The 57,671-nt window shown below is 60.2% G+C and carries 44 protein-coding genes (2 of these 44 cut by a window edge); 12 read left to right on the top strand and 32 right to left on the bottom strand.

Annotated features, from left to right (window positions below; all coding sequences use genetic code 11):
• Positions 1-1,133 carry the 3' portion of a tetratricopeptide repeat protein gene (locus tag EJ576_RS24360; protein ID WP_028616474.1) on the top strand. 604 nt of this gene lie to the left of the window's left edge, so the window shows 1,133 of its 1,737 coding nt (coding positions 605-1,737); its start codon lies beyond the left edge, outside the window; it ends in the stop codon at positions 1,131-1,133.
• The gene (locus EJ576_RS24355; protein ID WP_126571332.1) at positions 1,130-2,770 is read left to right on the top strand and encodes a BatD family protein; all 1,641 of its coding nucleotides are present in this window, start codon (positions 1,130-1,132) and stop codon (positions 2,768-2,770) included. Before EJ576_RS24360 ends, EJ576_RS24355 begins: the two co-directional genes overlap by 4 nt.
• A gap of 83 nt (positions 2,771-2,853) precedes the next feature.
• Here EJ576_RS24355 and EJ576_RS24350 read toward each other — a convergent pair whose 3' ends face one another.
• Both EJ576_RS24350 and EJ576_RS24345 read right to left on the bottom strand, forming a co-directional pair.
• Positions 2,854-3,129 (bottom strand): type II toxin-antitoxin system RelE/ParE family toxin, encoded by a 276-nt coding sequence (locus tag EJ576_RS24350; protein WP_126571331.1) that lies wholly within the window; start codon positions 3,127-3,129, stop codon positions 2,854-2,856.
• Positions 3,129-3,401 (bottom strand): CopG family ribbon-helix-helix protein, encoded by a 273-nt coding sequence (locus tag EJ576_RS24345; protein ID WP_126571330.1) that lies wholly within the window; start codon positions 3,399-3,401, stop codon positions 3,129-3,131. The genes EJ576_RS24350 and EJ576_RS24345 overlap by 1 nt, the downstream gene beginning before the upstream one ends.
• Positions 3,402-3,811: 410 nt before the next feature.
• On the opposite strand from EJ576_RS24345, the gene EJ576_RS24335 reads away from it, so the two are divergent.
• From EJ576_RS24335 to EJ576_RS24325, 3 genes are read left to right on the top strand one after another with little or no spacing between them, the layout of a single operon-like run.
• Positions 3,812-5,053: an exonuclease SbcCD subunit D C-terminal domain-containing protein gene (locus EJ576_RS24335; protein ID WP_122728235.1), complete on the top strand. Its 1,242-nt coding sequence runs from the start codon at positions 3,812-3,814 to the stop codon at positions 5,051-5,053.
• Positions 5,050-8,688 (top strand): AAA family ATPase, encoded by a 3,639-nt coding sequence (locus EJ576_RS24330; protein ID WP_126571329.1) that lies wholly within the window; start codon positions 5,050-5,052, stop codon positions 8,686-8,688. The genes EJ576_RS24335 and EJ576_RS24330 overlap by 4 nt, the downstream gene beginning before the upstream one ends.
• A complete protein-coding gene (locus EJ576_RS24325; RefSeq protein ID WP_126571328.1) occupies positions 8,685-9,278 on the top strand; it encodes a glutathione S-transferase in 594 nt (197 codons plus the stop codon). Before EJ576_RS24330 ends, EJ576_RS24325 begins: the two co-directional genes overlap by 4 nt.
• A gap of 126 nt (positions 9,279-9,404) precedes the next feature.
• Here EJ576_RS24325 and EJ576_RS24320 read toward each other — a convergent pair whose 3' ends face one another.
• The 3 genes from EJ576_RS24320 to EJ576_RS24310 all read right to left on the bottom strand — a co-directional run bounded on the left by EJ576_RS24320 (position 9,405) and on the right by EJ576_RS24310 (position 11,190).
• The gene (locus tag EJ576_RS24320; RefSeq protein ID WP_016980181.1) at positions 9,405-9,584 is read right to left on the bottom strand and encodes a hypothetical protein; all 180 of its coding nucleotides are present in this window, start codon (positions 9,582-9,584) and stop codon (positions 9,405-9,407) included.
• 156 nt (positions 9,585-9,740) lie between these two features.
• Positions 9,741-10,916: a lactonase family protein gene (locus EJ576_RS24315; RefSeq protein WP_126571327.1), complete on the bottom strand. Its 1,176-nt coding sequence runs from the start codon at positions 10,914-10,916 to the stop codon at positions 9,741-9,743.
• A complete protein-coding gene (locus EJ576_RS24310) occupies positions 10,903-11,190 on the bottom strand; it encodes a DUF5629 family protein (protein WP_122728245.1) in 288 nt (95 codons plus the stop codon). The genes EJ576_RS24315 and EJ576_RS24310 overlap by 14 nt, the downstream gene beginning before the upstream one ends.
• Positions 11,191-11,331: 141 nt before the next feature.
• Between EJ576_RS24310 and EJ576_RS24305 the strand changes: the two genes are divergently transcribed.
• Positions 11,332-16,164, top strand: coding sequence for a dermonecrotic toxin domain-containing protein (locus EJ576_RS24305; RefSeq protein ID WP_126571326.1), 4,833 nt, complete (start codon positions 11,332-11,334; stop codon positions 16,162-16,164).
• Positions 16,165-16,227: 63 nt separating this feature from the next.
• Here EJ576_RS24305 and EJ576_RS24300 read toward each other — a convergent pair whose 3' ends face one another.
• The gene (locus EJ576_RS24300; protein ID WP_033902391.1) at positions 16,228-18,603 is read right to left on the bottom strand and encodes an RND family transporter; all 2,376 of its coding nucleotides are present in this window, start codon (positions 18,601-18,603) and stop codon (positions 16,228-16,230) included.
• 15 nt (positions 18,604-18,618) lie between these two features.
• Positions 18,619-19,647, bottom strand: coding sequence for a YCF48-related protein (locus EJ576_RS24295; RefSeq protein ID WP_178083567.1), 1,029 nt, complete (start codon positions 19,645-19,647; stop codon positions 18,619-18,621).
• Positions 19,648-19,953: 306 nt separating this feature from the next.
• On the opposite strand from EJ576_RS24295, the gene EJ576_RS24290 reads away from it, so the two are divergent.
• Positions 19,954-21,069 (top strand): Gfo/Idh/MocA family protein, encoded by a 1,116-nt coding sequence (locus tag EJ576_RS24290; protein WP_126571325.1) that lies wholly within the window; start codon positions 19,954-19,956, stop codon positions 21,067-21,069.
• Between the two features lie 112 nt (positions 21,070-21,181).
• Here the strand turns inward: EJ576_RS24290 and EJ576_RS24285 are convergent, their stop codons facing one another.
• From EJ576_RS24285 to EJ576_RS24240, 10 genes are all read right to left on the bottom strand, one after another.
• Positions 21,182-22,885 carry an AMP-binding protein gene (locus EJ576_RS24285; protein ID WP_122728253.1) on the bottom strand — a complete coding sequence of 568 codons (1,704 nt, stop codon included), beginning with the start codon at positions 22,883-22,885 and terminating at the stop codon, positions 21,182-21,184.
• Between the two features lie 31 nt (positions 22,886-22,916).
• A complete protein-coding gene (locus tag EJ576_RS24280) occupies positions 22,917-24,215 on the bottom strand; it encodes an acetyl-CoA C-acetyltransferase (protein ID WP_126571324.1) in 1,299 nt (432 codons plus the stop codon).
• Positions 24,212-25,102 (bottom strand): MaoC/PaaZ C-terminal domain-containing protein, encoded by an 891-nt coding sequence (locus EJ576_RS24275; protein WP_122728257.1) that lies wholly within the window; start codon positions 25,100-25,102, stop codon positions 24,212-24,214. The genes EJ576_RS24280 and EJ576_RS24275 overlap by 4 nt, the downstream gene beginning before the upstream one ends.
• Positions 25,103-25,105: 3 nt before the next feature.
• On the bottom strand, positions 25,106-26,449 hold the full coding sequence (locus EJ576_RS24270) for a 3-oxoacyl-ACP reductase (protein WP_126571323.1): 1,344 nt from the start codon (positions 26,447-26,449) through the stop codon (positions 25,106-25,108).
• A 149-nt stretch (positions 26,450-26,598) separates the two neighbouring features.
• The gene (locus tag EJ576_RS24265; RefSeq protein WP_126571322.1) at positions 26,599-29,124 is read right to left on the bottom strand and encodes an acyl-CoA dehydrogenase; all 2,526 of its coding nucleotides are present in this window, start codon (positions 29,122-29,124) and stop codon (positions 26,599-26,601) included.
• Positions 29,125-29,438: 314 nt separating this feature from the next.
• Positions 29,439-30,896: an outer membrane protein transport protein gene (locus EJ576_RS24260; protein WP_122728263.1), complete on the bottom strand. Its 1,458-nt coding sequence runs from the start codon at positions 30,894-30,896 to the stop codon at positions 29,439-29,441.
• Between the two features lie 185 nt (positions 30,897-31,081).
• Positions 31,082-31,585, bottom strand: a complete 504-nt coding sequence (gene praB / locus EJ576_RS24255) for an alkane oxidation protein activator PraB (protein ID WP_122728266.1) — start codon at positions 31,583-31,585, stop codon at positions 31,082-31,084.
• A gap of 131 nt (positions 31,586-31,716) precedes the next feature.
• A complete protein-coding gene (gene praA / locus EJ576_RS24250; RefSeq protein ID WP_126571321.1) occupies positions 31,717-32,211 on the bottom strand; it encodes an alkane oxidation protein activator PraA in 495 nt (164 codons plus the stop codon).
• Positions 32,212-32,344: 133 nt separating this feature from the next.
• Positions 32,345-33,625, bottom strand: coding sequence for an alkane 1-monooxygenase (locus EJ576_RS24245; RefSeq protein ID WP_122728271.1), 1,281 nt, complete (start codon positions 33,623-33,625; stop codon positions 32,345-32,347).
• 294 nt (positions 33,626-33,919) lie between these two features.
• Positions 33,920-34,918 carry an alpha/beta fold hydrolase gene (locus EJ576_RS24240; RefSeq protein ID WP_178083566.1) on the bottom strand — a complete coding sequence of 333 codons (999 nt, stop codon included), beginning with the start codon at positions 34,916-34,918 and terminating at the stop codon, positions 33,920-33,922.
• A gap of 267 nt (positions 34,919-35,185) precedes the next feature.
• Here EJ576_RS24240 and EJ576_RS24235 point away from each other — a divergent pair, with 267 nt between their 5' ends.
• From EJ576_RS24235 to EJ576_RS24225, 3 genes are read left to right on the top strand one after another with little or no spacing between them, the layout of a single operon-like run.
• Positions 35,186-36,724 (top strand): NAD(P)/FAD-dependent oxidoreductase, encoded by a 1,539-nt coding sequence (locus EJ576_RS24235; protein ID WP_126571320.1) that lies wholly within the window; start codon positions 35,186-35,188, stop codon positions 36,722-36,724.
• On the top strand, positions 36,721-37,611 hold the full coding sequence (locus EJ576_RS24230) for an SDR family oxidoreductase (RefSeq protein ID WP_126571319.1): 891 nt from the start codon (positions 36,721-36,723) through the stop codon (positions 37,609-37,611). Before EJ576_RS24235 ends, EJ576_RS24230 begins: the two co-directional genes overlap by 4 nt.
• A 15-nt stretch (positions 37,612-37,626) precedes the next feature.
• Positions 37,627-38,460, top strand: coding sequence for a metal-dependent hydrolase (locus EJ576_RS24225; RefSeq protein ID WP_126571318.1), 834 nt, complete (start codon positions 37,627-37,629; stop codon positions 38,458-38,460).
• Here the strand turns inward: EJ576_RS24225 and EJ576_RS24220 are convergent.
• Positions 38,457-40,532: an EAL domain-containing protein gene (locus tag EJ576_RS24220; RefSeq protein WP_126571317.1), complete on the bottom strand. Its 2,076-nt coding sequence runs from the start codon at positions 40,530-40,532 to the stop codon at positions 38,457-38,459. The two genes, EJ576_RS24225 and EJ576_RS24220, sit on opposite strands and share 4 nt — an antisense overlap.
• 318 nt (positions 40,533-40,850) lie before the next feature.
• On the opposite strand from EJ576_RS24220, the gene EJ576_RS24215 reads away from it, so the two are divergent.
• Positions 40,851-41,180 carry a DUF6388 family protein gene (locus EJ576_RS24215; RefSeq protein WP_016980200.1) on the top strand — a complete coding sequence of 110 codons (330 nt, stop codon included), beginning with the start codon at positions 40,851-40,853 and terminating at the stop codon, positions 41,178-41,180.
• A gap of 4 nt (positions 41,181-41,184) precedes the next feature.
• Here EJ576_RS24215 and EJ576_RS24210 read toward each other — a convergent pair whose 3' ends face one another.
• The 9 genes from EJ576_RS24210 to EJ576_RS24170 are packed head-to-tail and all read right to left on the bottom strand — an operon-like array spanning position 41,185 to position 51,409.
• Complete coding sequence (locus tag EJ576_RS24210; RefSeq protein ID WP_126571316.1) at positions 41,185-42,030, bottom strand: serine/threonine-protein kinase; 846 nt, start codon at positions 42,028-42,030, stop codon at positions 41,185-41,187.
• A complete protein-coding gene (locus tag EJ576_RS24205; RefSeq protein ID WP_126571315.1) occupies positions 42,027-42,740 on the bottom strand; it encodes a PP2C family serine/threonine-protein phosphatase in 714 nt (237 codons plus the stop codon). The genes EJ576_RS24210 and EJ576_RS24205 overlap by 4 nt, the downstream gene beginning before the upstream one ends.
• The gene (gene tssM / locus EJ576_RS24200; protein ID WP_126571314.1) at positions 42,737-46,072 is read right to left on the bottom strand and encodes a type VI secretion system membrane subunit TssM; all 3,336 of its coding nucleotides are present in this window, start codon (positions 46,070-46,072) and stop codon (positions 42,737-42,739) included. The genes EJ576_RS24205 and tssM overlap by 4 nt, the downstream gene beginning before the upstream one ends.
• A 15-nt stretch (positions 46,073-46,087) precedes the next feature.
• On the bottom strand, positions 46,088-46,957 hold the full coding sequence (gene icmH / locus EJ576_RS24195) for a type IVB secretion system protein IcmH/DotU (RefSeq protein ID WP_126571313.1): 870 nt from the start codon (positions 46,955-46,957) through the stop codon (positions 46,088-46,090).
• A 5-nt stretch (positions 46,958-46,962) separates the two neighbouring features.
• A complete protein-coding gene (tssK, locus tag EJ576_RS24190) occupies positions 46,963-48,291 on the bottom strand; it encodes a type VI secretion system baseplate subunit TssK (RefSeq protein ID WP_126571312.1) in 1,329 nt (442 codons plus the stop codon).
• 1 nt (position 48,292) lies between these two features.
• A complete protein-coding gene (gene tssJ / locus EJ576_RS24185; RefSeq protein ID WP_240037361.1) occupies positions 48,293-48,754 on the bottom strand; it encodes a type VI secretion system lipoprotein TssJ in 462 nt (153 codons plus the stop codon).
• 29 nt (positions 48,755-48,783) lie between these two features.
• On the bottom strand, positions 48,784-49,956 hold the full coding sequence (tagH, locus tag EJ576_RS24180) for a type VI secretion system-associated FHA domain protein TagH (protein ID WP_126571311.1): 1,173 nt from the start codon (positions 49,954-49,956) through the stop codon (positions 48,784-48,786).
• Between the two features lie 16 nt (positions 49,957-49,972).
• The gene (locus EJ576_RS24175; protein WP_028616507.1) at positions 49,973-50,104 is read right to left on the bottom strand and encodes a hypothetical protein; all 132 of its coding nucleotides are present in this window, start codon (positions 50,102-50,104) and stop codon (positions 49,973-49,975) included.
• A gap of 42 nt (positions 50,105-50,146) precedes the next feature.
• Positions 50,147-51,409, bottom strand: a complete 1,263-nt coding sequence (locus EJ576_RS24170; RefSeq protein ID WP_256656646.1) for a sigma-54-dependent Fis family transcriptional regulator — start codon at positions 51,407-51,409, stop codon at positions 50,147-50,149.
• Here EJ576_RS24170 and EJ576_RS30095 point away from each other — a divergent pair.
• Positions 51,401-51,622, top strand: a complete 222-nt coding sequence (locus EJ576_RS30095) for a hypothetical protein (protein ID WP_256656647.1) — start codon at positions 51,401-51,403, stop codon at positions 51,620-51,622. The two genes, EJ576_RS24170 and EJ576_RS30095, sit on opposite strands and share 9 nt — an antisense overlap.
• 53 nt (positions 51,623-51,675) lie before the next feature.
• On the opposite strand, the gene EJ576_RS24165 is transcribed toward EJ576_RS30095, so the two are convergent.
• The 5 genes in view from EJ576_RS24165 to tssC are tightly spaced (at most 14 nt apart) and all read right to left on the bottom strand, a layout consistent with a single transcriptional unit that may run on beyond the window.
• Entirely contained in the window at positions 51,676-54,108 is a 2,433-nt protein-coding gene (locus EJ576_RS24165; protein WP_126571309.1) for an AAA family ATPase, read from the bottom strand.
• 6 nt (positions 54,109-54,114) lie between these two features.
• The gene (gene tssG / locus EJ576_RS24160) at positions 54,115-55,128 is read right to left on the bottom strand and encodes a type VI secretion system baseplate subunit TssG (RefSeq protein ID WP_126571308.1); all 1,014 of its coding nucleotides are present in this window, start codon (positions 55,126-55,128) and stop codon (positions 54,115-54,117) included.
• Positions 55,092-56,879, bottom strand: coding sequence for a type VI secretion system baseplate subunit TssF (gene tssF, locus EJ576_RS24155; protein WP_126571307.1), 1,788 nt, complete (start codon positions 56,877-56,879; stop codon positions 55,092-55,094). Before tssF ends, tssG begins: the two co-directional genes overlap by 37 nt.
• The gene (gene tssE, locus EJ576_RS24150) at positions 56,869-57,267 is read right to left on the bottom strand and encodes a type VI secretion system baseplate subunit TssE (protein ID WP_122684756.1); all 399 of its coding nucleotides are present in this window, start codon (positions 57,265-57,267) and stop codon (positions 56,869-56,871) included. Before tssE ends, tssF begins: the two co-directional genes overlap by 11 nt.
• Positions 57,268-57,281: 14 nt before the next feature.
• On the bottom strand, positions 57,282-57,671 hold the 3' end of the coding sequence (tssC, locus tag EJ576_RS24145; protein ID WP_126571306.1) for a type VI secretion system contractile sheath large subunit. The gene runs 1,086 nt beyond the window's last position; only the last 390 of its 1,476 coding nucleotides appear in the window; its start codon lies off the right edge, out of view; the stop codon is at positions 57,282-57,284.

The following is a 57,671-nucleotide window of genomic DNA, read 5'->3' as shown; positions in this document are numbered from 1 at the left end:
CGCTGTCCAAACAGGAACGCCAGGGCATTCGCCTGTTGCTGCAAAGCGCCCAGGCGCCCACCCTGTCGATTCTGGGCATCGGCAGCCGTGAAGGCACCCCTGTGACCCAGGAGAGCGGCGAATTCCTCAAGGACGAACAAGGCGCGATCCTCGTCCCACGCCTCGATAGCCCGACACTCAAGGCCTTCGCCAGTGAAATGGGCGGCCGCTACCGCGCTGCGCGCCTGGACGACAAGGACCTGCGTCAACTCGGCGTGCTCGACCCGCCACAAACCCTGCGCAACGACGGCCAACTGCTGCACCTCGACACCTGGGCCGACCAGGGTTACTGGCTACTCCTGCCCTTGTTGCTACTCGCTGCCTGCGCCGGGCGGCGTGGCTGGTTGTTCTGCCTGCCGCTGCTGCTGTTGAGCGCGCCGCAGCCCAGCTACGCATTCGGCTTGCAGGACTTGTGGTTGCGCCCCGACCAGCAAGGCCAATACCTGCTGAAGAAAAAACGCCCCGCCGAAGCCGCCGAACACTTCCAGGACCCGCAGTGGAAAGGCGTGGCGCTTTACGAGGCCGGCAACTATGCCGAGGCGATCAAGCTGTTTGCCGAAGGCAATGACGCCTACTCCCACTACAATCGAGGTAACGCCTTGGCCAAGTCCGGTGAGTTGGAAGCCGCCATCGACGCCTACGAACAGGCCCTGGAAGCGCAACCCGACCTGCAACCGGCGCTGAAAAACAAGGCGTTGGTGGAAGCCCTGATGCAGGAACAGGCCGAACCGGAGCCCACCGAGCCTGCAAAGAACGAGGATGACGAAACCACCCAACCCGGCCAAACTGCGCAACCGGGTGCCAGTGGGCAAAACGCTACGGGGGGCGAGCCGCCGTCCCAAGGCCAGGGAGCCGGCACTGACGACACCCAGCCCGGCAACACACCGCAAACCACGGGTAACGAAGTGCCGGGCAGCGAACTGGGTGACGAACAGACCACCACCCCGCCGCTACGCCCTAATGACGCCAGTCTCGACGGTGAACACCGCCAGGCCCTGGAGCAATGGCTGCAGGAAATCCCGGACAACCCCGGCGAACTGCTGCGCCGCAAATTCTGGTACGAACAGCAACAACATCAGGACAAGACTCGATGAGCCGCCGCACCACCCTACTGCTCCTGCTCGCCCTCTCGGCAGGCCACGCCCAGGCGGCGACCCTGTCCGCCAGCGTCGACCGCAGCCGCGTCAACTCCGGGGAAACGGTGGAACTGACGGTGGAATCCAGCGACGTCACGCAGTTCGGCAAGCCCGACCTGTCGCCGCTGGATGCGCAGTTCGAAGTCAGCGGCACGCGCCAGATCAACCAACTCACCACCCTGGGCGGCGATAACCACGCCACCACACGCTGGATCATCACCCTGTTGCCCAAGGAAAACGGCACAGTGGTCATTCCGCCCCTGCAAGTAGGCGAATACAAGACCCAGCCGATCAGCCTGCAAGTGGTAGAAACCGCCAGCCAGAACACCGCCGCCGAGCTCGCGCCGGTGTTTGTCGAGGCCAACCTCGACCAGACCAGCGTCTACGTCCAGGCCCAGGCGCTGTTGACCGTGCGTGTCTACCACTCAGTGTCGCTGTATGACGACAGCAGTCTCACACCCTTGCAAATTGCCGATGCGCGCGTGGAGCAGCTGGGTGAGTCGCGTACCTACGAAAAGGTCATCAACAGCATCCGCCACGGGGTGATCGAAACCCGCTACGCGATCTATCCGCAGCACAGCGGCACCCTGGCGATCCCGGCGCAGACCTTCAGCGCGACGCTGGTGGAGTCGCGCCCGCCCCAGGAAAACACCCTGCAAGGCACCAAGCCCGGCAAGCTGATCCACGTCAGTTCTGCGCAGTTGCCGCTGGTGGTCAAACCCAAGCCCGCGCTGTACCCCGCCGATACGCCATGGCTGCCGGCACGCAGCCTGACCCTCAGCGAACACTGGAACCCAGAGCCTGAGCATGTGCAGGTCGGCGACTCCCTGACCCGCAGCCTCACGGTCAAGGCCGAGGGCCTGTCCAGCGCGCAACTGCCGGCGCTGCCCAGCACCGAGATCAACGGCCTGCGCCGCTACCCGGACCAACCGTTACTCGGCAACCAGACCAACGACCGTGGCCTGATCGGCAGCCGCGAAGACCGCGAAGCCCTGGTGCCCACCCGCGCCGGCAACCTGGAACTGCCCGCCGTGGAAGTGGTGTGGTGGAACACCCATGAAGATCACTTGGAGCGCACCAGCCTGCCGGCGCGCACCGTGCAAGTTGCGATCAACCCGAGCCTGGCAGTGGACACGCCCGCCACCCCCACAGTCATCACCGCGCCGGACGATGAACGCCTGTGGCTGTGGCAACTGAGCACGTTGGTCCTTGCCTGCACGACCCTGCTGGGTTTTGGCCTGTGGTGGCGTGCACGTCGACAACCGGCCGTGCTACGCGCCGCGCAAACCGGCCCGAGCCCACGCACCTTGCTCGACGACCTCAAACGCGCCACCCAGGCCAACGACCCGCATGCCACCCGCCAGGCGCTCGACGCCTGGGCGCGGCAGCAACCGGAAACACTCGCGGATATGGCGGCGCGGTTCGTGCCGCTGTCGGATGCACTGGATGGGTTGAACGGCGCGCTGTACAGCGAGAGTGGGCATTTCTGGCTGGGTGAAGATCTATGGCGTGCGGTGAAGGCCATTCCGGTGGCTGAGCGCGAGGTGGACCCGGCGGCGGATACCACCAGCTTGCCGCCGCTCTATCCCAAGTAACGCGGATCCAACCAACACCACAAAACCCTGTGGGAGCTGGCTTGCCTGCTCCCACAGGGGACCTTCAGCGTTTGATCGATAAGCTACCGATCCTCTCGGGTATGCCACAGGCGCAACAGATAGACAGTGGAACCCACTATCTCGTAACGCATTTCGTAATGACCGATCTGAATCCTGCGCACATCCCTGGGCTCGAACTCTTCCAGGCGTTCGCCGATACGAGGGTTAGCGAGCAGCGTCATGGGCGCAGCGGTAAGTTGCTGCACCGTTCGCGCAGCGGCGGGTTGATTGACCAATGCTAGAAACTCATACAGTTGGGCGAGGTCGGAAAGCGCTTTGGCCGTCCACTTCAACTCCATCAGCGCGGCACCGGCAATGGCGCATCGCCGCTGAGGCTATCAGCCCAGGCCTGGACTGCCTGGTGGTCAATCACGCAGCCAGCGTCAACATCGGCCAAGGCCTCGCGGGTCAGACGACTACGCTCTTCTTCCTGGTCAATCCAGGCAGACAGCGCCTGCTTGACGATCCAGTTTCTGGAGCGTTCCAGACGCTCTGCCATCAAATCGACCTTTTGGGCCAGTTGCTCGGGCACGTGCGCGGTGACAGATCTGGTTTTAGAGGGGGTGGCCATGTGGGACGACTCCTGATTGGTAGAGTTCTCTGGTGGCTTTAAGTATGCGCCACGACGCAGCAATCTTAATCAAAGTTAATCATAGTGAGTAACTGTACAACATCAACCGCCCTTGCGCCTGCTTACTCCACTGGCAAAGTGTCGCTCCGTCGCTGCGCAGCCGCGACCGCGACCGCAGCGGGCACCATCCAAGGGATGAGCAGTGATCAGCACTTGATCAACAGCGCCAAAACACTCGCCGACCGAGCGCTGGACTGCCTGCATAGCGCATAGCCCCTGTGGGAGCTGGCTTGCCTGCGATAGCGGTGGGTCATCCAGCAGATTTTTCGAATGACACACCACCATCGCAGGCAAGCCAGCTCCCACACAGGTAAACTCCCCTCCTTTTCGTCTCTTCAACGGAGTTCGCCTTGCGTCTGTTTCACACCTCCGACTGGCACCTGGGCCAAAACCTCCACGGCCAGGAACGCGACTTCGAACACGCCTGTTTCCTCGAGTGGCTGCTGGGCCAACTGAAAGCCCATCTGCCGGATGTACTGCTCATCGCCGGGGATATCTTCGACACGGTCAACCCACCGCTCAAGGCCCAGGAGCGTCTGTATGACTTCATCATCAGCGCCCACGAACAGAACCCCAAGCTGACCATTGTGATGATCGCCGGCAACCACGATTCCGGCTCGCGTATCGAATTACCCGCGCCACTGATGCGCCGCCTGCGCACTCATGCGCTCGGCCGCGTGTTGTGGCTGGATGACGGCCAACTCGACGCCGAACGCCTGCTGATCCCCCTGCCGGACGCCAAAGGCAAGATCGCCGCCTGGTGCCTCGCGTTGCCGTTCCTGCGCCCGGCAGAAGTGACCGGTGCGCACTTGGGTGACGACTACCTGCGCGGTATCGGCCAGGTGCATGAATGGTTGATCGCCGCCGCTAACGCCAAGCGCAAAAAAGGCCAGGCGCTGATTGCTATCAGCCATGCGCACATGGCCGGTGGTTCAGTGTCGGAAGACTCCGAGCGCAGCCTGATCATCGGCAATGCCGAGGCGCTGCCGGCCAGTCTGTTTGATCGAAGTGTCGCTTACGTTGCCCTCGGCCATTTGCACAAACCGCAGAAGGTCAATGGTGAGGAACGAATTCGCTATAGCGGTTCGCCGATTCCGCTGTCGTTTTCCGAAATCGGCTACAAGCACCAGATCCTCGACGTCACCTTCCAAGGCCAGTGCCTGGTAAGTGTCGAACCGCTGCTGATTCCGCGCTCGGTCGACCTGCAACGCCTGGAAGCCGCGCCGCTGGCCGATATCCTCAAGGCCCTGGCCGAGTTGCCCGACGTCGACCTGCTGGCCGAAACCCAGCGCCACCCTTGGCTGGAAGTACGCGTACGCCTCGACGAACCGCAACCCGACCTGCGCCAGCAGATCGAAAGCGCCCTGCAAGGCAAGGCCGTGCGCCTGGTGCGCATCGCCGCTGAATACGCAGGTAAAGGCAGCCGTGAAGACGAAGGCGACGACCGCCTGATCGAACTCGACCAGCTCACGCCCCAGGAACTGTTCAGCCGCGCCTGGCAGGACAGTTATGGCAGTGAAGTAGATGAACAGACCTTGAAGGACTTCGCCGTGCTGCTCCAGGAAGTGCAACAGGAGGATGAACAGCCATGAAGATCCTCGCTATCCGCTTGAAAAACCTGGCTTCATTGGCTGGCCCGTTTGAAATCGACTTTACCGCCGAGCCCCTGGCCAGTGCCGGATTGTTCGCGATTACCGGGCCGACCGGCGCCGGTAAAAGTACCCTGCTCGATGCCTTGTGCCTGGCGTTGTTTGGCGCGGTGCCGCGCCTGGGCGACACCGGCCAGGCGAAGATGCCGGATGCCGACAGCGACATTTCCATCGGCGACCCGCGCACCCTGCTGCGGCGTGGCACCGGCGGCGGTTATGCCGAAGTGGATTTCGTCGGCGTGAGTGGCCGTCGCTATCGCGCGCGCTGGGAAGCCAATCGCGCCCGCGACAAGGCCAGCGGCAAGTTGCAGAACAGCCGCCAGAGCCTGATTGACCTGGACAGCGACCAACTGCTGGCCAGCCAGAAAACCGAGTACAAAACCCAGCTGGAACTGGCCCTGGGCCTGAACTTCGAACAGTTCACCCGCGCCGTATTGCTCGCGCAAAGTGAGTTCAGCGCCTTCCTCAAGGCCAACGACAACGAGCGCAGCGAACTGCTGGAAAAGCTCACCGACACGGCCCTTTACACCCAACTCGGCCGGCGCGCGTTCGACAAGGTCAAAGAGGCCCGGGATGCGCACAAGCAGTTGCAGGACCAGGCGAGCGGTGTGGTGCCGTTGGCCCCCGAGGCACGTGTGGAGCTGGATCAGCAGTTCGATGCCGCGCAAACGCAACTGAAGACCCAGCAAGCCCAACTCAAGCAACTTGAGCTTCAGCACACCTGGTTCAAGGAGCTGCGCGAATGGCAGGAACGCCAACTCGCCGCCACCGAACAACTGCAGCGTGCACAGGCCGAATGGGATAACCAGCGCCAGCAACGTGAAGACCTGGGCCGCCTGGACCAATTGGCGCCACAACGTCATCAGTTTGCGCGTCAGGCAGAAGTCAGCAACGTGCTTGCTCCGTTGGCCGCGCAGATTCAGTCGCATATCCAACAACAAGCCCAACTGCACACCCGCCAGGAGCAGGCCCAGCAGCAACAAGCCAGCGCACAAACTGCGTTGGCTGAAGCCCTGAAAAACCAAACTGATGCCGTGCCATTGCTGCGACAGGCGTTTGAAGAGCAAAGCACCCTCGCCCACTTGACCAAAGAGCTGGCCAAGCGCACCGAGGACAAACAGCAGCACGAAAGCGCCTGCACCGAAGGCCAGGCCCAACTCACCGGGCTGCTGGAAAAACAGAGCCATGTCGCTGAACGCCTGCAACGCCTGGCGACCGAGCTTGAGCACAGCGCCGTCCTCGCGCCACTGAGCGATGCCTGGAGCGCCTACCGCGACCGTCTGCAACAGCTGACGCTGATCGGCAATCGCCTGAATAAGGGCCAGGCCGAACTGCCGCAATTGGAACAACGCGCGACCAGCGCCGCCGAACAGTTCACTCAGCAACGCGAAGCCCTGGACCTGCTGTATCAGGAAGCCGGTGCCGAACCTCATGCCGTGGCCGAGCAGATCCAATTGCTGGCGAGCCTGCTGCAAGACAATCGCAAACAACAACGCGCCTTCGAAGACCTGACGCGCCTGTGGGACAACCAGCAACAGCTGGACCAACACGCCGCCAGCCTGACGCAAAAGCTCACCGATGCCCAACAGCAACGCGAACAGTTGAACCAGACCGGCCTGCAAACCAAGGCCGAGCTGACCGTTGCCGAACAGACACTGAACGTGACCAAACAACTGCTGGAACGCCAGCGCCTGGCCCGCAGCGCCAGCGTCGAGGAGTTGCGCGAGCAGTTGCAGGACGACCAACCCTGCCCGGTGTGCGGCAGCCACGAACACCCGTACCACCAACCCGAAGCGTTGCTGCAAAGCCTCGGTCGTCATGACGAAAACGAAGAAGCCACCGCGCAGAAAGCCGTGGACAGCCTCAAGGAAAAACTCACCGAGTTGCGCGGCGAAGTGGGCGGTTTGATCGCCCAGCAAAAGGAATACCTGCAACAGCAGGAACACCTGGCGACGCAACAACAAGCACTCCAGCCAAGCCTGGATGCGCACCCGCTGGCCGCGTCGTTGCTCAACCAGGAAGCCGCCAAACGCAGCGCCTGGCTTGAGCAGCAATTGGGCCAACTGAGCCAAAGCATCACTCAGGACGAACAACGCCAAAGCGCCCTGCTCAACCTGCAACAAAACGCCGGGCGCTTGCAGCAGCAACTGCAAGCGGCCCAGGAAGCCAGCCAGCAGGCCCGTCAATTGCTGGTCGATCAGCAGCGCGAGCTGACCAGCGACCGCGAACGCCTCGACCAGGAACTGAGCGCCTTCGCCAGCCTGCTGCCCGTAGAAATCCTGGAAGGTCTGCGCGCCGAGCCGGCTGCTACCTTCATGCAACTGGACCAGCAAGTCAGCCAGCGCCTGGAGCAACTGGGCCATCAACGCGATGAGCTGGCCGAGCAACAAGAACGCCAACAGGCGATCGAGAAGGAACAGACCCACCAGCAACATCGTCAGCATCAGCTTGATGCGCTGATTCAGCAGGTCACCGAACTGACTGCCCAGCAACAGACGGCCCAGGAAAAACTCAGCGCGCTGCTCGGTCAACACACCAGTGCCGAACACTGGCAGCAACAGTTGGATCAGGCCGTGACCCAGTCACGCCAAAGCGAAACCGACGCCAACAAACACCTGCAAGAAATCCACAACGCCCTGATTCAACTGGCCGCCGACCTCAAGGCCCAGCAGGAGCGTGAACAGGCGTTGCAGGCCGAACAACAGGCCCTCGTCACGCGTATCAGCGAATGGCGCGCCTTGCATCCGGAACTCGACGACGCTGGCCTCACCCGCTTGCTGGCCTACGATGACGCTCAGGTCAGCCAATTGCGCCAACAGTTGCAGCACAGCGAAAAAGCCGTCGAACAGGCCAAGGTGTTGTTGCAAGAGCGCGAACAGCGCCTCGCCGACCATCAGGCCCTGCACAATGGCAACCTCGCAGCCGAGGAGCTGGACAGCACCTTGGCCACGCTCAATCAACAACTGGCCGAGAGCGAGAAACACTGCGCCGAATTGCGCGCGCGCCAGTCCGAAGACCAGCGCCGCCAGGACGCCAACCAGGCCTTTGCCGAGCAGATCGCCAAGGCCTATGACGAGTGGCAACGCTGGGCACGCCTGAACGCGCTTATCGGCTCGGCCACCGGCGATACTTTCCGCAAGATCGCCCAGGCCTACAACCTCGACCTGCTGGTGCACCACGCCAACGTGCAACTGCGCCAACTGGTACGGCGTTATCGCCTCAAGCGCGGCGGCAGCATGCTCGGCCTGTTGGTGATGGACACGGAAATGGGCGACGAGCTGCGCTCGGTGCATTCATTGTCCGGCGGCGAAACCTTCCTGGTCTCACTAGCGCTGGCCCTGGGCCTGGCGTCGATGGCCTCCAGCACATTGAAAATCGAATCACTGTTTATCGATGAGGGCTTCGGCAGCCTCGACCCGGAATCCCTGCAATTGGCAATGGATGCGCTGGATGGCTTGCAGGCCCAGGGCCGTAAGGTTGCGGTGATTTCCCACGTCCAGGAAATGCACGAACGCATTCCGGTGCAGATCCAGGTCAAGCGCCAGGGCAATGGCTTGAGCACGTTGGAGGTCAAGTGAGCGAGGCGCTGCTGTATTCGTTCCGGCGCTGCCCCTATGCGATGCGGGCGCGGCTGGCCCTGCGCTACTCGGGCGTACCGGTGCGCATCGTCGAGGTGAGCCTCAAGGCCAAGCCCGCAGAAATGCTGGCGCTGTCGCCCAAGGGCACGGTGCCAGTGCTGAACGTTGACGGGCAGGTGATTGAAGAAAGCCTGGAGATCATGCAGTGGGCCTTGGCGCAGCACGACCCGGATAACTGGTTGCTGCAAGGCGACCCGGCCGTATTCGCGTTGATTGCCGAGAACGACCAGGACTTCAAGTATCACTTGAATCGATACAAGTACGCCGAACGCTACCCGGAACACTCAATGGAACAGTATCGGGCCGAGGGTGAGGTGTTCTTGCAGAAGCTGGAAGATTTACTGGCGGACCGCGCCTATTTGCTGGCGGATCATCCGAGCCTGGCGGACATGGCCCTGGCGCCCTTTGTGCGACAGTTTGCCCATGTGGATCGGGCGTGGTTTGCCGCATCGCCATATACCCAGTTGCAGGCTTGGCTGCAGCGTTTCCTGGAATCGCCGCTATTCATCTCGGTAATGGCGAAAGCCTAAGCCCAGCACAAACAAATGTGGGAGCAGGCTTGCCTGCGATAGCATCACCTGGGTATCACTGACACACCGAGTTGAATTCATCGCAGGCAAGCCAGCTCCCACATTTGACCGTGGCTCACTGCAGGCTCATTGCTGGGTTTTGTGATCCAGTGCGGCGTAGAAGTTGGCGCTTTGTTGCAGGTATTTCTGGGTGTAGGCGCTGGTGCTGGATTTTTTGCCGGAGACTTCCACGCTGGCCGCGGCTGGCAGGGCAACAGTGGCGGAAACAGCGGAAGCGGCGATGATGGAGAAGAGATTCAGATTCATGTCGGTAACCCTTGTGTTCATTTGGTTGAGTGGCCGGGGAAGGCCTTGGAACCAAACTTACGCCCGAGGGCTAAGCCTTAGAAATGCTTTGAAACAGTAGCCGCTATTAATGGAATTAATAGAAAGGCTCAGGCCCCGCATGGCGGGGCCTGTGGCTTATTGACGCACCAGAAACTTGAGGTCGCTGGGGGCATCGATCGGCAATTTCTGCACGGTTTTACCCAGCAGGCCGGTTTTGGGGTCGCGTTCGACCACCACGATTTCATTGCTTTTCTGGTTGGCGATCAGCAAGAACTTGCCGCTCGGGTCCAGGCTGAACTCGCGCGGATGGTCACCTTCCACTGAACGGCGTTGCAGTTCCTTGAGGTGCGCGGTGGCCGGGTCGATGCTGAACACCAGCAGTTGATTGGCCGTGCCACGGTTGCTCAGGTACAGGAATTTGCCATCGCTGGAGGCATGCAACGCGGCGCCGGCCTTATCGGCCACCGGTTGCCCGGCGGCGAAGTCCACCAACTGCGTCTGGGTCAGTTGGCCGTCCTTGTAGTCGAACACCGCCACCTGCGCGCTCATCTCGGTGGTCAGCCAGGCATGCTTGCCATCCGCACTGAACAGCAGGTGGCGCGGACCGCTGCCGGGCGGCAATTGCACCGAGGCCGGGTTGGCCGGGGTCAACGGCAGCTCATGGTTGGCCTTAGGGTCGTAGTGGTAGGCAAACACCTTGTCTGCACCCAGGTCCTGCACAAACACGTATTTGCCATCCGGCGACGACACCACCGAATGCACGTGGTTGGACGCCTGGCGCTCAGGGTTGACGCGACTGGCCGGGTGCCCGCTCAGTTGCACCGGAGCCGACAGCTTGCCCGTGGCATCCACCGGCAGCACCGCCAGGCTTCCGCCCGGATCTTCCAGCACCGAATAGTTGGCGACGAACAGGTAGCGTCCATCGGCAGCCACGCTGGAATGGGTCGGCTCATTGCCCAGGCTCTGCACCTGGTTGATCAACGTCAGCTGATGATTCTGCGGATCGATGCTGTAGCTGCTCACTCGCCCGACCGGGTCGTTCTGGCCTGGGCCGTTCTCGTTGACCACAAACAGGTGCTTCTGGTCCTTGGAGATCGTCAGCCACGACGGATTGGCCGCCTTGGCCGCCAACACCGGCTGGCCTTGGAACTTGCCGGTACGGCTGTCGAATTGCAGGCGATAAATGCCTTCGCTGCTGCCGGCGGTGTAGCTGCCGACCAACAGCTCATAGGTGTCGGCCGGTGCGGCCTGTACCGACATCGCACCAACACTGCCCGCCATCAGCAGGGGCCAGAATTTACGCATCATCATCCGCTTCATCCTCGTCGTTATTGTTGCCGGTGAACGCGCTCAGACAGATCAGGCGGTGCTCGCCCGAATCACCGGTAAGGGTCCAGCTTTGCAAGGTCTCATCAAAGGTGGCGGACTGCACTTGCTCCAGGCTGAAGCGCCAGCGTTTTTCCACACGGCCGTCCATGGCAGTGATAAGCAGCGCCTCTTCATCGAGTACGAAGTCGAAGGCATGCAGCCCGTCGATTTCAAGCATGTCAGAGGTTTCAAGGACGGCAGGCAATTTCTCAGTCATCACAGTCTTTCATCAGTTTCAAAGGGCTAATCATAGGCCAGTTTGCCGCCAGGGCCTAAACCCATAACCGGCTACCGCATCGCCGCGACTTAGCGCATTACCTTGATCGGGTGTGTCTTTATCCAACGTAAAGGAATACCTATGCCAGACCCGAATACGCCCGCCGCTGCCCAGCCGACTCGACAAGCGGTTGAGGCCCGGTTTGCCACCCGCCCAACTCTGCGCACCGTCACTGCCGAGCTGCTGGCCAATAACCTCAAGGAAAAATACCCGCCCCTTACCTACCCGCTCCAGGATCTGCGATTGGCCGTCCCCCGTGAAGGCGGCGGCCGCGACCTGCTCCCTGTATTCGAGGTTGCGCTGAGCCTTATGGCCGACGGCAGCTTTCCCGATCTCTCGATGCGCTATGGCCTGGACGCCTACTTGAGCGACGCCACCGGCACCCGTCTCATCTATCAGGTCAACGGGCACCGCGACTACGACCTACGGATCATCGAAGCTGCCCTGCGAGAGTTGCCCTCGCTGGTTTTTATCGCTTTTCAAGAGGCATTGGCAGCCTATTGGAGCGAGGACAGCGACGCCGGTGGCAGTCGCTGGCAATGGCTGGCCCGGGTGCTGCAAGGTGAACTGCTGAACTCAGCGATTCGCCAACCCGCCACGTTGAAAACACTCGGTACGCTGGCTCGCTACCCCGACCGGGTAACCCGCGCCCAGCGCCCCGGGCCCGAAAACGCGATACACGCCTACACCCTGCAAACCCGCTTGACCCGCGCAAGCAGCCGACTGACCGTGCAAGCCTACGACCTCCTGGTGGTCTGCCGCGAGCAGGTGTTGTTGTGCCGCCTTGACGGCCGGATCGAGTCCTATCCCGACCTGGATGCCTTCGGCAACGCATGGGCCGAGGGTTTCAATGCCGACAGGATCACCTGGCAGCAGTACGAGCCTGACGGCAACATCTTTGAGGTACAGGCCGCGCTGCTCTTCAACCAGCAACTGGATGACCTGGCCGCCATTCGACTCCCGGCCCTGTGGACAGTGCCGACGATGGAGCATCAGTTTGCCGTTGCCACGAATCCGGCGCGCTTGTTCAAGCAGACGTCCACTGCTCCCCTGGCCATCCTGACGCCAATCCAGGCGGCCCTGCCTGACTGGCTTCGACGTGCCAACGCAGCCGATCGCCTCACTTATCGCCAATGCCTGCTCGAACAGGCCAGTAGCAGCCGCCTTGCACTCGGTGACTCGGACTTCGACGGCCTGGAAACACTGCACAGCTACACGACCCAGCACTTGAACAACCAACTGTGTCTGGATCGCGCGACGGCCCTGCGCAACGAACGTCAATGCAACGACGCTGCGCTGTCTGCAGCCTACAGCGCCGAAGACTTGCTGCTGACCTTTCATGTCGCGGTGGGCACCCTGGAGAGCGGGTATATCGAACCGGTCACCATGAGCCTGGTCGACCTAGCCCTGAAAAACCTCTCGGGCGCGCCCCGAGGCAGCATGACTCTCAGCCATCGGACGGGCCGTTCGCTCGAAACCTGGCTAACGGCCGACTACATCAGACAACTGGTCCAGCGTGTCGACATTGGCAAAAACTACCCCGCCTATTTGCGCCGGGAGCTGATGAGTGACACCGAGACGGCACGAAAACGCCAGCGGCTGTTCCAGCAGCAGCGGCCCGTTCACCTGAAAACCCAGGCGCTGGAGCATGCCATCAAAGGCGAAGCAGGCCTGACTCCGCGTGGCTTTCGTTGCGTGAATGCGCTGGTCAATCCGGACCCGATGGAGCGCCGCGTCGAGGGCGACGAAGTTGTCATTCGCCCGCTTGCCTTGGTGCGCCAAACCGGCGCCACCGCGGATGTGGTGCAAAACATGTTCATCATCGAACCACGCGATACGCAGCGGGGGCCGCACCTGCTTTATCGCCCGGCCTACCGCGACTCATTGCTGGAGTTTGCCAGTCGCGAACACCTGCTGGCCGCCATTGTGCAACCGGGCGCCCTGCAAGACAGTGTGCTGGTCTGGTTGGCGGACGGTGCTCGAGCGATCTACAGCAATGGCGGATTTATCCAGCCGCATTACGTACGCATAGGCATGGGCTCGGAGTTCGACGCATTGCCCAGCGTGCCCAAACCTGCTGAGTTGGCGAAGGCCAACGACGAAAGCGCTGATGAAGTCCTGCAAGCGCTTGGCAACGGCAGCCTAATGGAATACCTGTTCGGCTGCGAAGCCCGCCAACTGCTCGACCAGGCCGAACGCGAATCCACCTCCAACCGCGAAAGCCGCTGGGCGCTGATCCTGGAAGGCATGCAACTGGGGTTCAACACGCTGTTGATGGCCGTGCGCGGGCCACTGGCGGCGGTCGGCTGGTTGCTGCAACTGACCCAAGGCCTCAGCCATGACCTGCCGGCGCTGGAAAACACAGACGCCACGACACGGGAGCTGGCCTGGATCGACTTGCTGCTCAATATCGGCATGCTGCTGGTGCATCAGGGACCGCTCGTCGCAGCGCCCGAACGCCAACCTTTAAGGCGTCCGCCCGCCAACCCACTGGCCGTTGTGGCGCGCGGTACCATTGGCCTGCCCGCCGAACCACCGGGCGGTGGTCATACGTTGCTGGACTTTGATCTCTCCCTGGCCAGCGACAGCGCCTCGGCAAGGCTGTTGGAAAAACTGCGGGCCGTGAGTGTGGTTTGGCCGACACCGGCACCCGCACCGGTCAGTATCGGGGTGCACCAAGGGTTGTACAGCATCAATGGCCGCTGGCACGCCTCGGTCGCGGGTTTGCTCTTCAGGGTCAATATCGTTCAGGGCTTCGGCGACGTTTACCTGATCCACCCACAGAAACCCAACCACCCCGGCATCAAGCTGAAAACCGACGGCCAAGGCCATTGGACGCTGGACCGTGGCCTGAAGCTGGTCGGCGGCGGGCCCAAACGGATGGCGGCCTTGCGCGGGGAGAACCAGCGCAGGAAGGCTGAAGTGCTCGAACGCATGCCCCTGCTGGATGCAGAAATAACCCAGTTGATGGCGCCGTTCCGGGCGTCAATGGACCGCATGTCACCCGCGCTGGATGCCTTGAAAAAACAACGTAAAACCGTGCAGCTGGTGTGGAACCTCCTGAAAAGCGCCACGGATGCACAACGGCCGGCCCTGGAAATACGCCATCGCAAGGAAACACTCAGGCACCAGGAGGTGCGCACCGAGTTTCAAATTCTGCTGCATAACCTTGAGGCACAATTTGCCCAATCAGTACCGCCGCGCCTGGAGATGGTCAAGCTGGGCCAGGAACTGGAGAAAGTCGGCGGCGCCGCCGTGCATGTGCATGACCGCGCAAAAATCCTGGGCACCATTTGGGATCAGCAACTCTACATTCACACACTGGTATTGGCCCGGTTGAACGCCATGCGCTTTTCCAGCGCGGGCGAGCCAATGTCAGAAATGGCAAGCAGGATGTTTATCAGTAATGTGCTTGGCGACCCGTCGGTCTACGACGAATACATCCGCAACAGTGTTGAATCGGCGAACATCCGCCTGCACATGGCCGATATCTCCGTTGCCATGGAGGCCACTCTTGAACAGCTAGCGCAAGACTCGTTGGCGGGACGGGCGATACGTCAGGAGCGGCTGGCGCAAATCCAGTCCCCGCAGAACTTCTTTGCCGACAACCTCAAACTCAACGCGCTGAGTTATCTCGCTACCGCCAGCGTGGCGGGGGCTGATCGCCGGCTGCCGCCTCAGGAAGATTTTTACATCAAGCGTCTGGAGCAGACCGATTTTTTTGAAGCCCTGGTGTCCCACATCGAAGTGCGTAGCGGCACTGAATACCCGCTGGTCGAACAGCGTAATGTCTACGAGACGGTCCTTACCCAGTACCGGCGTTATGAGGATGCGATTCGCGCCCTGAAAGCCATCAATCCACAACGCCTGCGACCCGAGGCCGAGCGTCTGCTGAAGGGGCTTGAGTACGCCCAGGCTTTGGCGCAGAACGAGTTGGAGGCGGTGGTGCGCAAACAGGAGACGCTGGACGTCGAACTGCCCCTGTCAAAAACCCTGCGCCCCAAGGACCCGGCCAAACGTGTATTCAAAACCCGAAAAAAGGCCTACCTCATCGGCGCGTTCAAGCCGGGAGCCGAAGAACAAATCACCCTCGCCGACACGCTGACCGGCGAAACCATTGCCTCGTTCAGCCAGCATGAAGATGGCTGGGAAACGACTGCCGAAAAGCCCGCCGCGCCACCGGATTCGGTACCGCTGGACCGATCCTTGATAACGCTCAAAGGCCTGGCCCAGGCACTGATCGGCCAGCGCAAAGGCATTGAGCAAGCCATCACGGCGGACCAGAAAAAACTCGACTCGTCGCTCACCCGGCAACAGGCCCGCCCCGGCGACTGGGATGAACTGCTCACCCGGCACGCCCACAAGCTCACGGCGCTTGCCGATGAAATCAAGCGCGACCACCTCGATAAACCCTCGGCCCAGGGCCTGATCGATGAATACCTGGCACAGGCCAAGGACATGACAAGGCTGGCGGAGCGCCTTTGCAGCGACGCATACAAGCGCCAATGGCCGACCCAGGAAAGCCTGACGTACCTGTGGGCGCACAAACAAATCGATATCAACCTGACAAGCCTGGCCGACCCGCAACGCCCGACGCTCAGTGGCGATTTCTTCACTGAATATGCGGTGTATGACAAGGCCAGGAAACCGCCAACCGTGTTGTGGTATGCCCACTTCCATTACGCCAGCGCCGACGCGCCACCCGCCCAGTACACCCGGGCGCATCTGAAATTGCCGGAGCAACGTAAATACACGCAGAAGGATTTGCTCAAGGAACACGTGCAGGCCTATTTACGCCAGCAGTTGGAGCCGAGCGCCGAACCGCTCAACCGGATCCTGTATGTGTTGATCACCCCGCCTTTGGACAAGATATTCCTGGCTATCGCGCAGGCACCGCGCGCCAGTCAGCCCTGATAGCAGGCGAAAAGTAACCTGTGGCGAGCCCGCTCGCCACGACAGGTTTGCTTGCCTCATGGATCAGTGGGCAAACAGCGAGTTGCCCTTCTGGCCCGCGAGCTTCTCGGGTTTGATCAGGAACCGCGCCAGTGCCGGCAACAGCCACAGCGCACCGAACATGTTCCACAGCAGCATGAAGGTGAGCATCAGGCCCATGTCGGCCTGGAACTTGATCGCCGAGAAGATCCAGGTGCACACGCCGATCGCCAGGCACAGGCCGGTGAACAGCACGGCCTTGCCGGTGGACTTGAGCGTCTGGTAGTACGCCTCTTGCAGCGGCAAGCCGGCGCGCAGGAAGCTTTCCAGGCGGCTGTAGATGTAGATGCCGTAGTCCACGCCAATGCCCACGCCCAGCGCCACCACCGGCAAGGTTGCCACCTTGACGCCGATACCCATGAACGCCATCAGCGCGTTGCCCAGCACCGAGGTCAGCACCAGTGGCAGCACGATGCACAGGGTCGCCGCCCAGGAGCGGAAGGTGATCATGCACATGGTCGCCACGCACAGGTACACCAGGATCAGGATGGTCAGTTCTGACTCCTTGATCACCTCGTTGGTGGCCGCCTCGATCCCGGCGTTACCGGCGGCGAGGATGAACTCCAGGCCGTCCTTGTTGTTCTCCTTGGCGAAGTCCTGCACGGCATGCACCGCGCGGTCGAGGGTTTCGGCCTTGTGGTCGTTGAGGAACACCAGCACCGGCGCCAGGGAGCAGTTGTTGTTGTACAAGCCATCGGCACGGGCGATGGAGTTGTTCAGCACATCCGGGTTACGCGACAGGGTTTCCCATTTCAGGTTGCCCTCGTTCATGCCCTTGATCATTTGCTTGGACACGGTCACCAGCGAAATCGCCGACTGCACGCCCTCGGTGTTCTGCATCTTCCACATCAACTGGTCGATGGGCGCCATGGCTTCATAGCGCGAGCAGCCTTCGGCCTTGGTCTTGACCATCACCACCAGCACGTCGGAACTGGTGGAGTAGTTGCTGATGATGAAGTTGTTGTCTTTGTTGTAGCGCGAGTCCGGGCGCAGTTCCGGCGCGCCTTGGTCGAGGTCGCCGATCTTGAGGTTCTGGCTGTACCAGAGACCACCCCCAAAGGCGATCAGGGCCAGGAAGATCGAGACCGGTGCGACTTTCGGGCTGGCGAATTTCGACAGCAGGCGCCAGAACGGGTGTTCGCGGTTTGCGTCTTTCTTGCTCTTGGCGATGGCGCGCTTGCTGATGCCGACGTAGGAAATCGCCACCGGCAGCAGGATCAGGTTGGTGAACACGATCACCGCCACGCCGATAGAGGCGCCGATGGCCAGTTCACGGATCACGCCGATGTCGATGATCAGCAGCGTGATGAAGCCCACCGCGTCAGCGAGGATCGCGATCATTCCCGGCAGGAACAGTTGGCGGAAGGTGCGGCGCGCAGCGGTCAGCGCGTTGTCTGCCTCGCTGGATTGCAGGGCGATACCGTTGATCTTCTGCACGCCGTGGGAAATACCAATGGCGAAGATCAGGAACGGCACCAGCATCGAGTAGGGATCCAGCCCGAAACCGGCTGCATGCATCAGGCCCAGTTGCCAGACCACCGCCACCAGGGTGGTGCTCAACACCGCAATGGTGCTGCGCAGACAGTTGGTGAACCAAAGCAGCAGGACCAGGGTAATACCGAACGCCACACCAAAGAACAGCACCACCATGATCAGGCCATCGATCAGGTCACCGACTTTCTTGGCGAAGCCGACGATGTGGATCTGGACGTTGGGGTTCTGCTCCTGAAATTTGGTGCGGATTTTGTCTTCGAGTTCATGGGAGAACTTGCGGTAGTCGAGGGCCAGCAACTTGCCCTGATCCTGCGGGTCCGGGTAGGACTCCAGCAGCGGGATGTCGACGATGCTCGATTTGAAATCGTTGGCCACCAGGCGCCCGACCTGGCCCGACTTGAGCACGTTGTTGCGCAACTGATCGAGGCTTTCCGGCGAACCGTTGTAGCTTTGCGGGATCACTTCACCGCCGGCAAAGCCCTCTTCGGTCACTTCGGTCCAGCGTACGCTGGGGCTCCACAGCGACTTGAGGCCCGAGCGGTCGACGCCGGAGATGTAGAACACTTCGTCGTTGATCTGACGCAGGGTCTCCATGTACTCCTTCGTGAAGATGTCACCGTCCTTGGCCTCCACCGAGATGCGCACCGTGTTGCCCAGGTTCGCCAGGTCATTGCGGTGCTCCATCATCTTCTCGATGAAGGGGTGCTTGAGCGGGATCATTTTTTCAAAGCTGGTGGACGGGCGAATCAAGGTCGCCTGCCAGAACAGGAAAATACTCACCAGCAGGCAGATCACGATCACTGCCGGGCGGTTGTTGAAGATCAGGCGCTCAAGAAAGGTCGCTTTATCGTTGTGATGACTGCTCATTCTTTCCCCGCCTTCTTATTGTTTTGTAGGTTCGGCGCCATCGGCTTTAGCGACGCGAACGCCCCCCTGCCCGGCCAGAATCAAGTTGCCATTACCCGCCGCCGTGACGGACGACAGGGAAATCCGATCCGGACGGTTGAACACGCTGAAGGTCACGCCGTCGTCATGGCTGACCACCACGCTGCCGCCGTTGCCGACCACGACAATCGAGCCGTCCTCCAGCAAGGTCGCGCCGGACAAACCAAACTCCAGCGCTCCCCGCGCAGCGTTCAGTTCGACGGGCTCCCAGGTGCTGCCGAAATCCGTGGAACGGTACAGGTTGCCGCGCAAGCCATAGGCCAGCAGGGTTTGCGGCTGAGCCGTGCCGATCACGCCAAACAGCGAGCCCTCGTAGGGGCCTTCGAGTTTCTCCCAGGTCTGGCCGTCGTCGCTGGAGCGGAACATGCTGCCCTGCTCGCCGACGATGAACAGCCCGGCGTCCTTGATGTGGGCGATGGCGTTGAGGTGGTACTGGTCTTCGTTGTCGAGGCGGTCGCTGACGTCTTCCCAGGTCTTGCCGCCGTCGGTGGTTTCGATCAACGCACCGTAGGCGCCGACCGCCAGGCCGTGATTGGCATCGTTGAACCACACGTCGAGCAGGGGGGCTTCGCGTTTAAGATCCTGGTACTGCTGGGTCCAGGTGGCGCCGCCGTCGGAACTGGCAAGAATCTGCGCATCGTGGCCCACCGCCCAGCCCTGCTTGTCATCGACGAAAAACACTGCCGTGAGCAACTGTCGGGTGGGGACTTTGGCTTGGGTCCAGGTGCTGCCCTGATCATCGGAATAGAGGATGTGCCCGCGATCACCGACCGCCACCAGGCGCTTGCCCGCGTGGACCACATCGATCATCAGGCCTTTGGCGGCCTTGGGGGATTCAATCGCAAACGAGGTATCGCTGGCGGCCTGGACGGCTGCCGGTAACACGACAGCGCCAAACAGCGAGAGCGCTGCGGCCAGCATCGCAACCCTGCGTGCGGCGCGTGGGCGGCAGACAACCCAACCCATGACAGGCTCACTCATAGACCTTTCTCCCATTTATTATTGTTATCGCTGCCTTCCGGGGCCTTGAAACCTGCAATCTAGAGCGCCTGGAGGAAGCAGGGGCCATCCTATCGGGCTTTCGAATCGTCTGACAATCGGCGCTACGTTATCTTTTGTTAACTGAGCCCCTTTCGTCAGCGCCTGAATATAGCTGCATTCGCAGGGCTGATCGCCGCAGCATCAATGAATTTTTATTCCATCTATTGAAATATGGGAATATATATTCCATTAATAGTCCTCCTGAAAACAATAATCCAAAGGACCACGGCGATGCGTGAACTCGGAATCGGCTTGATCGGCACAGGCTTTATGGGGCGCGCCCACGCCCTGGCCTTCAATAACGCCCGCGCGGTATTCGAGCTGCCGGTACACCTCAAGCTGGCAGCACTGGCCGACGCCGACACCGAGCGCGCGCAACGCTGCGCCAAGGACTGGGGATTTGCCCAGGCCCATGGCGACTGGCAGGCGCTGATCAATGACCCCAATGTCGACGTAGTGGCCATCACCACGCCCAACCATTTGCACTACCCCATGGCCATGGCGGCCATCGCGGCGGGCAAGGCGGTGTACTGCGAAAAACCCCTGGCCGTGAGCCTGGAACAAGCCGATGCCATGCGCCGCGCCGCCAGTACTGCGGGCGTGGTGACGCGGGTGGGCTACAACTACCAGCACAACCCGATGATCACGCTGGCGCGGCAGATGATTGCCAGCGGCGAGTTGGGCGAGATCATCAGCTTCCAGGGCGAGTTCAGCGAAGATTTCATGGCCGACCCGGCCTCACCATGGTCATGGCGCTGCGAAGTCGAGCATGCCGGCGGCGCCCTGGCGGACCTGGGCAGTCACTTGCTGTCGATGGCGCGTTATCTGGTAGGCGACGTGGTGAGTGTGTGTGCCGACACCCAGACCGTCCACGCCCGACGACCTGCCGTCAAAGGCAGTGCGGAGTTGAAACCCATCGCGGTGGATGACCAGGTACACGCCCTGCTGCGCTTCGCCAATGGCGCGCGTGGAACGGTGAGCAGCAGTTGGCTCAAGCAGGGGTACAAAAACCACCTGAGTTTCGAAATCAGCGGGACCCATGGCACCTTGGCATTCGATCAAGAGCGCTTGAATGAATTACAGGTGTGTCGCGTCGGCCAGGACGGTTTCCAGCGTTTGCTCGCAGGCCCTGCCCTGCCCGGTTATGCGGCGTTCAGCCCGGCGGCGGGGCATCAGTTGGGCTACAACGAGTTGAAGACGCTGGAAGTTCAGGAGTTGATTCTGGCGCTGGCCGGTCAAGGTACAGATGGCACCGACTTTGAGGCTGCGTGGGAAGTGGAGCGGTTGGCGACGGCGATTCGCGTGGCGGCCAAAGAGGAGCGCTGGGTAACCGTGAACTCACTCTAAAATCCACCACAGAACTTTGTGGGAGCTGGCTTGCCTGCGATGGCAGGTGTAACAGGTACACCGCCATCGCAGGCAAGCCAGCTCCCACATTTGGATCACCTAAACCTTCAAATTAGCGCAGTGCCCGGCGCAGGACTTTGCCGACGGTGGTCTTGGGCAGCTCGGTAGTACGGAATTCCACGTACTTCGGCACCTTGTACCCCGTCAGGTACTCCCGGCAATGCGCAAGAATCTGCTCCTGGGTCAGGTTCGGGTCCTTGCGCACCACGATGATCTTGACCTTCTCCCCGGTCACGCCATCTTCCACGCCAATCGCCGCCACTTCGGCCACGCCAGGGTGCAGCGCCACCACGTCCTCGATTTCATTGGGGTACACGTTGAAGCCGGAGACCAGGATCATGTCCTTTTTCCGGTCTACCAGGCGGATAAAGCCACGCGCGTCCATCACGCCGATATCCCCGGTCGACAACCACCCTTCGGCATCCAGCACCTCGGCAGTGGCCTCCGGACGTTTCCAATAACCTTGCATCACTTGCGGCCCGCGCACTTGCAGTTCGCCCTGCTCGCCAACCTCAGCCAACTCACCGTCTTCGCGGATAAACCGCACCCAGGTCGAGGGCAATGGCACGCCGATGCTGCCGGTGAATTCCATCTCGCGCATGCGCGCAATGTTGATCGGGCTGATGCTCACCACCGGCGAACATTCGGTGAGGCCGTAGCCTTCGATGATCGGCAGCCCGGTGACTTCCTTCCAGCGCTTGGCCACCGCCGTGTGCGTGGCCATGCCGCCCGCGATCACCATGCGCAGGTCGGAAAAGTCCCGTGCGCAGAATTCCTTGTTCTCGAGCAGGCCGTTAAACAAGGTGTTGACCCCGGCAATCCCGTTGAAGCGCTCCTTGCGCAGGATCATCTGCACGCGCTTCACGTCCCGTGGGTTGGCGATCAGGATGTTGCGCCCGCCCAGGCACATGAACATCAGGCAATTCACCGTCAGGGAAAAGATGTGGTACAGCGGCAACAAGGTGACGTTGGTTTCCTGCTTGTCCTGGTCCAGTTGGTCGCCAACCCAGGCCTTGGCTTGCAGCAGGTTGGCGATGATATTGCGGTGACTGAGCATCACGCCCTTCGCGTCGCCAGTAGTACCGCCGGTGTATTGCAGGAAGGCCAAGTCGTCGAGGTGCATCTCCACCGGGAAATGAGTGAGTGCCCGCCCCTGTTTCAGCACCTGGTTGAAGCGCAGCGAGCCGCGCAGGTTGAACGCCGGCACCTGCTTTTGCACACGGCGCAGGATGAAATTCATCGCTGCCCCTTTGAACGTGCCGAGCAAATCGCCGATGGCCGCGATCACCACGCGCTTGACGCTACTGCCGGTGATGACTTTTTCCAGGGTGTGGGCGAAGTTCTCGAAGATCACCACAGTTTCCGCGCCGCTGTCCTTGAGCAGGTGCTTGAGTTCATGGGAGGTGTACAGCGGGTTGACGTTGACCACCACCGCGCCGGTCAGGATCGTGCCCAACAGGCAAATCGGATACTGCAAGCAGTTGGGCATCATCAGCGCCACACGATCGCCTTTCTTGACGCCCTGCCCCTGCAGCCAGGCGGCGAACGCATAGCCTTGCACCTGCCAGTCGGCGTAGGTCATTTCGGTGCCGATGCTGACGTACGCCACTCGCTCGCGAAATTTTTCCAGGTGCTCCAGGAACACCTCGCGCAGTGACGGGTATTCCTCGATAGCGGCGTCGATATCCGCCGGGACGCCGGGCAGGTAAGCGTTCAACCAGATCCGTTCGGTGTGTTCCAGGCTTACAGCGTTCATGGCAGTCTCCTTGTTGTTGTTTTTGATAGAGCTACTTTTCGACGATGGCGGTAATGCCCAGCCCGCCCGCCGCGCAGATGGAAATCAGGCCGCGCCCGCCGCCGTTCTCATGGATGATCTTGGCCAGCGCCGCCAACTGCCGGCCTCCCGTGGCAGCAAAGGGATGGCCGCAGCCCAACGAGCCACCGTTGACGTTCATCTTCGCGCGATCGATGGTGCCCAGAGGCGCTTCCAAGCCTAGACGCTCGCGGCAATAATCGGGGTCTTCCCAGGCCTTGAGCGTACACAACACCTGGGCCGCAAAAGCTTCATGGATCTCGAAGAAGTCGAAGTCATCGAAGCTCAGCCCTTCGCGCTTGAGCATGCGCGGCACCGCATAGGCAGGTGCCATCAGCAGGCCTTCGGTACCGTCGACAAAATTCACCGCTGCGGTTTCGCCGGTACGCAGGTAGGCCAGCACCGGCCAGCCGTTGGCAACCGCCCACTCTTCACTGGCCAGCAGCACCACCGAGGCGCCGTCGGTCAAGGGCGTGGAGTTGCCGGCGGTGAGGGTGCCGTTCTGGCGGTCGTAGGCTGGAGATAGGCCCGCGAGCTTTTCCAGGCTGGCATCGGCGCGCAGGTTGTTGTCCCTGGCCAGGCCGCGGTGGGGGCTGATCAAGTCGTCGAAGAAGCCGCGTTTGTAGGCCGCATCCAGCCGCTGATGGCTGGTGAGGGTCAGCTCATCCTGGGCCAGGCGCTTGATCTGCCAGCGCTTGGCCATTTCTTCGCAGTGTTCGCCCATGGACAGGCCTGTGCGCGGCTCGCCGTTGCGCGGCAACAGTGGTTTGAAGAACATTGAGGGCCGGACCTTGAGCAACGTCTTCAACTTGTCGCCCATGCCCTTGGCACGATTGGCTGCGAGCAACGTGTGGCGCAAGGACTCATTGATACCGATGGGCGCGTCAGAGGTGGTGTCGGATCCGCCCGCAACGCCCACCTCGATCTGTCCGAGGGCAATCTTGTTCGCCACCAGCAATGCGGCTTCCAGCCCGGTGCCGCAGGCTTGTTGCACATCGTAGGCCGGCGTATCCGGCGACAAGGTGGTGGACAGCAACGACTCACGGGCCAGGTTGAAATCCCGCGAGTGCTTGATCACCGCCCCGGCGGCAAACTCACCGAGGCGTTGGCCGTGCAGGTTGTAGCGGTCGACCAGACCTTGCAGCGCGGCGACCAGCAGGTCCTGGTTGCTGTCGTGGGCGTACACCGTGTTGGAGCGAGCAAACGGGATGCGGTTGCCGCCGATGATCGCGACGCGGCGGACCGGGGCCGGGTTGAAGCTGTAGTCACTCATTCCAGGTTCTCTTTCCAGATGAAAAGGCCACGCATATGGGGTTTGTCGCCGGCGAAATTGCGCACTTCGAACTCGCGGCGCGGGCGGGTCACCGGATGACTCCACAGCGCGACCTGGCCGGGCAGGAAGATCGGCAGCTTGAAGTCACAATGGGCCTCGGCCTGGTCCAGGCCACCGGGCGGTTGCTGGGCGGCGAGCGCACGGCCCAGGGTCCACATGCCATGGGCGATAGCACGGCGAAAGCCGAACAGCTTGGCGCCGATCACCGAGGTGTGAATCGGGTTGAAATCCCCTGAAACCTTGGCAAAACGCCGGCCCAGGTCGGCGGGCAACACCCAGCGCTGGGTGCGCAGCAAGCCCGCCTCCTGCAAGGGCAACACGTCACCCCACGGTTCGCCAACCGGGTCCTTGACGTCCCGGCGCAGGTACAGGCTGTCGCTTTCCCACACCAGCGTGTCGGCACCGTAGGCACGGGTGGCGATGCTCAGCGCCTGGCCCTTGGGATGGGCGACCCAGCGCTCGCAATACACCTCAATGCGCAACGCCTGGTCTTCGTGCAAGCGCTGGTGCTGACGGATGCGATTGGCCAGGTGCACCATGCCGCTGGCCGGGTACGGAAAGCTGGGGCGAGTCAGCAGCATCAAGTGCAAAGGGAACGCCAGCACATGGGGATAGGACAGCGGCACCCCCTGCTCGCGGCGAAAACCACAGGCACGACCATAGGCGGCGATGTCGGCGGCAGACAACGCCACTGCCGAACGCACCAGGCGTTCCGTGGGCAGCACAGGCGCACCGTCAAGCTTGGGCTTGCGCAAGGCGCGCACGCCGTCCAGCAGCAAGCGGGTGCGTGAAGGCGGCGGATCAATGATCTGCGTCACGTAGTCCATGGCTCAGGCTCCCAGCAGGCTTTGGCCGCACACCCGTACGACTTGGCCGTTGACCCCGCCGGACGCCGGATGCGCCAGCCAGGCGATAGTTTCGGCCACATCGATCGGCTGCCCGCCCTGGGACAGCGAATTCATGCGCCGCCCAGCCTCACGGATCATCAGCGGGATCTTGGCGGTCATCTGGGTTTCGATAAACCCCGGCGCCACCGCATTCACCGTCACTTGTTGTGCCGATGCACGCGGTGCCAGGCCCTGCACCAGGCCGATAACACCGGCCTTTGAGGTGGCGTAATTGCTTTGTCCGAGGTTGCCGGCGATGCCGGAAATCGACGAGACACAGACAATTCGTCCTCCAGGATTCAGGCCTTGGCTATCCAATAACGCATTGCTGAGCTGCAAAGGCGCTTCGAGGTTCACCGCCAGTACGCTGCGCCACGCGGCCTCGGTCATTTTGGCGATGGTTTTGTCACGGGTGATCCCGGCGTTGTGCACCACCACGTCAAAGGCGCCGTATTGGCTGACATGGGCCTGCAGCAGTGCGGCTGCGTCCGTCGCAGTGATGTCCAGGGGCAGCGCCGAACCGCCGACGCTGTCCGCCGCCTGTTGCAACGCCGTCTGGGCCTGGGGCACATCCACGCACACTACGTGCGCGCCGTCCCGCGCTAGTACCTGGGCAATCGCCAGGCCGATGCCACGGGAGGCGCCGGTGACCAGGGCGCGACGACCGGCGAAGGGTTTGTCCCAATTGACCGTGACTGGGCCGTCCACGGTTTTTTCCAGGCGCACCACCTGCCCCGACACATAGGCCGAACGGCGCGACAGGAAGAAACGCAAGCTGCTGTCCAGCGCGTCTTCAGCACCCGGCGCCACGTAGATCAACTGCACAGTGATCGCCCGGCGTAGCTCCTTGGCCAGCGAGCGCACCAAGCCTTCAAGGGCGCGTTGGGCAATGGCCTGGGGCAAATCCTGGCAATGTTCCGGCGCGGTGCCGAGCACCACCACGCGGCCGTGTTGGCCAAGGCGCTTGGCGTTGGCGTGGAAGAACACATACAGCTCGTCCAACTGTTGCAGGTCGGCCACGGCGCTGGCGTCAAACACGGCGCCCTGCACTTTCACCGTAGACGGCGCCTTGAGCGTGGCCGGGGTGGCACTGACGGTGTCCGTTGCCGCGAAGATCCGCTGCACCTCGTCGGCCAGGCGCCCTACCCCGGCGACGATCACCGGGTTGACCAAGCCCTGCTGGCCGCTGCGGTGGCGTTGCAGTGGCAAGGGTTGCGGCAAGCCGATGGCCTGGGCCAGGCGACGGCCCCAGGCGGAATTGACGAAAGAAAGGTAGCTGTCACTCATAGAGACATTCACTCACAACACATTCTGACCGTGAAAATCCGAGCCCCTGTGGGAGCTGGCTTGCCTGCGATACAGGCAACTCGGTGTATCAGTCGTACCGAGGTGATGCCTTCGCAGGCAAGCCAGCTCCCACCTTGACCGTGATTTTCCTAATTGACCGAGGCGTTTTCGCTTTGGCTGGTGCGACGTTTCGCCGTCGGTTCCAGCGCTTGCTTGCGCTGCTGCAACGCCTCCAGCAAGCCGAAGTCCTGCGGAAAGTCATCTACCTGGATGGCGTGGTCGGCGTATTCCACATACCGGCCGAGCAAGGTGTCCTCGTCATCGCTGATCAAGTCCAGCGCGCGCGCCTTGACACGCCAGGCGGTGAAGGCCGTGGCCGAGATGGGCATCGGTTCGATCAGGCCCTGCTTCACGGCGGACTTGAGCCGCGCCTCAATCAACTCGACCTGCGGCAGCAGGCGGAAACCCAGTTCGCCGTAAGCCAATTTGTCGATTTCCGGACGTGGGATGTAGGAATTGGCCAGCAAGCGGTCGCGGGTTTCGCCCGGTGTCTGCACCACCTCGGCCACTTGGGCCAGCAGACGATCCGAGGGTTTGCGCAGTGGGATACCGAACGGGAACGTCAGGCCACGCAGCACCGCTGCGGCGGGTTTCGACGGGTAGTTATCGAGCACTTCCGCCAGCGCTTCGTGGGCCCGCAGCAACGCGTCCTGGGCCGCCCAGTGCACCAGCGGCAGATCCGCCTGGGGCCGGCCATCGTCCTCAAAACGCTTGAGCACGCAGGACAGGATGTACAGCTGCGACAGAATATCGCCCAAACGCCCGGTGATACTTTCCTTGCGCTTGAGGGCACCGCCCAGCACGCCCATGGAAATGTCCGAAATCAGCGCGAGCACCACTGACAGACGATTAGCCTGGCGGTAGTAGGACGCCAGCGCCGGGTCGGTCTTGGCCGGGGCAGAAATCAACCGCCCTCCTGTCAGGGAATGCACTGCAGCACGGACGGTATTGGCCAGCACAAAGCTCACGTGGCCGAACATGGCGCTGTCGAAGGCTTCCAGCGCTTGACGTTTGTCCGGATTGCGCGCCGCTTCCATCTCACGGAATACATAGGGATGGCAGCGGATCAGGCCCTGACCAAAGATGATCAGGCAGCGCGTCATGATGTTCGCGCCTTCCACCGTAATGGCAATGGGGCTTTGCTGGTAGGCACGGGCCAGGAAGTTGTTGGGGCCCATGCAGATGCCCTTGCCGGCCACGATATCCATACCGTCATTGACGATGATCCGCGCACGCTCGGTGACGTGGTACTTGGCAATCGCCGAGATCACCGACGGTTTCTCACCCGCGTCCAGGGACGCTACCGACACCTTGCGCACCGCATCGCAGGCATACAGATGTCCAGCCATGCGCGCCAGGGGCACCTGCACACCTTCGAATTTGCCGATGGGCAGGCCGAACTGTTTGCGCATCGCGGCATAGGCGGTGGTGCCACGCACCGCCACCTTGCCCAGGCCGACGTTGGCCGACGGCAAGGAAATAGCACGGCCGGCCGCCAGGCACTCCATCAACATGCGCCAGCCGTTGCCGACTTGTTCGCGGCCGCCAATCACCCATTCCAGCGGAATGAAGACATCCTTGCCGGTGGTGGGACCGTTCTGGAATACCGCATTCAATGGCCAATGACGGCGGCCACTGTTGACGCCGGGATGGGACGTCGGGATCAGTGCACAAGTAATGCCGAGTGAACCGGCAGCGCCCAGCAACCCATCCGGATCTTCTGCGCGAAACGCCAGGCCAAGCACCGTGGCAATCGGGCCCAGGGTGATGTAGCGCTTGTCCCAGGTCACACGAAAGCCCAGGACTTCCTCGCCTTCATGGGTACCTTTGCAGACGATGCCCAAGTCGGGAATCGCCCCGGCATCGGACCCCGCATACGGGCTGGTCAGGGCAAAGCACGGGATGTCTTCACCCCGTGCCAAGCGCGGCAGGTAGTAATTGCGCTGGGCATCGGTGCCGTAATGCAACAGCAGCTCGGCCGGGCCGAGGGAGTTGGGCACCATCACCGAAATGGCGGCCGCCGAGCAACGCGTCGACAGCTTCATCACCACCTGCGAGTGCGCGTAGTGGGAGAAGCCTTTGCCGCCGTATTGCTTGGGAATGATCATGCCGAGGAACCCGGCATCCTTGGTGTACTGCCAGCCTTCGGGCGACATGTCTTGCCAGACCTGGGTGGTTTCCCAGTCGTTGGCGATATCGCACAGGGTTTCGACTTCGTTGTCGAGGAAGGCTTGCTCTTCAGCGCTCAGGCTGGCCGGTGCGGCTTGCAGCAGGCGCTGCCAGTTGGGCTTGCCGCTGAACAGCTCGGCGTCCCACCACACGGTGCCGGACTCGATGGCGGCGCGCTCAGTGTCCGACATTGCCGGCATGATCGTACGAAACAAGCCCAAGGCCTTGCTGCTCAGCAAGGTGCGGCGCAGGGGTTTGATCGTCATCAGCAACGCGGGAGCGACCACCAGTACCGCCGCGACAGTGGCACCTAAACCGGCCACCACGTTGAACAGGTAACCCGCCGCCAGCCAGATCAGGCCTGCACCCAACCAATGAAGGGCAGCAGCTTGTCGATACGCCAGGGCAATCGCAGCTGCGAAACCCACCAATAACCAGATAACCATGGAGATACCTCTACTCGATTCAGGGTACGGCCTACGTGCGCCAGGTCGGATGACATGCGGCGTAACGCCACACTACAAAATTCGAAAACTATATTCAAATTTTGTTTTGAAATTATTATTTAATACGTGCGCAAAAAAAAGGGCGGCTGAGCGGGCCGCCGGGTCAACCAGTCGAGAAAACAGCGCCTGGCCTGAGCAGCCAGGGCTATTGATCGGAAGATACTCATCAGAACAAAGGACGAACTGCAGGGTCGAGGCAGCAAGATGCGCTTGGTGCCTTGACCCCATATCCTACTTAACCATCAGACTAACCATCAGAACGCGTAAGTGGCCGACAGACTGACCACGTCGCCCGACGACTCGGCTTTACCGTCAAGGCTAGCGCCCCCCAGGCGATCAACGTTTTTGGTCTTCAACTTGACCTCCTGAACGAACTGGTGGGAATAGGCGACGTCAAGGCTCAAGCCCTTCACCGCTTTTACATCATAGCCAGCACCGAGTGACAGGAAGGTGCGATCGCCATCTGGAATCCGCGGGTCACGGGTTGAATTGCGGGTGGGCGTCTGGTCAATGGCTACGCCAGCACGCAGGGTCAGCTCATCGGTGGCGCGGAAGTCGCCGCCGACCGAATACATCCACGTGTCTTTGTAGTTGTAAGGAATAGAAACGATCTCGATATCACCAGATTTCAGCGTGAGATCCTTGAACGATGACCACTGCGTCCATACCACGCTCGCGCCCAGGGTTAAGCGATCGTTGAATTGGTGAACCCAGTCAAAACCGGCGGTGGCAGGAATATCCAATTGGGTGCTGGCGTGGGCACCGTCGGGGAACAGTTTGAGGCCCGGATAAGCCACTTCAACCAATGTGCCATTCCCACCAATCGGGCTAGGTTGGGTCATCAACGCATAGTTATAGGCATCCGCACGTATATTGTACTTGCCCGTCATCTTGTTCTTGATCTTGGCGTGATAGTTGAGGCCCAGGGTATCTCTATCAGTGGGTTTCCATGTCACACCGGTAAACCAGCCCGTCGAAATATTGTCGACCTTGACTCGCATCAACGCGCCGCCGACACCTGACGGCAACTGCACGCCATTGAGTTCAGGACTCGTGGAATTGGACGCCGCCGAAAACAAATCGATGTTCTGGCTAACAAAACCTTTGCTGTGCTGAACGATCAGGCCGCCACCAATGGAAAACTGATCAGTGACCTTGAACGAAAGAGAGCCTGTCAGCCCGACGGTTTCGATTTTGGTATCTACCGCAAAATCACGAAATTTGGAGTCTTCGTTCCATGTCGAACGCATGCCTTGGGGCACTACCTGGCTTAAACCAAACGCGAAGCGGTCTCCAAGCGGCATCACCATGAATCCGGTCGGCAACCAAGCCGTGAAACCACCTTGCCCACCATCATTGTTGTTCACCACGGCCGCCGGGACGTCGGGAAAACCATTGTCCCCAATCGGAATATTGGCGACGGGGTCACCTTTATAATCGTTGGCACTGCCCTTGTACTTGATCTTGATGCGCGCGTAGTCAACCGTAAATTGCGCAACATTGTGTTCTACAAAAGCCATTGCCGCCGGGTTGTTGTAAGCAGAACTCGGGTCATTTTTGAACAGCGAACCGCCGGCAAATGCCCTCCCCCAACCAGGTGCGCCATAAGTAGGCGTGGAGAAACCGCCGGCGTGTACAGGCGTGGCGACCATCACCCCTCCCATTAGCGCCAATCCCAGCAGAACCTGTACCTGTTGTTTCTTATTATTCATACGGCACTCCTTATTGTTATCTCACTGAACCGGCCCCAGCCGACTGAGGGTGCTGCTTGGTTTTTCCTGATGGTTATTTGTTAAATGCACGGCGCTACAAGGGACATCTGTTGCCCTGAAACAAGCGCCTCACCCGAGGCGCTTGTCTTTTTACGGGTGATCAGCCCTTCATTCTCGAGCGAACATCAAGGGATGATGGTCAGCGCCGGCGATGGGGTCACGCTCAGGCTTACAACTGTGCAACTGCCACTAAGGTTCTGATTGCTCGCGGTCAGCGCAGACCCGTTGTAACCCACATTGATAGTGCTCGGACCACAGTTGGAGGCGGGGTAAAGGAAAGTGCTAGCAATGGTGTAGCCGACATTCGAAACGGTTCCGGACAACACACCGTTAGGACCGGTCGCGGTCAGGGTCCACGGCAAGCCCGTGATCTGTGGCAGGTTGCACAGGCCCCCACCAGAAACGGTGACGGTATTGATTTTTGCTACACCGGCGCCGTCAACCCGGCCCGCGAAAGTTGCGGTGCAGTTGACGGCCGCCTGGAACGAGGAAGGCGACTTCACCGTGATTGTGCCGGGCGCGGTAAAGTTGGTATTGATTGGCGTAATACTATAAGCATTCGCCATCGAAGCAGCACCCATGCAAACAGTCAAAGCAGTCAACGACACGAGGGTTTTCAAGCTTTTCATTGTTTTTCCTCACATGTTATGGCGAATTCATTTCGCCAGGGGTAATGGCCATGATCGAGAGGTCACGGTGAAACTGCAGAACTTCCCTTTCCAGCCAAATCTCAATTCAATAACGAAACAACATCTAACGCTTATTCAACAACTTTGAAGTTCGGCGGCATCTTGATCGACACCGTCTTGATCTTGCAGTCTTCGCCGATCGGGACGTTGGCGGCTTCCAACTTACCCGTGGCGTTATCCCAGGTGCCGTCGGCAGTTGAGGGCCCACACTTGCCGCCCAGACCAAACGCGTGGACATCCACACTGATCTTCGACATAGAGCCACTTTTGGTATCCTTGGCGACCAGAATCCACGGCAAGTTGATGGCTTCCACTCGGCTGCACTTGAGGCCGCCATCGAATTCGACTTCATCGACATTGACCGATGAACCATCAGCCGCCACTTTGCCGGCCACCTTGATGGTGCAGTCGGCACTGATCAGCGCGCCTTTGGAAAAGCTGATGGGCCCCTGGGCGGTAAACGCACTGCCGGCGGGTTCGATGCGTGCTGCCTGGGCCTGGTGATAGGCGATCAGGCCCAACGCAGCCAATACGATATGTGTGATGAATTTGGCAGATACTTGCATGGTGTACGTCCTTCCCTTTAATTATTTTTGTTCGGGTCAAACAACTTTCTGGCAACCGATATGGAAAATCCCGGGCGATAGAGGCCTGCGCGGCACGCAGGCCCCGAGTACCCAAACAACGTGTTACTTGAACTTAAAAAGGTTTTGCGCTGTTGCTGTACTTTTCCAGGTACTTCAACCGTTGTGAAGGCTGAAGATTGGTCAGGGTGATATCCCCGGCATAATGGTTCAATACTCGATGATCCATTCGCCGCCGCCATAAATAAGGCACATACGCCCAGACAATCATGCTCGCGTAACCATAAGGAAGTTGCGGTGATTCATCAAAATGACGCAACGACTGATAACTACGGGTGGGGTTGGCATGGTGATCGGAGTGCCGTTGCAACTGGAACAGAAAGATATTGGTAACAATACGGTTGCTGTTCCATGAATGCCGTGGCGAGCAGCGTTCATAACGACCATTGGGCAACTTCTGGCGTTTAAGCCCGTAGTGTTCGACATAGTTCACCACTTCCAACAGCGAGAAACCGTAGATGCCCTGGATGATCAGGAACGGCACCACCGCCCATCCAAGCCAGACGATCATCGCCCCCCACAGCACTACGCTGTACATCCAGGCGCTGAGCACACCGTTTTGCCAGTGCCAGGCCGGCAGGTCGAGCTTGCGCAGACGTTCGCGCTCCAGGTTCCAGGCCGAGCGGGCACTGAACCAGACCGAGCGTGGCAGGAACGCCCAGAAACTCTCCCCCAGTCGCGAACTGGCAGGATCTTCTGGCGTGGCAACACGCACGTGATGGCCACGGTTATGTTCGGTGTAGAAGTGCCCGTAGAAGGTCGGGGCCAGGGTGACCTTGGCCAGGAACACTTCCAGCGCATTGGGTTTGTGCCCCAGTTCATGGGCAGTGTTGATCGCGATGCCAGTTGCGGCGCCGGTCGACATGGCCATGCCCAGGTAAGTGAACCAGCTCACTTCGCCATGTAGTTGAGTGCGTGCGGTGACGTAGCTGGCGGTATGGGACAACCAACTCGACGGTTCCAGGTTCGCGGTAGCCTGCAACAGCCCACCCTGGATGATCCAGTCGATACCGCCAGCGGCGAGCCAACCCGTAATCAGTACCGACGAGATGACAAACAGCACGCCGGTGTAGACGATCCAGCGGTAGTAACTTTGGGATTCAAGGTGGCTGACGGCTGATTCGGGCGGGTTGCTCACGTCTTCACCGAGCAGGCCGTCAATCAGCGGGATCAGGCCGAAGATCACCAATACACCGACCCACCAGAGTTGCTGGATACCGGTGGTAATGGCCAGTGCGCCGGACAACAAAGGGGTGGCCAGGGGCATGATGCCCAACCACCACAGGTGACGCTTGCCGTCGGCCCACACGCTTGGAGCTGCCAATGTCTGATTCATGGCAGCCACCGATGCTGGGACGCGGAAAACAGGTTCAGGGAGCGTTGACTGCTCCAGGAAATCAACCATGCGATAAAAGACGTTTTTTTCATTTTTATTCGCTCTTAGGCATTTCAAAAATCATTTCAAAATAAACATTGAAATATTTTTTTAAAGAAATAGCGCGGAATCGTTAGGTCGTCAACTACTTTTTCGAGGCCTTTTCTACGTGACTGGGCAGTCTCTTTTTCAGCCGCCTGGTCAGGTCTCTAGGGCAAGCATTTCGGACGGCACAACCCGCAGTGGAAGACACGATTATTTGCTTGCCAATGCAAACGGCGGATGCAAGATCGCAGCGGTTTGCGCTGGCCGCGCACGCTTGGCCAACTGTTGCACCGCCTCCACCACCCGCGCGGTGGCGGTGATCGGCAACATGTGCCCGCGCCCCTCCACCACCTGCAGCTTCAGGCCTGGGACCTTGTCGGCCAGGGCCTGGCCGTGTTTGCGAAAGTCCAGGACCTTGTCCTGCGCGCCATAGATCAGGCTGATGGGCAACGTCAATTGCGGGTAGCGCTTGACCATGTCCGGCAGGGCGTCATTGACCAGGCCGATCTCGCTGGACGCGGCATAGAAGTTGTCGGGGCGCATGCCCAGCAGGCCACCTCCACGGGTGGCGAAATCGTCAGGGGCATTGTCTGGTGCGAACACCCCCTTGACCACCGCACGGCGCGTCAACAGGCCAATGGGCACCGTGAGGGTGTGAGACACCCAGCGCCGCAGCCAGGCCGGTCGCACCGCCAGTGACCAGAACACCACGGGCAACGTGGGTTGTGGATGGGTCAGTGGCGCCACCAATACCAACCCCGACACCGCATGGGGATGGTCGAGGGCCAGCGCCAGGGAAATCGCACCGCCCAGGGAATGCCCCAGCACCATGGGTTTATCCAGGCCGAGTGTATTGATAAAGGCCGCCACCTGACGCGCCTGGGCCGGCAGGTCCGCAGCGGTGCCTTTGTGGCGCGTGGAATAACCCGACCCAGGACGGTCAAGCGTGATGACACGGAAGTGTTCACGCAACTGCCCGGACAGTGCATACGTCAGGTTGCGACTGCTGCCCATCAACCCGTGAATCATCACCAGCGGTGGGCCCTTACCCTCTTCGTAGTAATGAAAGCGCTCGCCATCCACCTCCAGAAAGCGCCCGTTGCTCGGAACGGCAGCTTCAATGCGCCGTTTCATCCACGCGCTGAATCCCCATAAAACGGCGCTCGCGCCTATCAACACAGCCGCAGCGATAACCCATTCAACAGCCATAGCTCGGTCCTCTGCATCCCTGCTGCTGTCGACCCGACCGGAATTGATCAAAGCCTCAGCTATCGCCCATACCCTGGACCTGAACATCGTGCTTGTCCGTCGGACAAATCACACATGAGGAGCCTGGGACTAGCGTAGGCGATATTTTCAGGTAGATTATTTAAAATCTTTTTTAAAATAAGTAATTCAATTTTTCTTTGCAATGGTGTTCTATCTAAAAGACACAACAAGAAAAGGAGCACACCCGATGCCCATGAAGGAATGCTTATGAATACCCAGAGCGACTCAATCGACATCGCGATCATTGGCTCCGGCTTTGCCGGCCTGTGCATGGCGATCAAGCTCAAGGAGGCCGGGTTCACCGACTTCTTTATCGCCGAACAGGCCGACACCCTCGGCGGCACCTGGCGTGACAACCACTACCCAGGCTGCGCCTGCGATGTGCAGTCCCATGTGTATTCGTTTTCCTTCGCGCCGAACCCGAACTGGACGCGGCAGTTCGCGCCACAAGCGGAGATCCGCGCTTATCTGGAGCAATGCGCCACACGTTTCGAGCTGGCGCCCTACTTGCGTTTCGGCATGGGACTTGAACGGGCAGTTTTCGATGAGCAACAACAGCGCTGGCAACTGCGCTTCAGCGATGGTCGCCAGGTCACTGCACGGGTGCTGGTGTCGGGCATGGGTGGCCTGTCGCGGCCGGCGCTGCCGGATATTCCAGGGCTCGACAGCTTCAAGGGCAAGCGCTTTCACTCACAGCAGTGGGACCACGCGTACTCCTTGAAGGGTAAACGCGTGGCGGTGATCGGCACGGGCGCCAGCGCCATTCAATTCGTGCCGCAAATAGCGCCGCACGTGGCTCACCTGGACCTGTTCCAGCGCACGCCACCGTGGATCATGCCCAAGCCCGACCGGGCCATTTCGCCTTTCGAACGCTGGTTGTTCAAACACCTGCCTTTCACCCAACGCCTGGTGCGCAGCGCCTTTTATTGGGCTCTGGAGGGCCGCGTGGTCGGCTTTGCCCTGCACCCACGGCTGATGAAGATGGTGCAGAAAATCGCCCTGCGCCACCTGCACAAACAAGTGGCGCGCCCTTCCCTGCGCAAGACCCTGACCCCGGACTACACCATCGGCTGCAAGCGCGTGCTGATCTCCAATGACTACTACCCTGCGCTGTCACGCAGCAATGTCGAGGTGGTTACCGACAATGTATTGCGCATCGAAGCCGACGGTGTGATCACCGCCGACGGTATCAAGCACCCGGCCGACTGCCTGATCTTCGGCACCGGCTTCCAGGCCACCGATCCCCTGCCCCGCGACTGCATCATCGGGCACGGCGGCGTGGACCTGATGGACACCTGGCAAGACGGTGCCCATGCCTACAAGGGCACTACGGTGCCCGGTTATCCCAACCTGTTCCTGATCGTCGGGCCCAACACTGGCCTGGGGCACAACTCGATGATCCTGATGATCGAAGCACAGGTGACCTACATCCTCGACGCGCTTGAGCAAATGCAGCGGCATCGCATCGCCAGCGTGGACGTCAAACCCAGCGTGGAAAGCGCCTACAACCAACAGCTGCAGGCCAAGCTCAAGCGCACCATCTGGAACACCGGAGGATGCCAAAGCTGGTACCTGGACCCACGCACGGGCAAGAACACCACGTTATGGCCGGGCTCGACCTGGCGCTTCAAACGCGTCACCCGCCAGTTTGCGCTCAAAGACTATGTGACCCGTCTGATGCCGGTCAATGCGCCCACCCGTCCTGTACCTACGCCCCATTCCACTGCCGAAGGGAGCTTGTCATGAAGTCATTCAACGGCCGTGTCGCGGCCATTACCGGCGCTGCATCCGGCATGGGTCGCGCCTTGGCAATGGCCCTGGCGCGGGAGGGTTGCCACCTGGCGTTGGCGGACAAAAACAGCCAGGGGCTGGAACAGACGTTGGCATTGATCAAGGCCTCAACCCTGGCACCTGTGTTGATCACTACGCAGGTGCTGGATGTGTCCGATCGCACGGCCATGGAAGACTGGGCTGCACGCTGCGCAGCCGATCACGGCCAGGTCAACCTGGTCTTCAACAATGCCGGGGTGGCCCTGTCGAGCACGGTGGAGGGCGTGGACTACGCCGACCTGGAATGGATCGTCGGCATCAACTTCTGGGGGGTGGTCCACGGCACCAAGGCGTTTCTGCCGTACCTGAAAGCCTCAGGCGACGGCCATATCGTCAACACCTCCAGCGTGTTCGGCCTGTTTGCCCAACCGGGCATGAGCGGCTACAACGCCACCAAGTTTGCCGTGCGCGGCTTTACCGAATCCCTGCGCCAGGAACTGGATATGCAGCGTTGCGGCGTGTCAGCCACCTGCGTGCACCCCGGCGGCATTCGCACCGATATCTGTCGCAGCAGCCGTATCGACGCCAACATGACAGGGTTCCTGATCCACAGCGAACAACAGGCCCGCGCCGACTTCGAAAAGCTGTTCATCACCGACGCCGACCAGGCTGCCAAAGTGATCCTGCACGGCGTACGCAAGAACAAGCGCCGCGTGCTAATCGGCCGCGACGCGTATTTCCTCGACCTGCTCGCCCGCTGCCTGCCGGCGGCCTATCAAGCGCTGGTGGTGTTCGCCAGCAAACGCATGGCGCCCAAGCCACGCACGCCGGTGTTTGAAACCAACGACGAGCCCCGTCTCTGAACAGGAGCACGCATTATGTTGCCGATCCGCCGTGACATCCGTTTCGCCCTGCCCGCCGAGCACATCAAGGACTGGCATGAACAGGGTCCGTTCATCACGCACTTCTTCAATGCGCTGTCGCTGCTATTTCCCCAGGGCGAGCTGTTTTTCATGGACAGCGTGCGCCACTACCGCCAGCGTATTGATGACCCTGAGCTAAAAAAAGAGGTCCAGGGGTTTATCGGCCAGGAAGCCATGCACAGCCGCGAACACGTGGCCTACAACGACTTGCTGCAAGCGGCCGGGTTGCCGGCGCATACCTTGGACCGCCGATTGAAGTTCATCCTCGACTGGCAGAAAAAACACCTGCCGGCGTCTTTCAACCTGGCCGTGACCATTGCCTTGGAACACTACACCGCGATGCTGGCCGAAATCCTGCTGAGCGATCCGTCTCGCTTCGGTGACTCACTCAAGGGCTACCAACAGATGTGGTACTGGCATGCCCTGGAGGAAACCGAACACAAAGCAGTGGCCTTCGATGTCTGGAACACCGTAATCAAGCCCGGACCCATGCGCTATTTGCTGCGTACCGGGACCATGCTCACCACCACGGTGTTGTTCTGGCTGGTGGTGTTCGATTTTCACCTACGCCTGCTGATCGCTGACCGCAAGTCTGGCGGGCATCTGAAAGGCTTCTGGCGCATGCTGAAATTTCTGTATGGCCCCAGGGGCGTGTTCCCACGGATGCTGGTGCCGTGGCTGCATTACTTCAAACCCGGCTTTCACCCCTGGGATCACGACAACCGTGCGCGCCTGGCCGGGATTGACGACCTGGTCGAGGAGATCGAGCAGACCCAACGCGTGTATTAGGCTTGCGCCAAGGCAGCGCGCTCACGCACAAAGCCTTCCAACTGATCCCCCGGCAGTGCCTTGCTGAAATACCAGCCCTGAATGATCAACTCGGCGCCTGTGTTCAGGAAGGCCAACTGCTCGGCGGTCTCCACGCCTTCCACCACCACGCCCAGGTTCAGCGCCTCACAGAAGCGCAACATGCCGGTCATGACCTGAGCGCCCTTGGGATCGTGCTGGGCCACCACGAAACTACGATCGATCTTGATGAAATCCACCGGAAACTGATGCAGGTAACTCAAGGCCGAAAACCCGGTACCGAAGTCATCGATATAGACCTTGGCGCCGATGGCTTGCAGCTTCTGGATAATCTGGCGCGTGGCTTGGATATCGCTGACCAGCGCGTCTTCGGTGATTTCCACCGAGACTTGCCCGTGGGCCTGGGCCAGGATTTCTACGAGGCGCTCACCGTAGGCGGCGTCGGTCAAGGTCGCGCTGGAAATATTGATGGTCATCGGCAAGGCAAAGCCGAGCTTCTGCCACTTCTGGTATTGGCGCACCGCCTGGGACGCGACCCACACATCCACGTCCGGCATCAACCGCGCCTGGGCCAGCCATTGCAGGAACTCCCAGGGCGAATGCACCTTGCCTTGGGCATCGCGGGCACGCATCAGCGCCTCACAACCGGTGCACAGGCCGGTACGGGTCGAGACCTGTGGCTGGAATTCGAGGTAGAACTCGTAGTCGCTGATTTGCTGGATGCGGCTCAGTTCATTGGCTTGGCGCGCCAGGGCCTTGTGAGACGCGAGCACCGGGTCCAGCTCACGCAGCCGGCCCTTTTCTTCAAGACCTCGAAAGGTCATGTCCAGGGACTTGAGGTACACCGTGCCACCTTCAGTGGTCTGGCGATGGATCGCATGCACATACGGCGCATACACCAACGTGCCGAGGCCCAGCAGCGTCAGTTGCAACGCCACTGCCGCGAGGTCGCCGTGCGTGCTCAGGTAGGCATTGAGCAGCACAGGCGCCGTAAACGGAACGCTGACCACCGCCGGTGAGACCCAGCCCATCTGCACCACCGTCAACGCCACCATGGCGTTCAACGCAGGCACAATCAGAAAGGGAATGAACAAGCGCGGATTGAGGATGATCGGCAAACCGAACAACAGCACCTCACTGACGTTGAACAGCGACAGCGGCAGACTTGCCACCGCCAACAAGCGCATGGACTGACTCTTGGAGAACAGCAAGATCGCCAGCAACAGGCATAGTGCTCCGCCCGAACCGCCGATAAACGCGAAACTGCCCAGCAGGCCGCTGTTCAACAGGTATTTGATCGGCTCGCCCGCCGCCGCCGCCGCATTGTTCAGCACCACCGCCTGGTCCAGCACATCGAACAGCGGCTGCATGGCATAGACACCGTGGATGCCGAAGAACCACAGCAGCGAATTCATCAGGCTCACAAACAGGCCGCTACCGTAAGGCGATTGCAAGGCATCAAGTACTTGTGGTCCCTGCAACTGCGCCACATAAGGCACCTGCAACAACACGGACAGCACCATCACCAACGCCAGCGCGGTGATCGCGCCCGGCACCACCATATTGATCGTGCCCCGCAGGTTTTGCCCTACCAAGTCTTCATTGACCAACCGAGTCCAGCGATAACGGTGCAGCCAGGCAATTGCCGGCACATTCAACAGCGGCGAGGCAATCGCGATAAACAGGACGAAGGTGGCTGAAGCCCGGGGGTATTCACGCAGGATAAACGTCGCCACCACCACATGGGCCAGGCACAGGAACGCTACCGGCAGTTGTGGCAGACGATGCTGGATTGCCAGCATGTAACCGATGGACGCAGCGACCAGCAGCGGGATCACGGAGCTGATCTGGTTATGCAAGCCAGCGAGGAACGCCACCACTTGCGCATCGAAACCCAGCACCCGCGCGCATTCAGACAGGATCAGGAAGCTTGCCGACACCAACAGGCATGGCAGGATCCACAGCAAACCTTCGCGAATCGCTCGAAGAGACTCAGTGCTGGCCAAGGCAGCCAGACGTTGGGTGAAGAAAAGCTTGAACAGCGTTTGCGCCATGACCCATCCCTCTGCCCATCGCCCTCTGTCCCTGGAAGGCAGGGCCGGAAATACGGGGTTAACGCTACACGTCCTGGCACGATGAGCGAAAGCTTTTTGCCATTCATCCAGCTGTTTTTTCCGTAATGGACGACAGGCAATTCCTTAGATTCTCTAAATAATTGAATTTTCTTACGTGGACCACTGACCAAATCTGCTGCGGTGCGGATAGCCTACCTGTTATTGTTTTTACTCAACCTCATACTTGCAATGACCCACCGCCGGCTACGCAAACGCGCCCGCCATATCCAAAGCCCGGCCATCGAATGGAGTAAGTCCTTGTCACCACCCGGCGATAACCACCAGTTGGCATTGAACAGGTTCCTCAACGAACACCCCGATGTCGCCGCAGAACTCGACACCCTGAACCCGCTGGCCGCACAAGCCAAGGGCGAAACCCTGGCGCACTACCGCGCCGAACGGCTGCACGAGGCCTTCGAAGCCGAGGCCGAACGCCAGGGCCTGTTTGCCTGGGAGTTGACCCTGAAACTGACCGCCGAGTCGCCCGAAGCCTTTGAAACCCAACGCCTTGAAGTACACAAGGAAGTGGCACAGATGGCGGGGTTGAGCTGGGACGAGTACTGTCGGATGCATGATTTGGCCGGTTGACGCACTAGCCCATGAACCATAGGCACCGACGGGCTGCCAACCCCTCGCACAGCTCGGCAACATCGACGGTTCGCTGCTCGGGGTCCATGGCCAGTGCTGAACATAACAAAGGCCAGTACTGCCTGGGCAGTTGCCTGGGCCGCGGCAATCGTTGATTACGTTGACGCTCTACGGGCCGCCGTCCCTCTGCCATTTCGTAGAGCACTCGGGCCACCCCATACAAGTCGGCGCTCGCCGACGGCAACCCGCCTGCCATCAGCTCCGGCGCTGCATAGGCGGGAGTCCAGGCATTCAGCCGGTTGCGGCTCAAACCTGGTAATCCAGCCTCCGCCTGGGCTTGCGCGTGACCCAAGCCAAAATCGAACAGGCGTACCCCCTGCTCCCCGACCATGATATTCGCCGGTTTCACATCGCCATGCAGGACACCTTGCCGATGGGTGTAGGCCAGTGCATCCAGCAGTTGCAGGGCCATGGGCTGCAACTCTTGCCATGGCAATCCCTGAGGACATTCCGGAAGCACTCGGTCGAGCGTCAGGCCGGGCATCAGTTCCATGGTGAAGAACGCCACTTGGTGCGCCGTGTCTACCTCGAAAGAAAATGCACGTACCACATGGTCATGTCGCAGGCTTCGGGTCAGGGCGAATTCGCTGTAGAGCAGCACATGCGCGTCGGTGGATGCGGATAGGGTCTCGCCTAACAATTTCAGCGCCACGCGACAGTCTGGCTCGCCGAACGCTTCATGCAGCAAGTCCCGCGCGCGATAAACCACACCCATGCCCCCGGCACCGAGGATTCGCTCAAGCTGATAGCGCCCGGCCAGCACTTTCGGCGGGCCTGCCGCCGCGCTCATGGCCGGACCACCACGGCGGTCAGGTCATCCCGCGCCGGCCCCAGCAGCACACTACTGAACAACCGATCTACCACCTGCCGTGGCGTGCTCGCGCTCATGGCATTCCCCAGTTCCCGGTGACTGAGCCCCTGGTACAGACCGTCGCTGCACAACAAAAACACGTCACCGGGCTGGGAACGCAGTTCCAGTATCTCAAGGCTCAATGGCTGCCTGGCACCCACCGCGCGGGTCAAGGCTCTTGCGCCAGGATGAGCCTGGGCGAGTTCCGGGCTCAACTGTTGCGTGTCTATCAGTTGCTGCTGCAAGGAGTGGTCCCGCGACAGTTGATACAGCCGCCGCCCTCGCCACAGGTAGCATCGGCTATCCCCGGCCCAAATACAGGCGGCACGATCATGTGCCAATAACAGCACCACCACCGTACTGCCCATGATGCCCGCCACGCCATCGGCGGGTTGTAACTGGCTGTCGAGACCCCGCAGGCACCGTCGAACGGCCTCGATCCGTTGGTCGAAATCGCCTTGGTCAGGCAGTGCAGCAAGGCTGCGAACCACCCATTGGCTGGCTACATTTCCGGCATGATGCCCGCCCATACCATCCGCCACCGCCCAACAACCACGTTGCGGGCAATCGAGGAAGGCATCCTCGTTGCGTGCACGGCTCTTGCCTTGCGCCGTGCGCCCGGCACTAAGCCATGACTGTGCACCGCTCACAATTGCTCCGGCAGGCGGAAGGTGCGCCACGTCGCCATTTGGAATGGGCTCGGGTCGCGTTGACTGGTGAGCAGGTAATTGGCCCGCAGGCCAGCCAGGTCAGCCTTGAGAACCTGCGCATCCCTGCCGCTCGCGGGCTCGCTTTGCATCAGGTCGAAAAACCGAAACATCGACCAGGCGCCACGGTCTTTCTCAATGCCCAATGGCCGCTCGGCACCGCGCTCCAGCACCAGGCTGCTGCGACCATTCTCCGCTTCACTCGGCCAATGGAACGCCATCGACACGATCGGGCCGTGGCGATATTCCAACTGCTGATCACCCACCCGCAGCGTCGCCCGGCTGACGGCCTGGTCCAGGCTGTAGGGCGCCAGCGTGAACCGTACGGCCCAATCTCCCTGATCCTCGGTAAAAAAACCTTGGCGAATGATCTGGGCCTTGGTCAGCTGTTCCAGTAACAAGCGCGACATCGGCAGGCTGCGCCCTTCTATCCCCCGCAGGCGATAGCGGTTGCCCTCGACGGTGACGAACGGCCGCAGGTAACTCTCATAAAAGCGCGCCATAGCACCCCGAGGCTTGAAAAACGCCTGGAAGTCGCCTAGGGCAACATCACTGCCCGCATGCGCATCGAATGGGTAACGACGCTGAATGGCTTTCGCATAGAAGCCATAGACTTCGTTTTGATAGTGCTGATTCACAAACCCGTAGGCGCCATCGAGCAGCTGGCGCCAGCTTTGGTCGGCAATGCCTTCGAACCACCCTTTGAGCGGTTGCGGAAAGCGAGCCGCCGTGTCACGCAAGTTGCCCAGCAGCGGCTGCTGTCCATCCATCCGTTGCCTGGCCATTTTGAACGCGGCCTGCTCCGGTGAACTGTCCCGGCTCACTGTCGACAATTGCAATTGCAGCTCATCCAGCAAGCGCAATGCCTGCGTCAACTCGCCCCTTGGGTTCTGCTGTTCGTCGAGCAATTGGTGCAAGGGCTCGAAACGGCGTTGCAAGGCACGCCGGGCATTATCAGGTAACACTGCTCGGGTCAGGTCCCTGGAAGTCACCGCGCCCAGCTCGCCGACTTGCTGGACTTCCGTTTCAAGTCGATCGGAAACCGACACTAACCGAGTGTTTTCGCGCACCTGCTGCAACAGCTGCACCAAAGCCGATTGAGCCGATGTAAGGCTTGCAAGATGTTCAGCGCCTTGTTGCAGGCTGCCACTTTCCCGCAGCTTGATCCGACCGAGGGCGTCGCTCCAGGCGTCGGCGTACTCACTGAAATAGCGCTGTTCCAGCGCCAGCATCAGCCTGCGTAGATCCACGACGCTCAGGTCAGTACCCTCTCCAAGTACCCAATTGTCCTGAGCAATGGCATTGACCATCTGAGTACCCTGCTGTTCGAACAGCAGCAGGTATTTCTTGGTGTAAAACCCCGGTATAGGCGGCTCGCCCCTGGTAAACGCCGGACCTTCGGCCAAGCGATAAGGCTCCAGGTTTCGCGCTTGCTCCCGCAGCGCTCTGTAGACCACCTCCATCAATGACTCACCGCGTAATACCAAGCGAGCCTGGGCGACCAACTCTTCATTCAATGGCGCCTGAAACGGTTGTTCGAGGAGTCGTAAAAAGTGTTCATTCAAGCGCTTATTCGCCGAAGAGTCTCCCGCCCACTGGCCAGACACATACTCTGCCAGCCAGCCCTTATCAAGCCGCCCACGCAGATTGAGCATCAGGTAGGCACGTAGGCTATCCAGCAGGTGCTCGCGGTCACCCAGGCTTCCTCGCACTCGCCCTTCGAGCAGGGTGGTCACGTATGGCAAAAACTGCTGCTGCAGGGCGTGTTCATAAGCTGCAGCCAGTGGCGGACTACTCAGCGCCCCCTGATACAAGCCGGCCCGATCGATCCACCGTGCTTCGGCCTGTGGCGAAAACACTTGGGTTGCCGCCAGTCGACTGTCCAGCAGCGCCAGCAAAGCATGGCTCTCGTCCGCCCCTCGCAGCGGGGCGGGCTGGGTGTTGATCAGTCCCCGTAATTGCACTAGGCGCTGATGGTTGAACGCGTAACTGTGCGCCCACACTACCCCCACAGCCCCGATAACCACAGTCGCTGCCAGCGCCATCAATCCGTGGCGTCGGCGTATGCGCTGCCGCTCCGGATCAAGCAGCCCGGCCAGGTCGGCCTCGGCAAAAATCACGCGCTTAAACAGCCCCTGTACAAAATGGGGACGTACATCGACGGTCTTCGCACACGTCAGATAGAAACCTCGCAGGGCATTGATAGGCTGATTGCGATTGACAGAAAACGCCGCCTCGATAAACAGGCATAGACAGTCACCGATGCGTGCGAGCTGCCGGGGAAAATCAAGCATGCGCCCTCGACGCTCGACATTTCGCTCGTGATGCAAGCGCGGAATCAACTCCCCACCCAGGCGTTGCAGCAAGCTCTCGAACACTGCTCTCACTTGGACGAGGTCGGTACCCAGATACCCTCCCAGGACCTGTTCTGCATCATCGCCCTGCTGAGCATCAAAAAACTCGGCAAACCCGGCCAACCGGTCAGACTGGGTCAACACCAAATACACCGGTACATCCACGTGCAGTGTTTGCTGGATATCCTGCAAGCGGGTACGCACATGGCGGGCATGACGTTCCAGGTCGTGCTCATTGCTGCTTGAAAGTGTGTCGACTGACAACGTGACGACCACGCCATTGAGTGGCCGCGACCTACGCCGCCGCTTGAGCATGTCGAGTAGGGTCGACCATCCCGCGTCATCCACTGAAGGGTCGGGCTGGCCCAAATAACGGCCCGCTGCCTCGACCAGTACGGCTTCTTCGGCAAAATACCACTCACACCAAGACGTAGCCCCCTGTGGCGCCGTTTCAGGGGAGTCCAGTGCAGACGGCAAGCCGCTGGCCGCCAGCAGGCTGGTCTTGCCGCTGTCTTGCTCGCCAATCAATAGATACCAGGGCAACTCCTCTCGCCAACGCTCGCTGCGCTCACCGTAGCGTCGTGAGGTTTTCAACGCCTGCAGCGCCTCCTTGAAGCGCTCCCGCACCTGTCGAATTTCATCGTCGATCAATGCCTGCCGCTGATGACGCTCATGCTCTGCAGGCTGATTCAACCACACGGTACGACGCGCGCCCACCACGACCATCGCCAGCCCCCACAGCAATAGAAACCCGCTGATGGTCAGCAAACGGGACGTCGGGCTTTGCCAGAAACGGTAGTCATCCACCGCCAGCAAGGGCCCGAAAAACCACACCAGCAGTGCACTGGACAGCACTAGGAGCAAGCTGTATACCCAACTTTTGCGCAGCACCGTACCCACTCCTTTGAAGAATGCGTTCATCCATTGCTCCCAGCGTTACGAGGGTGTCCGAGAAACGCCTGACACCAGAGATTGAAGAGATTGAAGAGGTTGCAGCGCCGCCTCGCGCTCCTGGTTCAGCACCCAGGCAAACCCCGAATACATCACCAGTAAACAAGCCAGCACACAAATAACGACCCACATGACGGAGAGAATCCGTATTCGTACCCGAGGAACTTTCCCTCTCTCGGGAGTGATGGATAGCGGCACCCGGTCACCTCGCACATGCCTGACCTGGCGGTAAACAGCATCTTGGATCGTTTCCAGTTGCCCCCTTCCCCGCTCCATGACGCGGTATTTGCCTTCGAATCCCAACGACAGGCACAGGTACATAAGCTCCAGCATGGCAATATGCTTGACGGGATCGCGGGACAATCGCTCCAGCAACTGGAAAAACTTTTCACCACCGAAGGTTTCGTTGTGAAAGCGGCTCAACAGGCTCTTCTTCGACCAATCGCTGCAACTGCCCCAAGGCGTGGTGACTACCGCCTCGTCGATGACACTGCACAGCACATAACGCGCCGACATCACCTGGCTGCTCTCTGCCCCCAGGTGCAAGGCATGGGCCTCAAATGCGCTGATGGACGATGAGAGCTGGTCATTGAGCGCTTGCAAGCTTTCCCGAGCGGGGCTGGCCTTGAGCTGGGCAACCTGCGACAAGAGCTCCCAGCCCGCTGCCAACAGCATGTTGGTGCCCATTTTGAAACGCTGCCCCGGGAGGTTGGCGGCGTAGATCATCCGATCTTCCAACTGTGCGAAGCGTGGCGGCGAAGGGAAGTCTGTAACGGGTCCCAGCGCCGGCCCGAGCCCATCACGGTCAAGCAGTACGGTTTTTTCATCCTGCGGGTATTCACTGCCCTTCGTCATGGTATTCAGTTCCTGATAGCCCAGAAGTTGAGTTCCAGCTCGGCGAATTCGCCGCTCGCGTGGAAGGCAAAACCACCCGACTGCTCCAACTGCGCGATGTCACGAGGACTGAGTTCGAGCATGAAATAGGTCTTGGCGGCGTGATACGGAATCTGCCGCGGCGCGACCGGCAGCGGCTGGACCTTGATACCGGCCAGGTGCAGGTTCACCAGCTCGCGGATGCGCTCTACGGGGCCGATCTTGAGATGCGCCGGCAAACGATGGCGAAGCTCTTCCGAATCACATTGGGCGGTGGCGGCCAAAATGAAGGTGGCGGTGCCGAGCAACTTGAGATCACTGACAGGGCAAACCAGCACACCGTATTGCCGCTTTTGCAACGCCAACTCGATGGCATGTTGTTCCAGCACCGACGACAATACAGCGCGAAGCCCCTCCATCAGCCCACGAAAGCTCGCCCCCTGATCGCCATGCCGGTAGTGCACGGCAAGTTGTGCGCGCTTGTTATCGTTGGCGAACGTCGACAGTTCGCCGAGAATCGAGAGCAACTCCCGATACAGCAGCTCCGGACGCACTTGAGCCTGCACCAGGTAGTGACGCAGGACCAACTCGGCACGATTGATCAGTTGCAGCATCAGAAAGTCGCCGACCTGTGCTCCTGTCGAGGCACCACTCCCCTGGATTCGCGTTGCAATCGCATCGCCACGCGTCGCCAGCAGGCTGATCACCTCCTTGATGCATGACGGCACATATCCGGCGCTCTGGAGATAGATGAACGTCGGCACAAAGTCCGCATCCAGGCTTACGCCATCCTCGCGAGTCGAATCCTGCACTTGGGCGACCTGGAGCTTCACGTAGAACGCATCACTGGGCCCATCGCCCAGCATCAGCCGAAAGTCCGGGTGTGCACAGTTGATCTGGCAACGAGAATCAACGCCGGCGTTGGAGTCGCCGATTTCCGATTCACAGGCGACGTAGCGTGCCAGCACATCGCTTTGCTCCTTCCTGCGCACCTCAACCTGATTCTCGCTCGCCAGCGGCAACGCCAGATAAACAGCTTGCCTGCCCGCATTGGCAGGCACCTGCAACACCAAAGGCTCCATCGCGCCGCTCAACTCAAACAAGCTGCCGTCCGGCAATACTCCGCTGGCCTGGTTGACAACGACCTTGCCCAGATTGAGGTACTGCATATCGATGTCCAGGGTCAGGAACCCCCACGCATCACTGCTCAGCAACCGAGTTCGGTTGAGCTGTCGATGGTAGTAGCGGTCATTGTGTTGCAAGTGCTGGGGCCGCAACAGCATGCCTTCTTGCCAGATAACGTTATGGACCTGCATCTCAATTCTCCGTCCTGTCAGTCTGAGGGGTTGCCATCCGTAGCCCCGTCTGGTCCAACACAATGTCGGCACGGGTCAATTGCCCCGGGACTACCGGCAGCACGAGCCGCCATTGCACATGAGGCAAGTCGCGATACGCCGCCAGCACGCCGACATAGCGGCTATGCGGCTGGACACTGAGCTTGAGTGCCTGCCGTTCACCAGGACGCAATTCCAACTCCTCGCTGCTGACCCAATCCTTGGAGAGTGTCTGTTCGGCGCGGTCGTAGAGGCTGAAAAAATCGGCATTTTCAAAGGCCACGGGGTGCCGCAGTTCAAGCAGTTGCACCACCACGGGAGAAGGGCGACCGTGCAGGTCGGGGTTGACTTCGTCACCTGCGATCAACGTCAAGTCCAGTTTGGTCAGGGTCGAAAAAGGTGAAAGGCTGCTACATCCGGCCAACAGGCACAGTGCTGACAGCATTGATAGGGCCGCAACTCGGCACGCGAACATCATCCTGGGCACCCCACATTCAGGGCGGAAACCAGGCGTACCTGCTCCTCATAGGCACTGGAAAAATCATTGCGCGACCACTGATGGCCCAAGGGATCTTCGTCAACCAGTCGTCGATAGTGGCGTTGGTATGCCCGCCAATAAGCGGCCTGGGTGAAAAACCTGGGTGGCTTGCCCTCGCGCTCGAAGCACAGCAACAAATGTCCAGGCGCAAAGGCTGCCAATGCACACCGCACCGCGGTCCGACAAGCCACGATCATGGCCACTTGATGAACTTGCAGGTCGCGACAGGCCTGGGCGACGGCTTGCTCGGCACCGAGCTCTCCCGGGGCTCCAGCACCCAACAGTGACGCCATGGCAGCCTGGCTGTCGGCGCAAGCTTTCAGCGGGTTGAGGATGTTTGACACTGGGGGGGTCAATGCAATGTTGATCTCGCTGTTCAGCTCATCACGGGTTCGTAGGTTTTGCTGCAGCCCTTCGATGACTTGTTTGAACAGCCCTGCCACCTTGATCGCGAGGGCTTCGCGACCTGGCGTATCAAGGGTATCCACTTGCACACCCAATGCTTGCGCGAACTGCGGCCAGAACACTTCCGAGGCAGCAGGCAAGGCCATGGCGGGTTCGGGAGGTATCTCTTTCCTGTCGGGTTCAGCCCATGTCGGTACGATCAGATGATCGCGATCCACGGGCCCTTGAATGTGCGATTGGAAAGTCACCTGCGTTGACGTATCCAGGCCGTCCAATTCTGCCGATGAGCTGACACGCATTTGCTCGCGATCCAGCGCGTCAACAGGGTCAAGCCCGAGGAACGCGTCGTCTGGAATCACATCATCCCCAGCAAACGACCGCCGTTCATTTGCCACCAACCGGGCACGAATTTCCAACCGTCCCAGTTGGTACACTTCACCCTCGATGATCAACCGCGCCTGCCCTTTGTCCAGGCGTTCCATGCTGCCTGAAACACTGATGCCGTTGCTGCTGATATCCGTCAGGTAATAGTGGCCTTCTCGATAACTGACCAAGGCGTGATGACTGGAGATCAGACGATGGGTATCGGGGATGATCCAGTCACAACCCGTCCCACGGCCGATCACACCGCCAACACCATCAAACGCCTTGCGCGCCAGCGGTTCATTATTCACGCCACTGCAGACTTCAAACACTAATTGCATGGCAGAGCTCTCCTGCTCACTGCCCACGACGTGTCGCCTGGGGGTCACCCAACGGACGGTAGTCGGCATCATCAAAGACATAATTGGCGTTACAGCCGCTCAACAAACACAGCACAAGCACCAGGGCTTGCCACGGATGAAAAAACATCAGGTATCTCCCATGAAAATCAGGTGCCCACACTTCTTCCATTCAGCCTTCCTCACGGACATCGCCAACGGGAATCTTCAGGCGCGCCAGGCGATAGAGCAGCGTGCGGCGGGCGACGCCCAGCTCACGCGCCGTTCGGGTGCGATTACCACGGTTCTTGTGCAGACAATCGATCAGGAACACCCGCTCTACCCGCTCCAGACGTTGGCGCAACGTCGCATCGACGGAGTCATTGGCTGGTGGCGCAGGCAAGGAAAGATGCACCGGCAGGATCACCCCGTCATCGCAGAGCAGTACCGCACGCTCCACCAGGCATTTGAGCTCACGGACATTGCCGGGGAAGGCGTAGCTCGACAGTTGGTCAAGGGCCGCGCTGGACCACGACACCGGCACACGTCCAAGTGCAATGGAAGCTTGTTGCGAAAAATCCCGCGCCAACAGCAACACATCGCCGTCACGCTCGCGCAAGGGCGGCAGTTCGATGGGGAATTGCGCCAGCCTGTAATAGAGGTCTTCGCGAAAACTGCCTTGGGCTACCATCGCGCAGAGGTCACGATGTGTCGCAGCAATGATGCGCACGTCAACCTTGTGTGCCGCAGTAGCGCCCAGCGGGCGAACTTCGCCTTCCTGCAGGACCCGCAGTAACTTGGCCTGCAGCGACAGCGGCATATCGCCGATTTCGTCCAAGAGCAGCGTGCCTCCATGCGCCGCGTCAAACAGCCCGACATGGTTGCGTTCAGCTCCCGTGAAAGCCCCTTTGCGATAGCCAAACAACTCGCTTTCCAGCAATCCTTCGGGAAACGCCGCACAGTTTTGCACCACGAACGCTTTGCTTTTGCGCGGACCTGCAGAATGGATAGCCCGTGCCACCACCTCTTTGCCTGTCCCCGTCTCGCCGCGCAGCAATACGGTGTAAGGCGTCTGCATGACCTTACCGATCAGGCGGTACGTCTGATCCATCGCCGTACTGCTGCCGATCAGCCCAAACTCCGCTCGAGGGGCCGGTTTACAGTCACTCAAAAGGGCGATACTTCCTGTGGAACACTGACTCTTCAGTAGAGCCCGCTGCGTCAAGGCAAAACTTCCCAGTTGGCTCAAAGAGAGGGAGTAGTCCTGCAAATTTCTCCGGCATTGGCTGGCAAGCAGCAACACGCCGTTGATGGCCTTGTCGCGGTTGAACAACGGCACGCATGACAGCGCTTCCCAGGGAGTCTCCAGCGCTGGCAGAAACCCGCACGCGTACATGCTGCCGGTGAGGTCCTCCAGGCTAAGAGCCGTTTTATGGTTGAGTACATAGTGCAACACCTGCTCATGCTGAAAGTCCTTGGTTCCGACTGGATCGCCGGAACAAAGCACTCCGAACAAATGCTGGGCAATCAGTTCAAGTCGGCCAGTGGACTCATCGCGCCAGTACCACTGACTGAGTTCGCATTGGCTCAACTGCGCCGCAGCCGCAACACAGAGCCCGGGCAAGGTGATTTCGTCGCCATCGGCACCCAGGCGAACGAACCAGCCTAGCAACGCGTCGAGGTATGCCTGTGATTGGGGCTCCTGGGTGGGTCGGCTCTCCCTCATTGGCTGAACTCGCAGAGGGGAGAACCATTCTCCGTCAGGTACGCATGCACATGCGCAAAGGGTTCGTCTTGAGCCATCGCCGCCAGCAAGCGATCCACCACCTGCGGCAACAAATGCAGTTCGATCCATTGGTCAAGGTAGCGAGCGCCGCTATCGCTGTGGGCGCAACGCTTGGCCATGTGTGCAACCAGCTCGGGCGTATAGCTGAACGCCAGCTTGCGCAGATGCAACCGTTGACCCAAGCGTTCCAGCTTGAGTCTTGTCAAATCATGCAGAGCCTCACCCGTGACCGGGTAATACGGCACGACGCGCATGCGAGCCAGCAATGCGGGTTTGAAGTGGTCGCGCAGCAACGGCCGGATCGCCTCTTGCAGCACTTGCACTTCAGGTCGCGCGCCGTCTGCGCACAGTTCACCGATGCACTCGCTGCCCAAGTTGGACGTCATCAGGATCAGCGTGTTGCGAAAGTCAATTTCCCGGCCTTCCCCATCATTGGCCAGGCCTTTGTCGAAAATCTGATAGAACAGGTTCAAGACTTCCGGGTCGGCCTTCTCGACCTCGTCGAGCAACACCACAGAATACGGGCGTTGACGTACGGCTTCGGTCAGCACACCGCCCTCGCCGAAACCGACATAACCGGGCGGTGCGCCAATCAAGCGAGACAGTGAGTGTTTTTCCTGGAACTCCGACATGTTGAGGGTGGTGACAAAACGCTCACCGCCATACAACAGATCGCCCAGGGCCAGCGCAGTCTCGGTCTTGCCCACGCCACTTGGGCCCACCAGCAGGAACACACCAACCGGGGCCTCGGCCTTGTTGAGCCCGGCTGCAACGGCGCGCAGATTGCGGTCCAGAGCCTGCACCGCTTGTTCCTGGCCAAGAATGCGCGCGCGCAGAGCATCGGCAAAACCCAGCACCCGTGTACTGTGCTCACATGCCAACTGTTCAACCGGGATACCGGTCCAGCCACTGATGACCTCCGCCACCAGGTGCGGGCATACCTGCTGCGCCGATGTTTGTTGCTCCTGCCAACACTGCTCCAGAAGCTGGCGCTCGCTTTCCATCTCCTCCATGCGTAGGTTCAACCCGTGCAATATTTGCTCATCCACGGGAAACCCTGCATCCCTGTCACGACCTATTGCCTGAAGCTGCCGCACGCCTTTCGCCTGTTCCGCGTAGAGGCGTTGCAACACTTCGGGCGCCGCCTCCCTGCGGGTACGCAAACGAGCGCAAGCGGTGTCCAACACATCCACCGCCTTGTCGGGCAACTGGCGCCCGCTCAGATAACGGGCACTCATCTGCGCCGCCGCCACAACCGCATCGTCCCGCACGTAAACGCCATGGCTGCGCTCATATACCGAGACCAGTCCGCGCAGGATCGAAACCGCCTGCTCGACACTGGGCTCGCCAACCAGTACAGGCTGAAAGCGCCGTGCCAACGCCGGATCTCTCTCGAAGTACTTCTTGTATTCCGACCAAGTGGTCGCAGCGATGGTGCGCAATTCACCACGGGCCAAGGCCGGTTTCAGCAGATTTGCCGCATCAGACCCACCCGCCGGAGCGCCCGCACCGACCAACGTATGCGCCTCATCGATAAACAGGATCACCGGTTTGACCGAGGCATTGACCTCGTCGATCACGCCCTTGAGGCGCCGCTCAAATTCTCCCTTGATGCTGGCTCCAGCCTGGAGTAGCCCCATATCCAGGGTCAGCACCCGCACATCCTTTAGAGCGGCTGGCACCTGCTCGGTGGCAATGCGCAGCGCGAGGCCTTCGACAACGGCCGTCTTGCCTACCCCGGCTTCGCCGACAAGTATTGGGTTGTTTTTGCGCCGGCGCATGAGAATGTCGATCAGTTGGCCGATCTCAGCTTCGCGGCACATCACCGGATCGATACGGCCTTCAAGCGCCTGGCGCGTCAGGTCGTGAGTGAAGTGTTCCAGCAATGACTCGCTCGTCGGCGAAGGATCCGTGCCAGGCGACTGACTCGACACAAAGCCCAGTAAACGCTGCGTATCCAAGCGGTTCAACAAAACCTGATAGGCACTCCCCGCATGGTGCAGCGGATGACGCAGCAGTGCCAGCAACAGCGCGCCGTGATCGACTTCAGTCTGGCGCAGTTCCAGATGGGCAACCATCAAGGCCTGCTGCAGCCATTGCACAAGCGATTGGGCAAACACCGGGTTGCGTGATGCACTCGCCTCCCCCTTGGGCTGCAGTGCCGCTTGCAACTCACCCACCTCAATGCCTGCATCTGCCATAGCCCGTACGAGAAGGCCGTCTTGATGCTCCAGCAAGGCCAGCAACAAGTCTTCCACCAGTACTTCTCTGCCGCCGCGCGTTACGCAACGTTCAGCAGCGCGCACCAAATCCCGACGGGCCTGGGTGGTCAATGTCTGAATAAGTTGTTGCAGATCCACATTTATCATAATGATTCATCCCTCATGAGCGTTGCCCGGCACCATGACCACCCCGTCGGAGCAGTCATGCGCCAGCCACGTGGTCCAGCCGAGGCGACAGACGTTGTGTTCACCAATGTGCAACGGTCGGATCTCTTCCTTGGCCAGCACCAGCCGCACGTCATAGTCCAATGGATCCCGAGATGTGAGGCGCACCAATGAACACAGCAGCGGGTAGTCGGGCCCAGTGGGCAGAAACCCATGGAATTGCTGCCAACCCAGGCCCTGCAGATGCACCCTGAACTTGCCACTACAGTCGGCAACCCGACTGCCCAATACCTGGTCACGGCCAAGTACGCTATTCGCGGTGCCGAGCCGATTTCGCTGTGCGTCAGCGATTGCAACCGTGCGCAGTACCCACTGCTCAATGAACAAGCGGGGGTGTTTGAAGTAGTAACGCAACACCGTCTCGATCAAGGCTGCCGAATGCGCCCGCAGGCTAAGTAACCCCAAGTAAGGCAACAGCCGCTTGCAGTTCAATTGCGCGACACTGCGAATCTGCTGGCCGCTCAGGCCGATCAACGCAAACATCTGCTCGGATAACGTGTCACGCGCGCCTGCCTGGAACCGCGCCCGGTAACGGTACTTGCGCCAGATGGGTAGCATCAGTCGTTGCAAACGGTGATGAAACACGTCCAGAAATTCTCGCGTAGTACTGCCACCCACTCCGTCGGCACACGCTTGCTCGCCATAAAACGCCGGCAAGGGCGACCCCGCGCCACACAAGCCCAAAAGGTTGAGGCGAAGACGCGCACGCAACTGCCCGTGCTCACTGAAAAACTCCACCCGGTCAATATCGTGACCGGGAAAGCCAAGACCTGGATTGGCTTGAAACTCCAACAAGTCATACAACGCGTCGTCATCCGACAGGGGATGGGCTTCGCGCAAGCGGTTGATCACCTGCAAAACCGCCTGGAACAGCGAATACTCGCGGATGCCCCGGGACAGTCGCGTCAAAGCAGGGGCTGCTGCCCCATCCGTGGTGGCCATAGGTACACGTCTCCTTGTGTGCTGATGACTCGTAGTTCGTGGTAAGCGTTGAGACTGGCGTAAAGCGCGAAGAATTCGTTGAGTACCGACGCGAAGACGAACACTTCGCCATGCCCCAGAAAGCCTTGGGGGTCGATGCTCAGATCAATTCGTATCCCCCGAAACGGCAAGCCCCGTTGCAATCGGTCGACCGCCGTATGACTGACGGATCGCATTGCGCCCAGCTTCCTCTCACTGACCTTCTGCGCTTGCCGATCGTGGTAGCGCGGTAAGTCATAGGTTTGAAGGATCACCTTCAAGGCGTTGATGTCGCTCAACGACAGATAGTTGAGCGACAGGTTGCTAATCAATCGCCAGAGAAAATCCTGATCCAGGGGTGGCGGAAAACTGGCCGTTGGCGCGCAGATGTTCCGAAACGACAACCCCTCTGGCGTCTGTTCGCAGGGCAGGTTTATGTCCCCAAGCTGCAACAGCCGAGGCAGGTTGTGATTGGTACACGTCAACTCGATCGACAGGGTTTGCTGCTCTGACTCAGGACCGTTACCAAACGCAAGCCAGGTTTCAAGCCCTGCATGCTGTGCCGATGGCCGTTGACGAATGCTATAACTCGCCGGGCTATCCGCCTGGTCGGTGTCGCCACCATGTTCGAAGGATTCGAAGGGCACGTAAGCCTTGTATCCACGCCCACCCGGTTGCCACCCTGTGACACTGTCGACGGAAAATACACTCGCGTTTTCCCGCGAGTATTCGCCAGGGACGAGCAGATACTCATCCTGCTTGCCGTCCAGCCGGATGGGCACCGCATCATGCTTGAACAGGTTCACGATAGGGGTGCAGTACAGTTTGACGTTCTCCAGGGTGGGCTGCTGGGACTCACGCCATGGCGTGCGCAACTCGAAGCGCAACATCACCCCACGCACCTGCTTGAGCAATTCGCCAGGTAATTCCTGCAGCACGCCCAAGCCCCCTACATCGACAAACAGGTACTTGTCAGGAAAGGCAAAATACTCCTGCAGGTGGCGATACCCTGGAAAGGTATTTTGCGGATACGGGATCAACGCCTGTTCCTCGCTGAAACCCACCGGCTGGACCTGGTCGGCGTCCAGCCGCAGTGATAACGCCTGGCCATTAACCCCGTTGACCGGCAGGCCATCGTGGCCCAAAGGTAGCAACTCGATACCGTCAAGATGACGCAGCAGGCTCAGGTACAGCTCCTGGCTGATGTAGCGATCTCCGGCGAGATGCAGGCGCAACTGAGTGAAGGTCCATTCACTGAAATTACCTTCGGCGCTCATGTCCAGACGCAGGCTCAACTTCCCCCGCCCTGCCTGGGTGCCGTACTCCAACGCGCTCAGTTGCAGCGGTAGAACCTGCGTGGCATAGCAGGTCCGAAAACGGCACCGCTCGTCATTGACTGCGGCGCTTTCGACCGGCGTGTCCCTCGCCACCCACACGTCCGGACCGGAGTGTTTCAACGGATCAAATTGCAGCATGCTGAACGCGGGCATCGGGCGCATGTAGTTGGGCCAGAGCAAATGCATCAGCGAATGTGTCAGTTCTGGAAGCTCGTCATCGAGCTTCTGGCGCAAGCGCCCCGTGAGAAACGCAAAGCCTTCCAGCAGTCGCTCTACATCCGGATCTTGACCCGACTCTGCGAGAAAGGGAGCAAGCGCAGGATTGCGCTCGGAGAACTGACGACCGAGCTGGCGCAACGCACTGAGCTCGCTTTGGTAATAACGATTAAACGACATCCGGCAAGACCTCTACCCGACCGGAATCGCATAGCCGAGCGGTGAACACCACGGGGCGCTGGGTGCCCTTGATCATCAAAGTAGCTTCAATGGCGAAGGCCAGGGCCAGTGGGTCGTGGTCCCTCGGCAACGTCTTGACCCGCACATCCTTCAAGCGCGGCTCGTAGGCGCGGATGAATCGCTCGATCAACAAGCGTGACTGAGACAATGACTCATGCAGGCTCTGGTTCATGTCATTGAGGTCGGGCAAGCCGTAATCGGGCAGCGTCTGCACACTGCCCGCACGGATGCTGAGCATTTTTCCCAGGTGGATCGCGACGGACGTCACGGCACTTGCGGGAGTAGCCGGGCGCTCAAGGCGCTGGAAAAGACTCTGGTGGTTGGGCATGACCTGGCCTCTGCTCATTCTTTGTCGAGCTTGCCGACCAGGGACAATGTGAAATCCGCCCCCATATACTTGAAGTGCGGGCGCACACTCAGGTTGACTCGATACCAGCCGGGCTCGCCGTCGACATCACTGACAACGATGCGGGCCGCACGCAAGGGGCGCCGCCCACGCACTTCGGCGCTGGGGTTTTCCTGATCGGCGACGTACTGTCGAATCCACTTGTTGAGTTCCAGCTCCAGGTCGGTGCGCTCCTTCCACGACCCCAATTGCTCACGCTGCAGGACCTTGAGATAGTGGGCGAGGCGATTCACCACCATCATGTAGGGCAGTTGGGTTCCCAGACGGTAATTCAGCTCAGCCTGCTTGCCTTCGGGACTGAGACCAAAGTGTTTCGGCTTCTGGAC

The sequence above is a fragment of the Pseudomonas sp. C 49-2 genome (genome assembly GCF_003970195.1).
Classification (GTDB): Bacteria; Pseudomonadota; Gammaproteobacteria; order Pseudomonadales; family Pseudomonadaceae; genus Aquipseudomonas; species Aquipseudomonas canadensis.
Note: the sequence above shows the minus strand (reverse complement) of the source record. Positions and strands in the feature narration are given on the sequence as shown.

Bases quoted from the DNA above. Each gene is read 5' to 3' on its own strand.
- EJ576_RS24175 (WP_028616507.1), bottom strand. From the start codon at position 50,104: ATGTTTTTTCATCCGTGGCAAGCCCTGGTGCTTGTGCTGTGTTTGTTG.
- tssG (WP_126571308.1), bottom strand. From the start codon at position 55,128: ATGGCCACCACGGATGGGGCAGCAGCCCCTGCTTTGACGCGACTGTCC.
- EJ576_RS24320 (WP_016980181.1), bottom strand. From the start codon at position 9,584: ATGAATCTGAATCTCTTCTCCATCATCGCCGCTTCCGCTGTTTCCGCC.
- EJ576_RS24350 (WP_126571331.1), bottom strand. From the start codon at position 3,129: ATGGAGTTGAAGTGGACGGCCAAAGCGCTTTCCGACCTCGCCCAACTG.
- EJ576_RS24230 (WP_126571319.1), top strand. From the start codon at position 36,721: ATGAAGTCATTCAACGGCCGTGTCGCGGCCATTACCGGCGCTGCATCC.
- tagH (WP_126571311.1), bottom strand. From the start codon at position 49,956: ATGCAATTAGTGTTTGAAGTCTGCAGTGGCGTGAATAATGAACCGCTG.
- icmH (WP_126571313.1), bottom strand. From the start codon at position 46,957: ATGACGAAGGGCAGTGAATACCCGCAGGATGAAAAAACCGTACTGCTT.
- EJ576_RS24220 (WP_126571317.1), bottom strand. From the start codon at position 40,532: ATGGCGCAAACGCTGTTCAAGCTTTTCTTCACCCAACGTCTGGCTGCC.
- tssE (WP_122684756.1), bottom strand. From the start codon at position 57,267: ATGCCCAACCACCAGAGTCTTTTCCAGCGCCTTGAGCGCCCGGCTACT.
- praA (WP_126571321.1), bottom strand. From the start codon at position 32,211: ATGCAAGTATCTGCCAAATTCATCACACATATCGTATTGGCTGCGTTG.
- EJ576_RS24265 (WP_126571322.1), bottom strand. From the start codon at position 29,124: ATGGTTATCTGGTTATTGGTGGGTTTCGCAGCTGCGATTGCCCTGGCG.
- EJ576_RS24285 (WP_122728253.1), bottom strand. From the start codon at position 22,885: ATGAACGCTGTAAGCCTGGAACACACCGAACGGATCTGGTTGAACGCT.
- EJ576_RS24225 (WP_126571318.1), top strand. From the start codon at position 37,627: ATGTTGCCGATCCGCCGTGACATCCGTTTCGCCCTGCCCGCCGAGCAC.
- EJ576_RS24300 (WP_033902391.1), bottom strand. From the start codon at position 18,603: ATGAGCAGTCATCACAACGATAAAGCGACCTTTCTTGAGCGCCTGATC.
- tssM (WP_126571314.1), bottom strand. From the start codon at position 46,072: ATGAACGCATTCTTCAAAGGAGTGGGTACGGTGCTGCGCAAAAGTTGG.
- EJ576_RS24210 (WP_126571316.1), bottom strand. From the start codon at position 42,030: ATGAGCGCGGCGGCAGGCCCGCCGAAAGTGCTGGCCGGGCGCTATCAG.
- EJ576_RS24165 (WP_126571309.1), bottom strand. From the start codon at position 54,108: ATGATAAATGTGGATCTGCAACAACTTATTCAGACATTGACCACCCAG.
- EJ576_RS24290 (WP_126571325.1), top strand. From the start codon at position 19,954: ATGCGTGAACTCGGAATCGGCTTGATCGGCACAGGCTTTATGGGGCGC.
- EJ576_RS24305 (WP_126571326.1), top strand. From the start codon at position 11,332: ATGCCAGACCCGAATACGCCCGCCGCTGCCCAGCCGACTCGACAAGCG.
- EJ576_RS24245 (WP_122728271.1), bottom strand. From the start codon at position 33,625: ATGAATCAGACATTGGCAGCTCCAAGCGTGTGGGCCGACGGCAAGCGT.
- tssK (WP_126571312.1), bottom strand. From the start codon at position 48,291: ATGCAGGTCCATAACGTTATCTGGCAAGAAGGCATGCTGTTGCGGCCC.
- EJ576_RS24280 (WP_126571324.1), bottom strand. From the start codon at position 24,215: ATGAGTGACTACAGCTTCAACCCGGCCCCGGTCCGCCGCGTCGCGATC.
- praB (WP_122728266.1), bottom strand. From the start codon at position 31,585: ATGAAAAGCTTGAAAACCCTCGTGTCGTTGACTGCTTTGACTGTTTGC.
- tssJ (WP_240037361.1), bottom strand. From the start codon at position 48,754: ATGCTGTCAGCACTGTGCCTGTTGGCCGGATGTAGCAGCCTTTCACCT.
- EJ576_RS24355 (WP_126571332.1), top strand. From the start codon at position 1,130: ATGAGCCGCCGCACCACCCTACTGCTCCTGCTCGCCCTCTCGGCAGGC.
- tssF (WP_126571307.1), bottom strand. From the start codon at position 56,879: ATGTCGTTTAATCGTTATTACCAAAGCGAGCTCAGTGCGTTGCGCCAG.
- EJ576_RS24275 (WP_122728257.1), bottom strand. From the start codon at position 25,102: ATGGACTACGTGACGCAGATCATTGATCCGCCGCCTTCACGCACCCGC.
- EJ576_RS24315 (WP_126571327.1), bottom strand. From the start codon at position 10,916: ATGATGATGCGTAAATTCTGGCCCCTGCTGATGGCGGGCAGTGTTGGT.
- EJ576_RS24295 (WP_178083567.1), bottom strand. From the start codon at position 19,647: ATGGGTTGGGTTGTCTGCCGCCCACGCGCCGCACGCAGGGTTGCGATG.
- EJ576_RS24330 (WP_126571329.1), top strand. From the start codon at position 5,050: ATGAAGATCCTCGCTATCCGCTTGAAAAACCTGGCTTCATTGGCTGGC.
- EJ576_RS24270 (WP_126571323.1), bottom strand. From the start codon at position 26,449: ATGAGTGACAGCTACCTTTCTTTCGTCAATTCCGCCTGGGGCCGTCGC.
- EJ576_RS24235 (WP_126571320.1), top strand. From the start codon at position 35,186: ATGAATACCCAGAGCGACTCAATCGACATCGCGATCATTGGCTCCGGC.
- EJ576_RS24260 (WP_122728263.1), bottom strand. From the start codon at position 30,896: ATGAATAATAAGAAACAACAGGTACAGGTTCTGCTGGGATTGGCGCTA.
- EJ576_RS24310 (WP_122728245.1), bottom strand. From the start codon at position 11,190: ATGACTGAGAAATTGCCTGCCGTCCTTGAAACCTCTGACATGCTTGAA.
- EJ576_RS24345 (WP_126571330.1), bottom strand. From the start codon at position 3,401: ATGGCCACCCCCTCTAAAACCAGATCTGTCACCGCGCACGTGCCCGAG.
- EJ576_RS24240 (WP_178083566.1), bottom strand. From the start codon at position 34,918: ATGGCTGTTGAATGGGTTATCGCTGCGGCTGTGTTGATAGGCGCGAGC.